Source organism: Parabacteroides sp. PH5-46, from assembly GCF_029892785.1.
Classification (GTDB): Bacteria; Bacteroidota; Bacteroidia; order Bacteroidales; family Tannerellaceae; genus DFXE01.
Genome location: NZ_JARXXA010000001.1, coordinates 230,685 through 288,355, shown reverse-complemented (window position 1 = coordinate 288,355; position 57,671 = coordinate 230,685). Strand labels below are relative to the sequence as shown.

At 42.9% G+C, this 57,671-nt stretch carries 49 protein-coding genes and 1 pseudogene (2 of these 50 cut by a window edge); 6 read left to right on the top strand and 44 right to left on the bottom strand.

The features are described from left to right. The 21 genes and pseudogenes from M2470_RS01220 to ileS form a co-directional block, all read right to left on the bottom strand. Window positions 1-769: the 5' portion of a universal stress protein gene (locus M2470_RS01220; protein WP_280743130.1), read on the bottom strand. It extends 350 nt beyond the left edge of the window; only the first 769 of its 1,119 coding nucleotides appear in the window; the start codon lies at window positions 767-769; its stop codon lies off the left edge, out of view. A gap of 125 nt (window positions 770-894) precedes the next feature. Further along, window positions 895-1,167 carry a DNA-binding protein gene (locus tag M2470_RS01215; protein ID WP_280743131.1) on the bottom strand — a complete coding sequence of 91 codons (273 nt, stop codon included), beginning with the start codon at window positions 1,165-1,167 and terminating at the stop codon, window positions 895-897. 128 nt (window positions 1,168-1,295) lie between these two features. Beyond that, entirely contained in the window at window positions 1,296-1,988 is a 693-nt protein-coding gene (locus tag M2470_RS01210) for a phosphatase PAP2 family protein (protein ID WP_280743132.1), read from the bottom strand. A 2-nt stretch (window positions 1,989-1,990) separates the two neighbouring features. Continuing rightward, entirely contained in the window at window positions 1,991-2,758 is a 768-nt protein-coding gene (locus M2470_RS01205; protein ID WP_280743133.1) for a tetratricopeptide repeat protein, read from the bottom strand. A 5-nt stretch (window positions 2,759-2,763) separates the two neighbouring features. Beyond that, complete coding sequence (locus M2470_RS01200) at window positions 2,764-4,581, bottom strand: BatD family protein (RefSeq protein WP_280743134.1); 1,818 nt, start codon at window positions 4,579-4,581, stop codon at window positions 2,764-2,766. 26 nt (window positions 4,582-4,607) lie between these two features. Beyond that, window positions 4,608-5,342, bottom strand: a complete 735-nt coding sequence (locus M2470_RS01195) for a tetratricopeptide repeat protein (protein ID WP_348524206.1) — start codon at window positions 5,340-5,342, stop codon at window positions 4,608-4,610. Further along, a pseudogene (locus M2470_RS01190) lies at window positions 5,316-6,332 on the bottom strand (VWA domain-containing protein); the annotation flags it as partial. The pseudogene M2470_RS01190 and the gene M2470_RS01195, both read right to left, overlap by 27 nt. Before the next feature lie 15 nt (window positions 6,333-6,347). Then, window positions 6,348-7,334 carry a VWA domain-containing protein gene (locus M2470_RS01185; RefSeq protein WP_280743135.1) on the bottom strand — a complete coding sequence of 329 codons (987 nt, stop codon included), beginning with the start codon at window positions 7,332-7,334 and terminating at the stop codon, window positions 6,348-6,350. A gap of 3 nt (window positions 7,335-7,337) precedes the next feature. Further along, window positions 7,338-8,339 carry a hypothetical protein gene (locus tag M2470_RS01180; protein WP_280743136.1) on the bottom strand — a complete coding sequence of 334 codons (1,002 nt, stop codon included), beginning with the start codon at window positions 8,337-8,339 and terminating at the stop codon, window positions 7,338-7,340. A gap of 9 nt (window positions 8,340-8,348) precedes the next feature. Then, complete coding sequence (locus M2470_RS01175; RefSeq protein ID WP_280743137.1) at window positions 8,349-9,218, bottom strand: DUF58 domain-containing protein; 870 nt, start codon at window positions 9,216-9,218, stop codon at window positions 8,349-8,351. 2 nt (window positions 9,219-9,220) lie between these two features. After that, window positions 9,221-10,216 (bottom strand): MoxR family ATPase, encoded by a 996-nt coding sequence (locus M2470_RS01170; protein ID WP_280743138.1) that lies wholly within the window; start codon window positions 10,214-10,216, stop codon window positions 9,221-9,223. Window positions 10,217-10,346: 130 nt separating this feature from the next. Beyond that, window positions 10,347-11,951: an HU family DNA-binding protein gene (locus tag M2470_RS01165; RefSeq protein ID WP_280743139.1), complete on the bottom strand. Its 1,605-nt coding sequence runs from the start codon at window positions 11,949-11,951 to the stop codon at window positions 10,347-10,349. Continuing rightward, on the bottom strand, window positions 11,944-12,234 hold the full coding sequence (locus M2470_RS01160) for an HU family DNA-binding protein (RefSeq protein ID WP_280743140.1): 291 nt from the start codon (window positions 12,232-12,234) through the stop codon (window positions 11,944-11,946). The genes M2470_RS01165 and M2470_RS01160 overlap by 8 nt, the downstream gene beginning before the upstream one ends. A gap of 76 nt (window positions 12,235-12,310) precedes the next feature. After that, window positions 12,311-13,612: a 30S ribosomal protein S12 methylthiotransferase RimO gene (rimO, locus tag M2470_RS01155; RefSeq protein WP_280743141.1), complete on the bottom strand. Its 1,302-nt coding sequence runs from the start codon at window positions 13,610-13,612 to the stop codon at window positions 12,311-12,313. A gap of 1 nt (window position 13,613) precedes the next feature. Then, window positions 13,614-14,567, bottom strand: coding sequence for a signal recognition particle-docking protein FtsY (ftsY, locus tag M2470_RS01150; RefSeq protein ID WP_280743142.1), 954 nt, complete (start codon window positions 14,565-14,567; stop codon window positions 13,614-13,616). An 18-nt stretch (window positions 14,568-14,585) separates the two neighbouring features. Further along, the gene (gene nspC / locus M2470_RS01145; RefSeq protein WP_280743143.1) at window positions 14,586-15,725 is read right to left on the bottom strand and encodes a carboxynorspermidine decarboxylase; all 1,140 of its coding nucleotides are present in this window, start codon (window positions 15,723-15,725) and stop codon (window positions 14,586-14,588) included. A gap of 103 nt (window positions 15,726-15,828) precedes the next feature. Continuing rightward, window positions 15,829-16,125 (bottom strand): hypothetical protein, encoded by a 297-nt coding sequence (locus M2470_RS01140; protein WP_280743144.1) that lies wholly within the window; start codon window positions 16,123-16,125, stop codon window positions 15,829-15,831. 8 nt (window positions 16,126-16,133) lie between these two features. Beyond that, entirely contained in the window at window positions 16,134-16,958 is an 825-nt protein-coding gene (locus tag M2470_RS01135) for a DUF4296 domain-containing protein (protein ID WP_280743145.1), read from the bottom strand. After that, on the bottom strand, window positions 16,939-17,589 hold the full coding sequence (locus M2470_RS01130) for a lipoprotein signal peptidase (protein WP_280743146.1): 651 nt from the start codon (window positions 17,587-17,589) through the stop codon (window positions 16,939-16,941). The genes M2470_RS01135 and M2470_RS01130 overlap by 20 nt, the downstream gene beginning before the upstream one ends. Continuing rightward, window positions 17,590-17,970: a TraR/DksA C4-type zinc finger protein gene (locus M2470_RS01125; protein WP_280743147.1), complete on the bottom strand. Its 381-nt coding sequence runs from the start codon at window positions 17,968-17,970 to the stop codon at window positions 17,590-17,592. Between the two features lie 98 nt (window positions 17,971-18,068). Beyond that, on the bottom strand, window positions 18,069-21,488 hold the full coding sequence (ileS, locus tag M2470_RS01120) for an isoleucine--tRNA ligase (protein ID WP_280743148.1): 3,420 nt from the start codon (window positions 21,486-21,488) through the stop codon (window positions 18,069-18,071). A gap of 449 nt (window positions 21,489-21,937) precedes the next feature. Here ileS and M2470_RS01115 point away from each other — a divergent pair, with 449 nt between their 5' ends. Further along, entirely contained in the window at window positions 21,938-22,795 is an 858-nt protein-coding gene (locus M2470_RS01115; RefSeq protein WP_280743149.1) for a helix-turn-helix transcriptional regulator, read from the top strand. A gap of 87 nt (window positions 22,796-22,882) precedes the next feature. Continuing rightward, the gene (locus M2470_RS01110; protein ID WP_280743150.1) at window positions 22,883-25,210 is read left to right on the top strand and encodes a TonB-dependent receptor; all 2,328 of its coding nucleotides are present in this window, start codon (window positions 22,883-22,885) and stop codon (window positions 25,208-25,210) included. A gap of 207 nt (window positions 25,211-25,417) precedes the next feature. On the opposite strand, the gene M2470_RS01105 is transcribed toward M2470_RS01110, so the two are convergent. Then, complete coding sequence (locus tag M2470_RS01105; RefSeq protein ID WP_280743356.1) at window positions 25,418-26,482, bottom strand: mechanosensitive ion channel family protein; 1,065 nt, start codon at window positions 26,480-26,482, stop codon at window positions 25,418-25,420. 133 nt (window positions 26,483-26,615) lie between these two features. On the opposite strand from M2470_RS01105, the gene M2470_RS01100 reads away from it, so the two are divergent. After that, the gene (locus tag M2470_RS01100) at window positions 26,616-28,526 is read left to right on the top strand and encodes an NAD(+) synthase (RefSeq protein WP_280743151.1); all 1,911 of its coding nucleotides are present in this window, start codon (window positions 26,616-26,618) and stop codon (window positions 28,524-28,526) included. 1 nt (window position 28,527) lies between these two features. Here M2470_RS01100 and M2470_RS01095 read toward each other — a convergent pair whose 3' ends face one another. The 15 genes from M2470_RS01095 to M2470_RS01025 form a co-directional block, all read right to left on the bottom strand. Continuing rightward, complete coding sequence (locus M2470_RS01095) at window positions 28,528-29,061, bottom strand: DUF2148 domain-containing protein (RefSeq protein WP_280743152.1); 534 nt, start codon at window positions 29,059-29,061, stop codon at window positions 28,528-28,530. 79 nt (window positions 29,062-29,140) lie between these two features. Next, on the bottom strand, window positions 29,141-29,968 hold the full coding sequence (locus tag M2470_RS01090) for a nucleotidyl transferase AbiEii/AbiGii toxin family protein (protein ID WP_280743357.1): 828 nt from the start codon (window positions 29,966-29,968) through the stop codon (window positions 29,141-29,143). After that, entirely contained in the window at window positions 29,968-30,588 is a 621-nt protein-coding gene (locus M2470_RS01085; RefSeq protein ID WP_280743153.1) for a hypothetical protein, read from the bottom strand. Before M2470_RS01085 ends, M2470_RS01090 begins: the two co-directional genes overlap by 1 nt. 107 nt (window positions 30,589-30,695) lie before the next feature. Continuing rightward, on the bottom strand, window positions 30,696-32,819 hold the full coding sequence (locus tag M2470_RS01080; RefSeq protein ID WP_280743154.1) for a KamA family protein: 2,124 nt from the start codon (window positions 32,817-32,819) through the stop codon (window positions 30,696-30,698). 392 nt (window positions 32,820-33,211) lie between these two features. Beyond that, window positions 33,212-35,743: a COR domain-containing protein gene (locus tag M2470_RS01075; protein WP_280743155.1), complete on the bottom strand. Its 2,532-nt coding sequence runs from the start codon at window positions 35,741-35,743 to the stop codon at window positions 33,212-33,214. 217 nt (window positions 35,744-35,960) lie between these two features. Beyond that, on the bottom strand, window positions 35,961-36,833 hold the full coding sequence (lsrF, locus tag M2470_RS01070; protein WP_280743156.1) for a 3-hydroxy-5-phosphonooxypentane-2,4-dione thiolase: 873 nt from the start codon (window positions 36,831-36,833) through the stop codon (window positions 35,961-35,963). A gap of 46 nt (window positions 36,834-36,879) precedes the next feature. Further along, window positions 36,880-37,515: a DAK2 domain-containing protein gene (locus M2470_RS01065; protein WP_280743157.1), complete on the bottom strand. Its 636-nt coding sequence runs from the start codon at window positions 37,513-37,515 to the stop codon at window positions 36,880-36,882. A 3-nt stretch (window positions 37,516-37,518) separates the two neighbouring features. Beyond that, window positions 37,519-38,526 carry a dihydroxyacetone kinase subunit DhaK gene (locus tag M2470_RS01060; RefSeq protein WP_280743158.1) on the bottom strand — a complete coding sequence of 336 codons (1,008 nt, stop codon included), beginning with the start codon at window positions 38,524-38,526 and terminating at the stop codon, window positions 37,519-37,521. 90 nt (window positions 38,527-38,616) lie between these two features. Continuing rightward, window positions 38,617-38,931, bottom strand: coding sequence for a hypothetical protein (locus M2470_RS01055; RefSeq protein ID WP_280743159.1), 315 nt, complete (start codon window positions 38,929-38,931; stop codon window positions 38,617-38,619). A gap of 42 nt (window positions 38,932-38,973) precedes the next feature. Then, window positions 38,974-41,325: a c-type cytochrome biogenesis protein CcsB gene (ccsB, locus tag M2470_RS01050; RefSeq protein WP_280743160.1), complete on the bottom strand. Its 2,352-nt coding sequence runs from the start codon at window positions 41,323-41,325 to the stop codon at window positions 38,974-38,976. 10 nt (window positions 41,326-41,335) lie between these two features. After that, window positions 41,336-44,728, bottom strand: a complete 3,393-nt coding sequence (locus M2470_RS01045; RefSeq protein WP_280743161.1) for an SUMF1/EgtB/PvdO family nonheme iron enzyme — start codon at window positions 44,726-44,728, stop codon at window positions 41,336-41,338. A 29-nt stretch (window positions 44,729-44,757) separates the two neighbouring features. Continuing rightward, window positions 44,758-45,456, bottom strand: a complete 699-nt coding sequence (locus M2470_RS01040; RefSeq protein WP_280743162.1) for a hypothetical protein — start codon at window positions 45,454-45,456, stop codon at window positions 44,758-44,760. Between the two features lie 32 nt (window positions 45,457-45,488). Continuing rightward, window positions 45,489-46,583 carry an endoribonuclease L-PSP gene (locus M2470_RS01035; RefSeq protein ID WP_280743163.1) on the bottom strand — a complete coding sequence of 365 codons (1,095 nt, stop codon included), beginning with the start codon at window positions 46,581-46,583 and terminating at the stop codon, window positions 45,489-45,491. Between the two features lie 13 nt (window positions 46,584-46,596). Then, window positions 46,597-48,372: a YVTN family beta-propeller repeat-containing protein gene (locus tag M2470_RS01030; RefSeq protein ID WP_280743164.1), complete on the bottom strand. Its 1,776-nt coding sequence runs from the start codon at window positions 48,370-48,372 to the stop codon at window positions 46,597-46,599. Window positions 48,373-48,386: 14 nt separating this feature from the next. Continuing rightward, on the bottom strand, window positions 48,387-49,187 hold the full coding sequence (locus M2470_RS01025; RefSeq protein ID WP_280743165.1) for an IclR family transcriptional regulator: 801 nt from the start codon (window positions 49,185-49,187) through the stop codon (window positions 48,387-48,389). A gap of 195 nt (window positions 49,188-49,382) precedes the next feature. On the opposite strand from M2470_RS01025, the gene M2470_RS01020 reads away from it, so the two are divergent. Then, entirely contained in the window at window positions 49,383-50,561 is a 1,179-nt protein-coding gene (locus M2470_RS01020) for a peptidase E (protein ID WP_280743166.1), read from the top strand. Between the two features lie 47 nt (window positions 50,562-50,608). On the opposite strand, the gene M2470_RS01015 is transcribed toward M2470_RS01020, so the two are convergent. The 4 genes from M2470_RS01015 to M2470_RS01000 form a co-directional block, all read right to left on the bottom strand. Beyond that, complete coding sequence (locus M2470_RS01015) at window positions 50,609-50,875, bottom strand: hypothetical protein (RefSeq protein ID WP_280743167.1); 267 nt, start codon at window positions 50,873-50,875, stop codon at window positions 50,609-50,611. 104 nt (window positions 50,876-50,979) lie between these two features. Beyond that, on the bottom strand, window positions 50,980-52,146 hold the full coding sequence (locus M2470_RS01010) for a TlpA disulfide reductase family protein (protein WP_280743168.1): 1,167 nt from the start codon (window positions 52,144-52,146) through the stop codon (window positions 50,980-50,982). Between the two features lie 77 nt (window positions 52,147-52,223). Continuing rightward, complete coding sequence (locus M2470_RS01005; protein WP_280743169.1) at window positions 52,224-52,523, bottom strand: type II toxin-antitoxin system RelE/ParE family toxin; 300 nt, start codon at window positions 52,521-52,523, stop codon at window positions 52,224-52,226. Further along, window positions 52,523-52,768 (bottom strand): type II toxin-antitoxin system ParD family antitoxin, encoded by a 246-nt coding sequence (locus M2470_RS01000; protein WP_280743170.1) that lies wholly within the window; start codon window positions 52,766-52,768, stop codon window positions 52,523-52,525. Before M2470_RS01000 ends, M2470_RS01005 begins: the two co-directional genes overlap by 1 nt. A gap of 323 nt (window positions 52,769-53,091) precedes the next feature. On the opposite strand from M2470_RS01000, the gene M2470_RS00995 reads away from it, so the two are divergent. Beyond that, window positions 53,092-53,685, top strand: a complete 594-nt coding sequence (locus M2470_RS00995) for an HU family DNA-binding protein (protein ID WP_280743171.1) — start codon at window positions 53,092-53,094, stop codon at window positions 53,683-53,685. 16 nt (window positions 53,686-53,701) lie between these two features. On the opposite strand, the gene M2470_RS00990 is transcribed toward M2470_RS00995, so the two are convergent. Beyond that, entirely contained in the window at window positions 53,702-54,619 is a 918-nt protein-coding gene (locus M2470_RS00990; protein WP_280743172.1) for a ThuA domain-containing protein, read from the bottom strand. 157 nt (window positions 54,620-54,776) lie between these two features. Here M2470_RS00990 and M2470_RS00985 point away from each other — a divergent pair, with 157 nt between their 5' ends. Then, entirely contained in the window at window positions 54,777-56,822 is a 2,046-nt protein-coding gene (locus tag M2470_RS00985) for a glycoside hydrolase family 97 protein (RefSeq protein WP_280743173.1), read from the top strand. A gap of 31 nt (window positions 56,823-56,853) precedes the next feature. Here M2470_RS00985 and M2470_RS00980 read toward each other — a convergent pair whose 3' ends face one another. Then, a complete protein-coding gene (locus M2470_RS00980; RefSeq protein WP_280743174.1) occupies window positions 56,854-57,231 on the bottom strand; it encodes a YbaN family protein in 378 nt (125 codons plus the stop codon). Between the two features lies 1 nt (window position 57,232). Continuing rightward, window positions 57,233-57,671: the 3' portion of a methionyl-tRNA formyltransferase gene (fmt, locus tag M2470_RS00975; protein WP_280743175.1), read on the bottom strand. Its footprint extends 542 nt past the window's final position; only the last 439 of its 981 coding nucleotides appear in the window; the start codon falls outside the window, past its right edge — the gene reads right to left on this strand; its stop codon occupies window positions 57,233-57,235.

Genomic DNA, 57,671 nt, shown 5'->3' with positions numbered 1-57,671 from the left:
TGAAAGAAGTGGCAAAAGCTATTTGCTTAGCCTTCCGAAGGTCTTCAAACGGTACATTTTCAGGAATAGCCAGTACCGGAACCTTGTTTATTTCTATGATTTCGCCAGTTACACTTCCTATCAAATCCATATCCTTCTGGTTCTTCCCACGCGTACCCATGACTATCAGCGTAGGATGATACTCTTTGCTATAGGATAAGATTTCTTCTTCGGGCAATCCTTCGCGTAAGGTGTAATCGTACTTTACCTCAGGAAGTTCGCCTGACTTCATTTTGCGATTGATCATCGTGCAGATATTCTCCATGTCTGTTTTCACACGTTTGAGTATATTTTGCACTGAATCTTCCTCATTTACCTGATAGGCTAATGTATCGCCAAAAGGGATTGCCGTAGGGAAATACGGACTGAAATAGGCATGCAGAATCATCACCTCCGCCCCTATCTTATGTGCATAATTAATACCAAAATCACAGGCTTTCATCGAATAGTCCGAAAAATCTATGGGTATTAACACTTTCTTTTCACGGTTTGAGGTAATCTCTTCATGTGTTTCTTCAAGCCATTTGCTGTCTTCAATAATACGCAGGGCATGAGGCAAATCGCTTTCTTTAATCCTCACTCTGACACCTGCCGATACCACCGGCTGAATCTGATTGACATTATGAATATACACTTCTATTCCTTCTGTTTCGAGGATTGTCTTCAGTATTTGCGCTTTTTCAAACGTGTGAATAGCTAATGTGACAAGCTTTTCTTCTTTGTTTTCCATATGCATATATCTTATTGGTATATTTAATAAAACAATTGAAATATAGGGAAAGTTGATGAAATAAAAAAATCCCAAAGCTTATCTTCTTTTATGCTTCGGGATTTTTTATAAACTTCTGAATTTCTTTAAGCTTCGGGCGCAGTTGGTATACGACTTTCATCAAGTATTTCCAACGCACGCTCTAATATTGAAGTATCATTTAAAACTACCAAACCACCATCAGGTCCCGGTTCAATATGTACTCCACAACTCTTGCCTTCTCTAAAATTCTGTCCGCCGAAATAATTACGAACGGTTTCAACTGACACTCCCAACTCGTCGGCAATACGGTGGGAGGTACCATCAGGCAAGCTGTCTTTGATTCTGCGTAATTCGTTAAATGTGATCGTTTTTGTCATGGCTCCAATATTTTGAAGGTTAATACTAAATGTTAATTATATAATGCCACTAACTTAGTGATTATATGCAAGAGGAGCAAATAAAATGCCGGAATTTAACATGCTTTACGGCATGAAACAAAGTGAAATTATCGTAAAAAAGCAGTTAGCGACACATTAAACAATAATAGATTCAAAACTGTAAATAGAATGCCAAAAACGATAAGCAGTTTTTGAGGTTTAGAGTAGAGTAATTGAGGGGGCTTCTCCCCTGCCCCATCCACAATGCGGGCTCTAGCAAACAGGTATAATTTATACACAAGAAAACCAAATAATAAGCCTGCAAGCATACCAGGTATAATGTCCGAAATGAAATGTACTCCCAAATATACACGCGAATAAGCGGTTAATCCGGCCCATAGAAACATAGCCCAGGAAAAAATAGTATAACGGAAAAGCAGGGATATAAATATCGCAAAACCAAAAGCATTGGCCGCATGGCTGGAAATAAAGCCATAACGACCTCCCCTATAGCCAAATACGACGTCTACCTGATTCATAAAATCCGGGTGATGCGTGGGGCGGAAACGGGTAAACAAGGGTTTACAGATAGAGGAAGCAAACTGATCACACAAGGTGATTACCAAAGCAATAGCCAGCAAGATAAGTAAGGATTCGCGCCAGTTTTTTTTGTAGATAAGGATAACAAGGATTAGAACCGCCAACGGCAGCCAGACAACCTTTCCCGTATACAGCCACATAAAGCGGTCGAAGAAAGGCGAGTCGCTGCCATTAAGCATAAAGAACATCTCACGTTCATAGTGTAAAATATCTTCTAGCATTATCAGATAATTTCAATGTCTTTTCCTGGCATCCAACCTACGTTTCCATCTTCCAGTTCTATTTCGTTCCAAGCTCCTAAGGAGCTTTTAACAAAGACCTTTGTGCCTTCGTGAAGGATAAACAAGTCTGTACCACTGGCATCCGGCGAACTTTTTACAGTTACCGTAGGAGAAAACACAATAGCAGATGTTCGGTTTACTATTTCACTTTTTTGATTTTTGGCAAATATATTAGCAAAAATTACAACTAGCAAGCATACAATTCCCAGGTAAAAGCCTACTTTCTTCATCCGTATCCATCGGGAGAAGAAGAACAACAACAGGCTGAAGATAAACAACAGAAAGCTCACTATGCCCAGTATAGCCCAGGAATTAGCACTTCCCATGTTCTGGATATTATCATACCATCTAACCAGAAAGAACTCGCCCAGCGGCTCTATTTTGTCAACCGTACGCATCCGTGCCATTTGCAGATTAAAACGAATGTCTGCATCCCCCGGATCAAGCAGTAAAGCTCTTTCATAGTTAAGAATAGCCGAGGCTACTCCCCCATCTTTATAATAAGCATTACCCAGGTTGTAATAGATTTCAGCCGAAGCGCCATTATCTTTCAGAATTTCTTCATATAATTCGATGGCTTTAGCATAATTCTCCTGAGCATAAGCCGTTTCTGCTTCTTTGATCATAGTATCCTGAGCATAGACATTCCATGCCAGAGCTTGTATAAACAAAAAGCAAACGATTCTCTTTATATATAGACTTGTCTTCATTATTCTTACTTTTTAATCGTATTTTCCATTTCTCCAATGGCATCAACCGTCAATTCGTACAGCTTATCCATAGCATCAGAGGCCTGAGAGGGTGCATAACGAGCAAACTCACACGTATTTAAGATGTCCATAAATTCGTTAATCAAGGTCTCTCCCACTCCATATTTTGTCAGTTCAACCTCTACATTGTCTTTCGTTAGATTAGACTGTGGAATATTCAGTTTATCACTCAGATATCCCCATAGTGCGCGAAGCACCTCGTCGTAAAATTCTTCTTTTTTGTTCTCTTTGAGTAGCTTTCCTGCGTTTTTCAGCCGGCGGACAGCCATTTTATTCGCTTTCTTGGTGCGAACCAAAGCGATGTTGGCATTTTCTTTTACCTGCTTACGATAGATAAAGAAAAAGACAATAAAGAGCAATGCCGGAATCAAATAACACAGATAGTACATGAATGAACCGAAGAAAATCTCATCATTCGATACAAAATTGACTCCTTTAACCTTCAGATAACGAATATCTTGTCCTAAATATTTTACACTTTCCCGGTTATTGAAGTTGGAAACAACAGGGCCTCCTCCCTCTCCTCCTTCACCTTTTTCAACATGCAGCTTATAGGCTTCGGTAGAGGTTGTTTTATAAGTACCCGATTTAACATCAAAATAGGAAAAGTGAACGGCCGGGATCTCGAAATCGCCTGCATAGCGTGGAATAGCCATGTATTCAATCGTTTTCGTACCTGTCACCCCGGCGGTAGTAGTACGGGTGTTATTTTTTTCTACTTTAGGATCATAAATGTCAAAATCGTTCGGGAAAACCACCTCCGGATTCTTGATCAGGCGTATATTCCCGGTTCCTGAAATAGCAACTTTTATAGTAACAGCTTCATTCGCTTTTACGTTATTGGAATTAATGGTAGATGTCATCTTAAAATCACCTACCGCATTGGCGTAGGAAGCCGGTTTTCCACTAGGAAGTGGCTTTACATCAATGGTAACCGGAGTAGTTGTTAATGTTTTATTTACATCCCGATAGCTATCGAAGAAATCGTCGAAAATACTCCGTACAGGTTGTTGGGTACGGACCCGTACCCGTACATCAAACTTCCCGGCATCAATCGTTAACTTACCCGAACGTTGGGGGTATAAAACCGTTTGCCTTAATATGACGGCATAATAGTTCGTACCTTTGTAGTTTTCCATCGTCCACTGCTTATTTTCCGGCAGTTCTATCTCTTGCGCCAGAAAGCCTTCAAATTCCGGAAATTTCACATCCGAAAGCCCTACTTGCGGGTCTCTGGAATACAACTTGAATGTAACAAGAAAACCCTCTTGCTCATACACATTCCGCTTGGAAGCATTGATTGTAAAAAAGATATCTTTATCACTGACTCCGGAAGATGCAGAAGCAGCATTGCTTTGAGCCGCATCATCAGTCTTATCAGGAGGAAGTACCTTTATAACCAAGGCATTGGATGTATAATTGGAGTTATTGACCTTGATCGTAGCCGGGGCAATATTGAATGTTCCTTCGTTCTTGGCCAACAATACATAGGTATAGGTAACAGTCGTTTCACTGGCACTCTTTCCATTTACCCAGCTTGAGCTATATGATTTAGATTGAGAAGGGCCAAAAAGGACTTCAAAGTCAGGCATTTCCTGTACCCGTAGATCTTTTCCTTCCGCATTTACCGTAAAAGTTAGTTGAAATTGCTGTCCCATAACGACAGCATTAGGAGCAGAAGCCTTAAAAACAACATCATTTGCCGCTTCTGCCGTTAATCCGATTAATAAGGGTAAAAAGAATAAGAAAAATAATTTCCTCATTATATTGTCATTTTTTAAATTTCATACTACCACTCTTTATCCGTTCTGCGCCGCTGTTGCTGTTCAGCTTGGGCTTTCTTTACTTTTTCCTGAGTGTCTTTTTCGTCTTGTAGAAAAGCATCCAATATTTGCTGAGCATTATCCTGGCTCATCTGTTCATTCTGTTGCTGTTCCTCCTGCGTTTTGTCTTCTTTCTGATCATCTTGTTGCTGTTGCTGCTGGTCTTGTTGATCCTGGTTCTGATCTTGATCCTGCTGATCATCTTTGTTTTGTTGATCCTGGTCCTGATCTTGATTTTGCTGATCATCCAACAGTTTTTGCGCCAAGGCTAAGTTATAGCGGGTTTCATCATCTTTCGGGTTCAAACGAAGGGATTGCTTATAGGCTTCAACGCTCTTGGCATATTCTTTATTTTTCATGCCAATATTACCCAAGTTATGGAATACCTGTGACAGGCGTCCCGCATTTCTCTGATCATCCTGCAAGAGCTTCTCTGCCTGGCCTGCAATCAACTGGTACTGCTCGGCTGCTTCGGGAAATTTCTCTTGCTTATAAAGTGCATCGCCCAGGTTGAATGTTCCCTCTATAGAACGCGGATTCACCTCCAGGCCTTTCCGATAGGCAATTTCTGCCTCCGTATATTTTTCCTGATTATATAGCTTATTTCCTTCACGCACATTCTTTCGTTCCGCTTTTTGTGCAAAAATCGAACCTGTGCAAACAACTAACAAAAAGGAAAATAACTTTACTTTCCTGAATATCCTGTTCTTACGATCCAATGTAAGGAACTCAATAATCAACAGGAATAAGGCAATCCAGGCTAGTGTCTGAAACTGTTCATCATACTCTGAATAGATCTTACTATCCAACTCTGTCTTATTCATCTTGTCTATTTCATTTTGTAAAGCTTTCAAGGCTGAATTGGTATTATCGGCACGAACATACATACCTTGTCCGGCTGCCGCTATTTCCTGGCACATTTGCTCATTCAGCTTGGTTACAACCACATTACCCTCTTTATCTTTCATGAAATTATTATTGCCTCCGATAGGGATTGGCGCACCGTTTGGCTGTCCCATTCCAACAATATTCACACGTATCCCCTTTTCTGCTGCCTTAGTAGCTGCTCCTATTGCATCATCCTCATGGTTCTCACCATCTGTTATCAGAATGATCGTTTTTTCCGAAGATTCATTCGGAGTGAAAGAGCGGACAGCCAGATTAATAGCTGCACCAATGGCTGTTCCCTGCGTGGAAACCATGCTTGGATTGATAGAAGAAAGGAATATTTTAGCCGAAATATAGTCGGAAGTGATAGGTAACTGAGTAAAAGCATCACCCGCAAAGACAATCAATCCCACCTTATCATTTGAAAATCCGTCTGTTAAACGGGATAACATCTGTTTGGCTTTCTCCAAACGATTGGGTGCCACATCTTCTGCAAGCATGGAATTGGAAACGTCCAGACAGACCATTATTTCTACTCCCTGCCGCTTAACTGTCTCCAGTTTTGAGCCAAACTGAGGACCCGCAATAACAAATATAACTACTGATATAGCAGCAAATAATAACCAAAATTTCCAATGTTGGCGCTTAGGTGATACCTCGGGCATCAGTTCGGCCAACAGTTCCGGATTACCATATTTCTTAATCGCTCTCCGCTTACTCAGGTTAGAATATACATAGAATATAATCAATACCGGAAGTATGAAAAGCAAATACAAATAATCAGGGTTTGCAAAACGAAACATAAGCCTCTATTTATTTTACGGAATATTTCTCAACAATGTATTTCTCAATAATATCTCAACAAGTAATAAGGCAAAGATCAATAATGCCCAGTTCTTATATTCTTCCTGCTTTTTGCTGAACTCCTGTACACTGATCTTTGTCTTTTCCATTTGATCGATTTCAGCATAGATTCCCTTCAGGCTGGCATTATCCGTAGCACGGAAATATTGGCCGCCGGTTAAGGAAGCGATCTGTTTCAAAGTAGGTTCGTCAATATCTACTTTTACATTCTGATACTGAACGCCGAATGCTGTTTGGAAAGGATAAGGAGCTTCTCCTCTTGTTCCAACTCCAATGGTATATACGCGAACTCCGAATGTTTTGGCTATCTCTGCTGCCGTTACCGGAGCGATTTCACCCATATTGTTAGAACCGTCCGTCAGTAGGATAATCACCTTTGATTTGGCTTGGCTGTCCTTAATACGGCTCACGGCATTGGCCAGTCCTAAACCAATAGCCGTACCATCGTCTATCATACCGCTCTGTATATCTTTAAAAAGGTTCAACAGCACTGTATGGTCTGTCGTTAACGGACATTGCGTAAAACTCTCACCGGAAAAGACTACCAATCCTATATTATCATTCGGTCTTCCATTTATAAATGAAGATGCTACATCCTTGGCTGCTTCAAGCCGATTGGGCTTCAGGTCTTGTGCAAGCATACTACCTGAAATATCCATCACAAGCATAATATCAATCCCTTCTGTGGATGAATTCTGCCAGCTATTCGTAGACTGCGGGCGAGCCAATACTACAATAATCAGCGCAATAGCAATCATTCGCAAAACAAACGGAACATGCCTTAAGTAAACTCGGAATGAATTCGTTCCCGGTGCATCAAATGCTTGTGACGAAGATACCTGCAAACTGGCCTGACTTTTCCGCAATTTCCATATATACCATCCTATTAATGGGATAAGTAATACTAATAAGTACAAATATGTTGGATTTGCAAATACCATTTCTTATTCTTTAGTTGTAAGTGAATCGTTCGTATTATCAGTTTCTGCAACTTTATCAGTTTCCGGCGGAGCAATCACTGCCTGCTTTGTCTGATTAACAAACAGATAAGCATTCATCATGCTCAAATCATTCTCGTCCGGAAGCGGAGACCATTTGGCAAATTTTACGAAATCAGACAAATTGAGTATTTGTTTCAGGTTTTTGTACACCGAATCAGCCTCACTTTCTTTTCGTATAATGTCCAGAATTTCACCAGAGGTCATCTCCATCGCATTAATATCAAAACGCTCTACAATATAGCGGCGTAATGTATCAGTTATCAAGGTATAATACTCTTTATTACGTCCCTGCTGCCACAGTTTCTGCTGTTTAATCTGATCCAGATCCTTGATTGCCTGTTCATGTGGCGGAAGCTTGGGTTCTTCCTTTTTGAATGGTAAAACAGGTTTCTTATTTCTCAGACGTTGAACAATATAGCCTATTACGCATATCAGAAAAAGAGTCGTTAAGATTCCAAATATCCATGGATAATAATCCGCCAATACAAAAGGCGGTTTCCATACGTGTTTAATATCATAAAACTCTTCCGGATTATCAACATCTACAGGTATCGTAGATACTTTCAGGGCTACCTGATTCGATAAAACAGTATCCGGACCATCAATTACGCGCAAAGGAGGCAAAAGATACAAAGCCGAATCAAAAGAAGTGATTAATATATCCTGCTTTATCAGCAAACGATTATTTTCAATGATAGAAGAATCAGGCTTCGAGAGGTTCAACACTTCAACCCCCCGCATCAATGTATCTCCCGGAATGATGAGTTGCACGTTCTTGTCTTTATCAGTTGTTACTGTTAAATGCAAAAGCGTTTGTTCTCCTATCAAAATAGCTGCAGAATCAAGTTTTACATCTATCAGTGTTCTTTGTGCAAACACATTATTGCCAACGAATAAGCATTGAATAAATATAAGAAACAAAATACTTTGCTTAAATATCTTCATTTGCATTTCTTAATTGCGTTTTTGAAACAGGGCTATTAATGATTTCACATAATCATCTTCCGTACGAATAGAAACGGAATCCACTCGACATTTTTTAAATGATTCACTCATTTCGTGCTGCCGTTTTATCCACCAATCTTTATAGGTCTCACGAACTTTTGAAGATGAACTATCTATCCAACGTTCTCCTCCGGTCTCCGCATCCTTAATCTTTATCAGGCCGACAGACGGTAATTCGGTTTCCCTTTTGTCGTATACCTGTATAGCAACCACATCGTGTTTGCGGTTTGCAATAGTTAGGGCATCTTTAAAGTTGCCTTTATCGATGAAATCGGAGATTAGGAAGGCTGTACAACGTTTCTTTATAACATTCGTCAGATATTTTAGTACCTGGCTGATGTCGGTTTTGGAATCATCCGGTTTGAAATCTAATAGCTCACGTATGATATACAGGATATGTTTTTTTCCTTTTTGAGGAGGTATGAACTTTTCTATCTTATTGGAAAAGAATATCACTCCGATTTTATCATTATTCTGGATAGCAGAAAAGGCCAGTGTGGCAGCTATTTCTGTCATAATATCCTTTTTCATTACGTTTACAGAACCGAAATCCCTGCTACCGGAAACGTCAATCATCAGCATAACCGTTAATTCACGTTCTTCTTCAAATACCTTTACGTACGGACGAACATAACGGGCTGTAACATTCCAATCGATGTCACGGATATCATCGCCAAACTGATATTCACGTACTTCACTGAAAGCCATTCCGCGCCCTTTAAAGGCCGAATGATATTGTCCTGCAAATATGTTGCGAGACAAACCACGCGTTTTTATCTCAATCTGGCGAACCTTCTTTAATAGTTCACTCGTTTCCATAATTAAGGTACTTCTACCTTGTTCAATATTTCACTAATTACCTCTTCAGATGTCAGATTGTTGGCTTCAGCCTCATAACTAAGACCAATACGATGACGCATAACATCATGGCAAACAGCACGAATGTCTTCCGGAATCACATATCCTCTCCGTTTAATAAAAGCATACGCTCTGGCAGCCAATGCCAGGTTAATAGATGCACGGGGAGATGCTCCGAAGGAAATCATATTTGCCAGATCCGGCATTCCGTGTTCTTGCGGATAGCGAGTAGCAAAAACGATATCCACAATGTAGCGTTCTATTTTTTCATCCAGGTATACATCCCGTACTACCTTTCTGGCCTCTATAATTTCTTGTTTGGAAAGAACCGGTTTAATAACAGGTTTCTCTCCGCTGATATTTTGACGGATAATCAGCTTTTCTTCTTCCTTTTTAGGATAACCTATCACTACTTTCAGCATAAAACGGTCTACCTGTGCTTCCGGCAACGGGTAAGTCCCCTCCTGCTCTATCGGGTTTTGAGTAGCCATTACCAGGAAAGGTTCAGGTAACTTATAGGTTTCTTCACTGATTGTAACTTGTCGCTCCTGCATAGCTTCCAATAAAGCACTTTGCACTTTAGCCGGAGCACGGTTTATTTCATCCGCCAATACAAAGTTTGCAAATACGGGTCCATGTTTTACCAGAAACTCTTCTTTTTTCTGGCTATAGATCATTGTACCAATTACGTCCGCAGGAAGTAAATCCGGCGTAAATTGAATACGACTATACTTAGCATCTATTAACGAAGCCAATGTTTTTATGGCTAACGTCTTTGCCAAACCAGGAACCCCTTCTAACAAAATGTGCCCGTCTGAAAGCAAACCAATTAATAATGATTCTACTAAATGTTTTTGACCAACGATTACCTGATCCATACCTACAGTAATCATGTTCACAAACGAACTCTTGCTTTCTATTCGTTCGTTCAACTCACGAATATCCACTGTCTGACTCATAGATTTACCAAATTATTTTATGTTTATAATCTTGCTGTTCTTTTTCGATGCACAAAATTATAAATGTTAAATTCGTATACTTAACTTTTGCCGTTAAATAATACTAAGCTATTTTGTTTATATCTGTATATTAATAAAAATTAGGGTATTGCTGCTGATTACGATACGGATCATTATACTGATACGGATCGTTGTACTGATATTGATTATAATTATTGCTCGGATAATTTCTTAATATCTGAGTTTGTAACACACCTGCTTTTCGTCTTGATTCCGGATTATTTGCGTCAATACCATATACACTTTTTGCCGGGATTACCAGATCAAGTCCTACAGGAATACTGTTCGGATTATTGATTTTTGATTTATTGTGTTCGTAGATATACACCCAAAACAGTTTATCTCCATAATATTCAAGAGCCAGCAGATTCAGCCTGTCACCTCGTTTTGTGCGAACATTTGCCAATACAGTATTAGTAGAGGATGTTCCGGGCGTTGTACTTGCAGAAGAATCATCTGTCAGCGAATCGTCTTCAATTCCCCATTCATCTTCTAAATCTCCCATATCCGAATCATCTGGGGGTAATGCAAATCCGTTACGTGTATCTTCTGTGTTATCTTTTGGATCCTGAGTTGTAGTTGTCGTACTAATCGTATTGCCACCTTTAAATAATACATCTCTATTGATAAACAACACACTACCTAGTGCTATAATCAATATGATAACCAATACTAATAGTAAAACAACCAATGTATTATTACTATTACTTGAAGTATACACTTTTTCCCTTTCTCTATCTCTGTCTCTTTCCCTATCTCTTCTGGAATAAGAATCTCTTTCTCTTCTTCCTTCGTTATAATCATTATTCATATCGTTATTATTTATGAGGTTTACTTGTTTTAAATTTTCATCTTCCTGTTCATCTATAGTTTCCTCCGGTGTTTCTTCATATAGCGGAACATCTTCTTCTTTAATCTGTTCTTCGGCTATATATTTAGGCTCTACCAGATTTACGACAGGTTCTGCCAGCGGCTGTTTTTCAATTATAAACTCCTCTATTTCTTCCTTTATTTCTTCCTTTATTTTTTCCTCTTTTTCTTCAATATCTTCAATTACTTCCTCTTTTATATCTTCTTTCATATCCTCAATAGCAGGTAAGATGTCTTCTTTTACGACTTCTTCCTCTTTTGATACTATTTCTTGATGAAAGTCATTAGCTACAATACCGGCAACTTTTGTTTCTTCCGGTAATTGTTCCTCTTGATGAAGTGTAACCTTTTCTACAACCTCCTCTACTTCTTCTACAGTTTCTTCTTTTTCGACTTCTATATCATCTGTATCTTCAATTTCTACGTCATCTTCTTCTTTTTCTTTCTCCTCTAAAGCGCTTTCAAAAGAAGTAAAATCTGCGTCATCGTTCAATTCTATAGACTCAAAAAATGAAAAAGGTTTGTTTACGGTCTCACGCATTTCTTTCTCCGGAGTAAATGTTAATTTGAAGTGTTCCGGAATCAGAATGCGTTCTTTGGTATTTACATCGATACTTTCTCTTTTATCTACCTGGATAATTTTAAATGTTCCAATGCCTTTGATTTGCATAAGCCTGTCTTCAAAGACATTATCTTTAACAACGGTAATAAATTCCTTCAGAAAATTCTCTACACTTTCAAAATCTTTACCAGTTCTTTCTGCTAAAATACCGGCTAATTCTCTTGTTGATAAACGGTCATTCATTGCTTCCTAATTCTTTAAGTTTCGTTTTAACCGTAACTCCCGGTTTAAAAACAGGTACTAATTTGGGAGGGACGAGGTATCTTTTCCCATTAGCAGGATTTACCGATATACGCTCCCCTTTCTTTCTTGCCTCAAACTGTCCGAATTCTTCAAAATAGACAATATCCCCATCTACCAAGTGAGAACTAATAGTTGAACTAAGTTCCGACAACATATCCGAAACCTCAGTAGAAGTCCATTTTAATCGGGAAGCTAGTTCTTTTACTAATTCCTTGTTTTTCATATTTATTGATCATTTTTCGGATTACACAGCGATATTAGTTATTTTTTTGTAAATGAGCAAATATGTTTGCACTTTTTTATGATTTCATCGTTGTGCCGTACAAATCAAAAATATCGGTTTTATCAATTTTCACCGAATAAAACGAGCCAATTTTTAGTGGTTTTTCTTTCGGAATAAGTACTTCCTGATCAACCTCGGGTGAATCGAACTCTGTACGTCCGATATAATACTCATCCTCTTCCTTATCTATAACTACTTTATAGGTATTTCCTACCTTTTGCGCATTTATTTCTGCGGCAATATTCTCCTGGATACGCATGATATAATCCAAACGCTCTTGCTTTACCTCCGCCGGTATTTCGTCTTTATAATGGCTATAAGAATAGGTTCCTTGTTCATGGCTATAGGCAAAAGCGCCCATCCGTTCAAAACGTACTTTTTTGACAAAATCCACCAATTCTTCGAAGTCCTGATCTGTTTCTCCCGGATGCCCTACCATCAATGTTGTACGCAAACATATACCCGGTACTTCTTCACGCAAACGCTCCAAAAGTTGATATGTTTCATCTTTTGTTATATTGCGACGCATTAATTTCAGCATACGGTCACTTATATGCTGCAAGGCTATATCCAGATAGTTGCAAACATTTTCCCGCTCACGCATAACCCTAAGCAAATCGTAGGGGAAACGAGCCGGATAAGCATAATGCAAGCGGAGCCATTCTACCCCTTTTATGTCCGAAAGACGTTCTATAAGCTGTGGAAGTGCTAATTGCTTGTATTTATCCAGGCCATAATAGGTTAAATCCTGTGCTATTACCTGAAATTCTTTCACACCCTGAGCGGCAAGTATGCGTACTTCCTCCTCTATATCCTCTATGGGGCGAGACTGATAGCGTCCGGTCATAATCGGAATGGAGCAATAAGAGCAAGTCCGATTGCAACCTTCCGCGATTTTCAGATAGGCATAATGAGAGGGAGTGGTTAGGATACGGTCGGTAGCTAATTCTTGGTGATACGTTTTCCCCAGGTCTGTTAATAGCTCTTTCCAGTTGAACTTTCCATAGAATTTATCTACTTCCGGCAATTCGGTTTTCAGTTCTTTCAGAAAGCGCTCCGAAAGGCATCCCATCACATATAGTTGAGCTATTTTCCCTTTCTTTTTCGCTTCTCCCAGTTCCAGAATCATATTGATTGATTCTTCCTGTGCATCTCCTATAAAACCACAAGTATTTACTACGACGATCTCACCGGTAACCTTTTCCGGATCATGTTTCACTGTATAGCCATTGGCTGCAAACTGGCGCATAAGCTGCTCCGAATCAACCAAATTCTTAGAACAACCCAGCGTTATTATATCTACTTTATTTTTCTTCATTTTATTCACTAAAGAGTGAATCCACAAATTCTTTCTTATTAAACAACTGAAGATCTTCTATTCCTTCTCCTAAACCTATATATTTAACAGGGATACGGAAATGATCGGAAATGCCGATTACGACCCCTCCTTTGGCTGTTCCGTCAAGCTTTGTAATGGCCAAGGCATTTACCTCTGTTGCAGCTGTAAATTGCTTCGCTTGTTCAAAAGCATTCTGCCCGGTTGATCCGTCCAATATCAGCAATATCTCATGTGGAGCATCGGGTACTACTTTTTTCATTACGTTCTTGATTTTAGTCAACTCATTCATCAGGTTGACCTTATTGTGCAAACGTCCGGCTGTATCAATGATCACAACATCGGCGTTATTTGACTTGGCGGAACTTAAGGTATCAAATGCTACCGAAGCAGGATCAGAACCCATTTTCTGTTTTACCACCGGCACACCTACACGTTCTCCCCAGATAACCAACTGCTCAACGGCTGCGGCACGGAATGTATCGGCAGCACCTAAGTAAACGCTTTTACCTGCTTTCTTGAATTGATATGCCAGTTTTCCGATGGTGGTAGTCTTTCCTACCCCATTCACCCCTACTACCATGATTACATAAGGCTTCACATTGTCTGGCAACACAAATCCTTCGGCATCATCGGAGTTGTTTTCAGTCAGCAAACCGGCTATTTCATCCCGCAAAAGAGATGTCAACTCTTGCGTATTGACATACTTATCCTTAGATACTCGCTTTTCTATCCTCGAAATAATCTTGAGTGTAGTATCCACTCCTACATCCGAAGTAATAAGTACCTCTTCCAGGTTATCCAACACATCGTCATCTACCTTGCTTTTTCCGGCAACAGCACGTGTCAGTTTGGAAAATACGCTTTCCTTCGTTTTGGACAATCCTTTATCTAATGTCTCTTTCTTATCTTTACTGAAAAAACTAAAAATTCCCATCTTTTTTCAATTAAAATTTCATGAATTTCTTTGCTTGTAGTCTTCGTATCCGAACATTTTATATATAACCAGTTCATCCTTATTATTTATAAGGGCTATAGAAGGGTGAGGTATACCGTTAAACATGTTTGTTTTCACGATTGTATAATGAATCATATCTTCAAAAATAAGCCTGTCTCCTATCTGCAAGGGCTCATCAAAAGACCAATCGCCCATAAAGTCGCCACTCAGGCAACTGTTCCCTCCAATGCGATAGGTAGGTTTCCCTATTATAGCATCCGTTGCGTTACGAATAGCCGGTTTATAAGGCATTTCCAGGCAATCAGGCATATGACAGGTAAAAGAAGCATCTATTATAGCCGTCTTTATACCATGATTTTCCACAATATCAACAACCGTTGTAAGCAAGAAGCCCGTCTGCCAGGCAAAAGCACTTCCCGGTTCCAGGATTATCTTCAACGAAGGATATTTGGCATTAAAACGCTTCAATAAAGCTATAAGATGATCCGTATCATAGTCTTTACGCGTCATTAAATGCCCGCCACCCATATTCAGCCACTTTAGGGATGGCAGAAAGCATCCGAAACGCTCTTCAACCACTTCCAGCATCTTCTCCAGATCATACGAAGAAGACTCGCAAAGCGCATGAAAATGAAGTCCTTCTACTCCCTCCGGAAGTCGCTCTCCCAGCAAATCACGGACAATGCCCATACGTGATCCCGGAGCTGTCGGATTATATAAGTCTGTATCTACCACCGAATATTCGGGATTGATGCGCAAACCACAGGAAACACGATTTCCATCCGCCTTTACCATCGGATAAAAACGCTCAAACTGAGAAAGCGAATTAAAGGTAATATGACTGCTATACTTCAATATCAAAGGAAAATCTTCTTCCGTATAGGCAGGAGAATACGTATGCGCCAGACTCCCCATCTCCTCATACGCCAACTGAGCCTCATATTTGGAACTCGCCGTAGAATAAGGAATATACTCATGAATAATAGGAAACGATTTCCACATCGCAAAAGCCTTAAAAGCCAGGATAATATCAACTCCCGCCTCTTCTTTCACATGCTTAATCAGCTCCAGATTCCTTCTGAGCAACTTCTCCTCCATCACATAACAAGGCGATGGTATTTTATTATAATCAATCATTTAACCTTCTAAATTACCTTAAATTAAAGAGGCACAAAGGTAATAATATTATCCGGTAATTATAGGTTAGCATCCGAATAATCGGACTACTAACATATCGTTTTCAAAACAGCTGATGAGAACTGCCATTATGAACCCTATACAATTGAACCACATCCCCAATAGCTACATCATTCGTAACACCAGACCCTTCTATATTAAGTTCATTAAGTCCATTAAGTTTATTAGTTTCATTAAACCCCTCCACCACTACAACCAGCATCCCATCATAGAACTCCGTGCCGGCAATCTCGCCATCTAAGGGGAAGACACCATGAAGCCTATGATCATCGCTTAGTTCGACATAGTGCATTCGGTATAATTGGCGCCAGAAAATATAATGTGCGGCAATCCTTCTCATTGGGGGTATTATGGGATAAGATTGGAGGGTACGGAGTCCGCTTTAAGCGTATTCATCGTATCAGCCGGAAGTTGTATAGCCGGAGAATCATAATTATACTTCATCAGGTTCAGGCTGTCTACAAACACCTTATAATAGTTGGTTTCCGAATTATCAAGCCGGATATAGCCATATACCCTGCGGATCTGTTTGGTTGGCAATCCCCTAAGGATTAGCTCGCTATATCCTTCTTTCAATATCTTATCCCTGATAAACAAAGTGGTATCCGTCTGGTCGATGGCCAAACGTAATTCGGGAGTATGTTTCATATCCTCGGTCAGTCCCCATACGCGCATACCTAAAACAAATACACTACCCGAAGTATAGGGCCTTTCCGGTTTAATATCAAAGGTAACCCCATTAAACAAGGCCTGCGGATATAGCGTTAAATAGTCTCGTCTGGGCCAGATATTAACAGAGTCTTTGTTTGAACTGGGGGCAGCACTGGCCTGTACGTCTCCCAAATTACGGATACGGGTATTTATTTCGGCCAGAGCTAAATCCATCACTTGCATATAGATATCCATATTCTTGCCATACCAGACAAGCGAGCTGTCATATTTGGCTTCTTCTATCTTATGCTTACGGAAAACGGATTGATATAGAGCTGCCTTATGAGTGCTATCAGGGTATGTGCGGGGATCCGCATTAATCATACCTTCAGCCAGATATATATCTATCATGACATCTTTCATTTCCTTCTCGGATAAGACGTCTTTAGGCACCTTGCTGCATGAAATAGCCAGCAAGGTTACGATAAAAGCAATACTGTATCTATACAGCGTTTTCTGCATTCTCTTTTTCTTTCTTGTCTTCTTTTTTTGCAAGGCTTTGTGACAAGGTATGCCGGAAAAAAATAAATAAAACAAACACACCTACACAAATAGCGGAATCAGCTAAATTAAATATAGGCCGGAAAAAGATAAAATCTTTCCCACCCCAGATGGGAAGCCACTCCGGAAGAACGGTCTCTATCAACGGGAAATAGAACATATCTACTACTTTGCCATGCAGCCAGCTAGCATATCCTCCTCCTTCGGGCATAAAGTGTGCAACCTGCCCAAAACTATGATCGAAAACAACACCATAAAATACTGAATCTATGATATTTCCGATAGCTCCGGCAAAGATCAGCGCTACACAGGCTATATAACCAAAGTTGAAATTCTTCTTTATTATATCATACAGGTAATAACCAATAAAGCCAACGGCTATAATGCGAAAGATTGACAAAAACAGTTTGCCAAATATCTCTATACCGAAAGCCATTCCAGGGTTTTCAGTAAAATAGATGTAGAACCAAGGGGTTATTTCTATACTCTCATGCAACTGCATATGAGTTTTCACCCATATTTTCAATGCTTGATCAAGAACGAGGAGCAGCATGATAACCAATACTGCTCCCCAACCTTTGGAAAATTTCATTTATTTAGCGCCTCCTTGTTTTGCTTCAATACTCAATGTAGCATGAGGAACAGCACGTAACCTCTCTTTAGGAATCAGTTTACCTGTTTCGCGGCAAACACCATACGTCTTATTTTCGATACGGATCAGTGCAGCCTGCAGGTTTTGTATAAACTTCATCTGGCGCTGAGCCAAACGTCCTGCTTCTTCTTTTGAAAGCGTAGCGGCTCCTTCTTCCAGTACCTTAAACGTAGGAGAAGTGTCGGATACATCATTTCCGTCAGAATTAGTTACTCCAGACCTCAACAACTCGTAATCCTTTCTGGCCATTTCCAGCTTTTCCATTATAATGGCGCGGAACTCCTCGAGTTCAGCATCCGAATATTTAGTCTTTTCTGCCATAATTCTACTTTTTTGTTCTTAATTGATTAAGGTTTATTATTCCAAATATATGTATTAATATTCATATTTTACATACGATGGCATCTGTATTTTAAACATTATACTTTATCTATACGGATAGACAACGTAAAATCGTCAAAATCAAGCATCACTGCATCACTTAAAATATCAACGGTTTTCAAGGAAACGGCCAACACCTGGTTCTTGATATAATCATTATAATCCTGCACCGTATCATCCATTTCCGAAGAAGACAGAATATGTATCTTTATCTTGTCTGTGATATCCAAACCGTTGCTCTTGCGCAGGTTCTGAATACGGTTTACCAGTTCGCGAGCCAGTCCTTCTTTCTTCAGTTCTTCGGTTATCGTAATATCCAAGGCTACTGTCAGGCTACCCTCATTGGCAACCAGCCAGCCTGGGATATCTTCCGATATTATTTCTACATCGGCCAATTCTACAACAGCCTCCTGTCCTTCTACATGACAGGTAAAGGTTCCTGCCGATTCAAAGGCCAGAATATCCTCCTGGTTCATGTTCTGAATAGCAACAGCCAGTTGTTTCATGATCTTACCGTAACGCGGACCCAGTTTCTTGAAATCCGGTTTTACCTTCTTCACCAATATACCGGCAGAGTTGTCTACAAACTTCATATCCTTTACATTCACCTCATTCAGGATCAAGGCTTTTACAGCCTCCAAGGCTTCCTGTTGATGGGCATCCATAACCGGTACCATGATGGTTTGAAGCGGCTGACGTACCTTGATATTTACCTTACGACGAAGTGCCAATACCATAGACGAAACATCCTGAGCCATCTTCATACGCTCTTCCAACGCCTGGTCTATCAAAGATTCGTCATACACCGGGAAGTCGGACAAATGGACAGATTCTGCTTTCTCACGTCCGGTAACAGCGATCAAGTCACAGAAGAGCTTATCTCCATAGAACGGTGAAATCGGCGACATTAGCTTAGCTATCGTTTCCAGACAGGTATAGAGTGTCTGATAGGCCGACAACTTATCGGTAGTCATGCCCCCACCCCAGAAACGGCGACGGTTCAAACGTACATACCAGTTACTCAGGTTGTCGTTTACAAACTCGGAGATGGCGCGTCCTGCACGGGTTGGCTCATAGTTCTCTAACTGGGTATCCACTTCCTTTATCAGGGAGTTGAGCAGTGAAAGAATCCAGCGGTCTATTTCCGGCCGTTCGTTGTATGGCACATCTGCTTCCGAATAGTCAAATCCATCTACATTGGCGTACAAAGCAAAGAACGAATAGGTATTATAAAGTGTTCCGAAGAACTTACGACGTACTTCGTCCAGTCCTTCCGGGTCAAATTTCAGGTTATCCCAGGGAGAAGCATTGGTTATCATATACCAGCGCAAGGGATCCGAACCATATTGCTCGATTGTTGCAAAAGGATCGATACCATTGCCTAAACGCTTAGACATCTTGTTACCGTTCTTATCCAACACCAAACCATTGGATATAACTGTTTTGAACGAAATACTATCAAATACCATCGTTGATATGGCATGCAGCGTAAAGAACCATCCGCGTGTCTGGTCTACTCCTTCGGCAATAAAGTCTGCCGGGAATACAATCCCTTTATCCAACAGGTCTTTGTTCTCAAACGGATAATGGATCTGGGCATAAGGCATGGCGCCCGAATCGAACCAAACGTCTATCAAGTCCGTTTCACGCTTCATAGGCTTACCGCTTGCTGACACCAACACTACATCGTCTACAAACGGACGGTGCAGGTCTATCTTATCATAGTTTGTCTGTGTATATTCGCCTACCTTGAAGTCTTTAAACGGATTCTGTTCCATAACTCCCGCCTTTATAGACTTCTCTATCTCATTGTATAACTCTTCAACGGAACCGATACAGATTTCTTCGTCTCCGTCTTCCGTACGCCAGATGGGTAAAGGAGTACCCCAGAAACGGCTACGGCTCAGGTTCCAGTCTTGCAGGTTTTCCAGCCACTTGCCAAAACGTCCGGAACCGGTACTCTGCGGCTTCCAGTTGATCGTGTTATTCAACTCTATCAGGCGATCGCGATGTGCTGTTGTGCGGATAAACCAGCTATCCAGCGGGTAATACAATACCGGCTTGTCTGTACGCCAGCAATGCGGGTAATTGTGTACGTGTTTTTCGATGCGGAACACCCGGTTCTGCACTTTCAACATCATACAAAGGCCTACATCCAGGGTTTCGTCGCTATCCGACAAACTGGGATCGTATTGGTTCTTAACAAAACGTCCGGCAAACGGATCATAGTCTGCCGCATTCATATATTTCTGCACAAACTCCGGATCCAGGTCTTCCAGCAGATAATACTTACCTGTCAGATCCACCATCGGACGTTTGTTACCTTCTTTATCTATCAGCATCAACGGAGGTACACCGTTTGCTTTTGCCACCCTATCGTCATCCGCACCAAAGGTAGGAGCAATATGTACGATACCCGTACCGTCTTCCGTAGTTACGAAATCGCCCGTTATTACACGGAAAGCACCTTCTCCCGGATTTACCCAGGGGATCAGTTGCTCGTATTTGATACCTGCCAGGTCAGCGCCTTTCCACTCTCCTACTACTTCATAGGGTACCAACTTGTCGCCCTGCTTGTAATCACTCAGCGCCAGTTCTGCCGCCTTCGGATTAAAATAAGCCGCTACCAGATCTTTAGCCAGAACAACCGTTACAGGAACCCCAGTATAAGGATTAAATGTACGAACAACTACATACGTGATATTCGGACCTACACAAAGCGCTGTATTGGAAGGCAAGGTCCAGGGAGTAGTTGTCCATGCCAGGAAGAATGGATCGCCATGAACCGTCATTTCAGGCTTGGGAGTCAATATCTTGAACTGAGCCGTACAGGTAGTATCTTTTACATCCCGGTAAGTACCCGGTTGATTCAACTCATGTGTGCTCAAACCCGTACCGGCAGCAGGCGAATAAGGCTGTATGGTATATCCTTTATACAGTAAACCTTTCTTATACAACTCTTTTAACAAGTACCAAAGCGTCTCGATATAACGATTATCGTAGGTAATATACGGATGCTCCATATCTACCCAATAACCCATTTTATCGGTCAGGTCTTCCCACTCTTTTGTATATTTCATCACTGCCTTCCGGCAAGCTGCATTATATTCTGCAACAGAAATCTTTTTGCCGATATCTTCCTTGGTAATACCCAATTCCTTTTCTACACCTAATTCAACGGGCAAACCATGTGTATCCCAACCTGCCTTACGATTTACCAAATAACCTTTCATGGTTTTGTAACGGCAGAAAATATCCTTAATCGAACGGGCAATGACATGGTGAATGCCAGGCATACCATTAGCGGAAGGAGGTCCTTCGTAAAATACGAATGACGGAGCACCTTCGCGTATTTCAAGACTCTTGCGGAAGAAGTCCCCTTCTTGCCACTTTTTCAACATCTCTTTATTGATGTCCGATAAGTTAAACTTAGAATACTCAGCGAATTTCTTGTTCATACGATATTTCTTAACGTTTAACGTTTAACAATTAACGATTAACAACTTATTACTAATCGTTAATCGTTAACCATTAATCGTTATTTAAAAATTGCCACAAAGGTAACGCTTTTCTAAATACCTTACAAACGCCTTTAATCATTATTTTACAAGGAGGAGAGCTTGCAACAAAGACGCCCATATTTCCTGAAAAACATTGCTTACTTTTGGTTGCCGACATATGTCAGCAATTCTGCCGATAATTATCAACAGGCTTGCCCACAATTGTCGGCAGGCTTGCCCATAATTATCGGCAAACAAAAACAAGCAAATAAAAATCAGGCATTATTCGGTTTAAAATCAGGACAGAACGCTTCTTTTTCATTGTTTTTTCGTTGACTAAAAATAAATGTTTTATTTTACCGTTTTTTAAAGTACAGAAAACAGTTAATACGCATACTCTACAGCTTATGCCGCATATCCCGATTCATGTACTGAACGAACGAGCAGAAATCGGCTTGGAAATAAAGCATTTCTCGGAGGTTAAAGCATCCAGAAGTGAAATAGAAGGTTTTCCTGTTCACAGGGACGATCATTATGTATTTCTATTGATAGAGAGCGGGATAGGCTCTATGGATGTGGATTTTAAGCAGGTTACCCTTACAGGGCGGGACCTTTACTTTGTTACTCCCGGGCAGATTCATCACAATATCAAGGCGAGAAATTCGGTTGGCTGGTTGGTGTTGGTAGACCCCTCGTTGATACCGAAAGAGTATTCCGAAGTATTCAACAACAACCTGTTACAGCAAAAACCATGTCCGCTGGGTGAAGCTCAATTCCTCCAATGCCAGGAGATTGTACACCTGCTTAACAAGCAATATACAAGCGATCCGGAGGCTGTTTTTTACAAACAACTCACCTATGCGCTGCTGGATGTGTTTTTATGCGCTACGGCACGTGCCTATGTGTCGGCCAATACGGAATCGGCCAATAATATGTTGCGAACGACACAGATAACCAAAGAGTTCCGCAAGCTATTACAAGAGAACTACCTGTCACAGAAAAGCCCGTCGTACTACGCATCCCGGCTAAACATATCCGAAGCCTACCTGAACGAAGCTATAAAAAAGACCATCGGCTTTACGGTTACCTATTGGATACAGCAGCAGATTGTGCTTGAAGCCAAGCGTCTGTTGTGTTTTAGCAAGCTAAATGTCAAAGAAATAGCCCATGCACTGGGGTATGACGATCATACGTATTTTTCCAAGCTATTCAAGCAGTCTACCCAGACGACTCCCCTTGCTTTCCGGGATAGTTACCTGAAATAAAGCAATCATTACCCGTTTTTATCTCTTTTCCGGTATTCCGCATCCCGGTATTTTTGCTCTATCATTCACTATCAATCAATTATGAAGATGAAGCAACAGCATATTTTCTTTGTATCCTGCTTATTTTTATTACCGTTTGCATTATTCGCTCAACAATCTGTTCAAAATATTCGTGGTACGGTGCATGATGCCGCCTCCGGTACTCCCCTGGCATATGCTACGGTTGCCCTGAAGAATACGGCCTTGCCCACAGGAGCTATAACCGATAGCCTGGGGCATTTCATCTTTAAAGATATACCTGTGGGGCGCTACGATATAGAGGTGTCTTATATGGGCTACAACCCGGTAATTATCCCCGAAATACTGCTTACCTCCGCCAAGGAAGCGGTGTTGGACATCTCTTTACAGGAAAACCTTACTAAGCTGGGGGAAGTGGTGGTGAGACCTACGGTTAATAAGTCGCAGCCTATGAACAAGATGGCACTGTCGAGCGCACGTATGCTAAGCGTGGAAGAGGCCAGCCGTTTTGCCGGAGGCTTTGACGACCCGGCTCGCCTGGCGGCAACATTTGCAGGTGTGAATACCAATCTGGGCGACAACGGAATCGTAGTGCGCGGCAATGCTCCCAAATTCCTGCAATGGAGGCTGGAAGACGTGGAAATACCCAATCCCAACCATTTTGCCGAGGTAGCCGGTTTTGGCGGAGGGGGCTTAACGGCATTAAGCAGCCAGGTATTAGGCAATTCCGACTTCTTCACAGGCGCTTTCCCGGCCGAATACGGCAATGCCCTGTCCGGAGTATTCGATCTTAAACTACGCACCGGAAACAACGAGCGTATGGAAAACACGGCGCAAATAGGAACCATCGGTATCGACCTGGCCTCTGAAGGCCCTTTGAAGAAAGGGGGACAAGCCTCTTACTTGTTTAATTACCGCTATTCTGACCTGGGTTTGGTATCAGACTTCGGCATGAAGTATCAGGACTTATCATTCAAGCTGAACTTCCCCACCAAGCGAGCCGGAACGTTCTCGGTCTGGGGCATGGGATGGCTTGACCATTTCAAAGAGGATGCCGAAATGAATAAAGAAAAGTGGGAATATACCGACGACAGGGAACGTTTCGACACTAAAATCTACTCGGGAGCAATGGGTGCCGCCCACCGCATTTCGCTCGGCAACAGCGCGTACTGGAAAACCACATTGGCAGCAACCGCCAACCGGATCGATACCCATACCGAGCAAATGGACGACCAACTACAGCTACAACCAAGCCATATCATAAAAAAGACAAACTGGAACTTCGTACTCTCTTCGTATATCAATAAACGATTCGGAGCCAAACACACCAACCGCACGGGAATAAACGTTACCGGATTGAAGTATGATATGTTGCTGAAAAACGCCGATCCGGTTTCCACACCTCTGCAAACCATCTCCGATGAAGACGGGGCAAGCGCCCTGCTCTCAGCCTATACGAACTCGTCCTTTAACCTATCAGACAAATGGACATTCAATGTCGGCTTGCACGGGCAGTACTTCGCATTAAACCAACATTATAGTATAGAGCCTCGCGCCGGAGTACGCTATAACGCCTCAAGCGATCAATCCGTAAGCCTGTCGTATGGATTACATAGCCGGATGGAGCTACTGAACTACTATTTCACGCGTAATGAAACAGGAGAACTCATCAACAAAGACCTGGATTTTACCCGGGCGCATCATCTGGTGCTATCATACGACTGGAATATTGGCAATAACTACCATTTGCGTGTAGAACCATACGTTCAGTTCCTGTACGACGTACCTGTCATTCCCGACAGTTCATTCTCATTTCTCAACCTAAAAGACAAATGGTTTGTACGTGAAAAGCTGGAAAACACAGGAAAAGGCTTCAACTATGGCATCGACCTGACGTTTGAGAAATTCATGTCGCAAGGCTATTACTATATGCTCACAGGCTCCTTATTCAACGCGCGCTACAAAGGGGGCGACCATATCTGGCGCGACACTCGGTATAACCGTAATTTCCTGGTCAACTTCCTGATCGGTAAAGAATGGATGGTAGGCCGCAGCAAACAGAATATGTTTAGCGCCAATATCAATGTAGCAAGCCAAGGAGGCGAACGATACTCACCTGTAGACGAGCAAGCCACACAAGTCCGCCCCGACAAAGAAGTGCAATACGACGAATCCAAAGCATTCAGCAAGCAATTACCGGTAGCCTTCATAGCCCATTTCACAATAAGCTACAAAATAAACCGCAAACGCATAGCCCACGAATTTGCCATAAAAATGCTCAACGCCACCTTCTACGAAGAATACATGGGCCACAGCTACAACTTCAAAACACACAAAATAGACAAAGTATACGAAGGAATCAATGTCCCGAATATCAGCTATAAGATAGGGTTTTGATGGAAAGCCTCACTCCTCTTATTGTCAATATGCAGTATATTATACACAATGCAAACTTCCTCACACGCCCACAAAATCTTCGACCTCCTATCCACCAAAGAAGGCCAGCAAATCATAGAAGAAAGCGGGTATATTCCTATTTAATTAGAGTCAAGCTTTGGTTTAAAGTCCGGCATCTCACAATAAAATTTATCCAAATCTATCCAATTATTTAATCAACTGTTCCGCATCGCTTTTATCAATATACAGCGTTTGGGAGGGGAAGGCGAAGCTGAGGCCGGCTTTGTTGAAGGAGCTTAGGATTTCCATGTTTACGTCGGAGGTAACTTTTTGTATGCCTGCGCTTTTCTTTATAAAATAGATGAAAGTGAGTACCATGGCTGAGTCGCCGAACTCGGAGAAGAAAACGACCTGGTTTTCATTCCTTACTCCTTCTATTTTAGATGGGATACCCTTCAGGATAGACATGGCTTCCTGCATCTTTTCGGGAGTGGTATCGTAGGTGAGTCCCAGTTTCATAACGACCCGGCGGAAAGGCTCTTCCGAGGATATGTTGATGACTGAGGCATCGGCTACTTTATAGTTGGGAAGGGTGATGGTACGGCCATCGTAATCCCTTATCTTTGTGCTGCGTACGCCTATATCTGTGACTGTGCCTTCATAGCTGTCGATCCGCACAACATCACCTATGGTAAACGGTTTGTCTGCCAGTATAGTAAAGGCTCCGAATACATTCTTCACCGTATCTTGAGCTGCCAGGGCAAAGGCAATACCTCCAATACCCAAAGTACCCAATAAAGCGCTGATATTTACGCCTATATTGCTCAGAGCCATGACAAGGCCGACAATCCAGACCAATACCAGCAATGTACGTTTAACTATCGGAAGCATCCTGTGCCGCTGGGCATCGTAGGAGTCGCCCACCCAATAGACGTCTATCAAGCCGTTTACAAAGCGTGCAAACAGCCAGGTAACATTCAATGTTACCAATATTCGGTACGAATGATCTATTACATTTTGTAGCTTTTCAGGCGTTACCAAATGATGGATCGCAATCCACAAACCCAGCAACATAATACCAAACAGTAAAGGAGGCACTACGGAGTCGTAAATCACGTCGTCTATCTTGTTTTGTGTCTTCTCCGTTAAGGGTTTAAATACTTTTCGAGCGATGAAGGCCATAAGCTTCATCAGGATATAAGCACCTAAAACAATGAGTATGGAAATACCCCAGTGTTCGAGCGTATTTCCCCAAATTTCTTTTTCTAATATCTCTAACATACTATGATATATTTTAATTATTGACTGAATTATCCACGAAGATAAATATATTAATATAAACTGTTAACGGGCTATTTTGTTCAAGTATTATTACCTTTGTGGCTATAAGTAGAATAACTGACAAATGAAAAATTACGGATTTGTAAAGGCAGCAGCAGCAGTTCCGCACGTATCAGTAGCGGATTGTTCATACAATATCAAACAGATTGAAGGATTGATGCGCAAAGCAGCGGAAAAAGGGGTGCAAATCATAAGCTTTCCCGAGCTATGCATTACCTCCTATACCTGCCTCGACCTGTTTCATAAGCAAACGTTGCTGGAAGCGGCCGAAGAAGCCCTCCACAAGCTGGTGCAAGATACTGCAGAGCTGGATATATTCACGGTTGTAGGGCTTCCGCTTGTAACGGGGAACTGCCTGATTAATGCTGCCGTAGCCTTCCAAAGCGGTAACATACTGGGAGTTGTACCCAAAACATATCTGCCCAACTATAAAGAGTATCAGGAGAAACGATGGTTTACCTCTGCCTTTGATTTGCTGGATAATGCAATCACATTGAAGGGCAAGAGCTATCCCCTCTCGAACAATCTATTGTTTACCGATGGGAAAGTAACGATCGGTATCGAGATATGTGAAGACCTCTGGGTGCCTGTTCCTCCCAGCTCTTTGTTGGCAATGGCGGGAGCCAATATCATCCTGAACCCTTCTGCCAGCAACGAACTGATTGGTAAACATCGCTATCGCCGTTCGTTGGTCAGCCAGCAGTCCGCACGCTGTATCGCCGGATATGTGTACGCTATGGCAGGGTACGGAGAATCCACTACCGACTTGGTATTTGCCGGAGGCGGTATCATTGCCGAAAACGGCTCTATCCTAGAAGAATCGGAACGTTTCAGTATGGAAGAGCAATTAGTCATCAGCGAAATAGACATTGAAAACCTCCAGAACGACAGACAGGTAGACGGCAGCTTTATGCATGGAGCCGGACAACTACTTCCCAAAGACATACTCAAAATACCTGTAGCTTTGGCTAATGCAGAGTCTTTTGAGCTGACGCGAACAATCGATTCCCACCCCTTTGTACCCTCAGGCGAAGCTTTAAAAGAGCGCTGCGAAGAGATATTGAATATCCAGGTAGCCGGACTGGCCAAACGCGTATCACATATACATGCTAAAACAGCCATAATAGGCATTTCGGGAGGCCTAGACTCTACCTTGGCTCTCTTGGTAACAGTACTTACCTTCGACGCCTTAAAGATACCTCGCAAGCAGATACTGGGCATTACGATGCCGGGCTTCGGAACCACCAACCGAACCTATACCAATGCCATCAACCTGATGAAATCGCTGGGAATTACTTCGCGAGAGATATCAATTGTAAAGGCGACTGAGCAACACTTTAAGGATATAGGACACGATCCGTCCATACATGATGTGACCTATGAAAATTCACAGGCACGCGAGCGGACACAAATACTGATGGATATTGCCAATCAGGAAAACGGACTGGTAATCGGAACGGGCGACCTTTCCGAATTGGCGCTCGGCTGGGCAACCTACAACGGCGATCACATGTCCATGTACGGCGTAAACACCAGTATCCCCAAGACTTTAGTGCGTTATCTGGTAGAGTGGACGGCTCATAACAAGATGGACAAAGAATCCAAAGAAACCTTGCTGGATATTGCCGACACCCCCATCAGCCCGGAACTGATACCGGCAGACAAAGAGGGCAATATCACACAAAAAACGGAAGACCTGGTAGGCCCCTACGAACTGCACGATTTCTTCATCTACCACTACCTGCGGTTTGGCTCTACACCAGAAAAAATCCTATACCTGGCCCAGAAAGCTTTTGCCGGTAAATACGAGCAAGAAACAATCAAGAAGTGGCTAAACACCTTCTTCCGCCGCTTCTTTAGCCAACAATTCAAACGCAGCTGCCTGCCCGACGGCCCCAAAGTAGGCTCCGTAAGCCTCTCCCCTCGTGGCGACTGGCGCATGCCAAGCGATGCCTCTTCAAGCCATTGGCTTTAAGTCACTTCTCTTTTGGTTTGCGGTCAAAGAATGGGTTTTTGGAGCTAGCACTGATGGGGATGGCCATTACGCATTTGGCATCGCCTAAGTAGCCGAGGCGTTGGGCAGCTAGTCCGGCACTGAACATTACGCGGGTATCTACGCGCAGGTCGGCGGCTGTTGCACAGGCTGAACCTACAGCTATACCTACGTCTACTGTATTGATGGCACAAGGCACTTCTTCAGGCTTTGCTGCACAGGTGGCATAGCCGCAATGGGCACAGTTTAGGGCATGTGTCTGCTGCCTTGTTCCGATGATGATAATGGCTTCCGCACTTTGTATGTTTTCCGAGTCGCGTATCAGGAATTTAAGTCCGGTTTCCTCATGTATCCGGAGCATCTCTTCTGACAGGCGGTTGATGTCTTCATCCGTAACCATTGCCACTTCAATTATATCCATCCCTTTCCCTTTGGGAGCTGTACGAGCAGCTGTCATCATCTGCCGTGCAACCGTCAACAGATGTTCCTTACGGCTTTCTCTTTCGTTTAGTATCATAGCACTTTCAATATTCACATTTTACGTGAGCAAAGATAAAGAAAAAACGGACTTGTACCCATTTAGGTTTTTAGCCTCCTTATAAGAAGTTTACTCTATTAGCTAATTGAAGAAAATAATCATTCGACCAGATTTCCAATTCTTTAGGATTTTGCACGAATGGCAAAACATCACGCTTAACCATATTTATCTCTGTTGAAACAAGCCTGTCTTTCAGCATAGAAGTGAACATTTCTTTATCTATGTCCATACTGTTAAACTCTTTGCTTCTTTCTTGAAAATGTATGAAATCCAACGGTATATTATGCCGTACATACCATTCGAAATCATACCAATCCCGTCCTTTTACACGAGTTTTCCAGTTACGGAATAATAAAGCATGCATTTTTCCGGCATACAAATCAGGTAATGTAAAACATCGTGTCATAAAGGAAAACGGCATTAAAGATAATTTTTGTTCAGTTATGAATCCCAAAGGAGGGTCGATATCTACTTCTATCTTAATTTTAATGTCTTTATCCGTTTTAAATTTCACATCATACATAGCCGTATCATCCTTGAGGAATGCGGATTCTACTTTTGTTTCTTTCTTTTTCTCTTTCCGGGTAATGACAACATCACGGCCTGCTGCTTTGAATTCCTCAATGATTGAAGGAAAATAACTCTCCAAATCAAATTTCTCATCTTTTTCTATCAGTGAAAAATCCATGTCTTCACTAAATCGTGGTAACCCATGAAAAATCCTCAAACAAGTGCCACCATAGAATGCAGCTTTATCAAAGAATCCCCCACGATACAATCCTGCAAGCGTTATTTCCTGCATTACTTCATGTGTCACATTTCTTTTTTGCTCGTTGGTTTTTATATCATACCTCGCAAGCATCTGTTCGAATATATTATTCATGATTACAATAATTTTAGCAATAATTTTAATACTTCCTTTTTCTTTCCTGCCATTATGCAGTCTCTGATAATATCTCCGTTCATATTTTCTAAGGTAGACATTTCAAAACGCAAGTCATCTTCAAGGTATGTTATCAATGCTTTTACAGACTGGATCCGCAATCGTGGAGTAGCAGTAATCATATCGCATAATGCTTTTTCGGGCGAAGCAATTAAGAAGGTATATTTATTCTCTACAGTTTGTTGAGTTATACCTATAGGGTAATACGCTTCATCAACAGTTATATACTCAAAATTACCAACAGGATTTTCAAAGTTTTTGGAACGATTCGTTGTCATGGAGCGAACGGTATATACCTGCTCGGGGATTAATCCGTAATAACGCAAAGCAGTCTCCATAGATACATAAGACGGCCCATAGATGTGATTTGCTATCAACTCCATGGATAATAATTGCTTACTCACCTTTGGCGACACAACATACATTCCTCTTTTCAGGCGAATTATCTTACCCTCTTGTTCGAGATTTGCGATCTTGTTGCGAGGAGAAAGGTAATCGGAAAACAAGGAACGTAAAACTGCATAATCTATTGGAATTACACCTAACTGTTCAAGCTTCTCCATGTTTCATTGTTGTTACTTTGAAACAAATATAGCTATTTTTGCATAGATAGTTGAATAGAATAAGAATAAGTGCGCAAAATCATCTATTTTTTTCAAGAAAAAACGGACTAACAATCCTTATCCTCTATATCCAAATTAGTCATTTTTTCGGTAGCGGTGAAGGGATAGTCCGGGTATTCGTAGAGGCTGAAGTGACGCTCTGTTTTGCCTTCGCAATAGTTCCAGATAGAGGTGTATTCGTTCATGTCCTCTCCCATCTCTTTTAGCTGGCGAAGGTAGGCGGCTATGGACTTATTTTCTACGATGTATACCTGTCCCAGTTTGTTGATGATGGGGCTGTGTTTGCGGCTGGCATCATGATCGAACCTCAGGATTCGTTTTCCTTCTGCTGTGATACCTACTGTTACAAAGGTCATACTCTTTCCGATACCAGGAAGATTCAGTACACTCCGGTCGGTTCCGGCAAAGAGTAGCTTATGCTCTTTCAGGAAGCGGGACAGATACTTTCCCAAAGGGCGTTTGCTCTTGATTATGGTATCTAGTTCTCCTCGTATCTCCTTTGGAATCAAGCCGAAAACCTTCTCTTCTTTCTCTTCCTGCAACGAACGGCTGTTGGGGGTAAATATGGCATAATTCTCTCGGAAGCCTTTTACCGAGAAGGTGTAATAGCACACCACTCCTACCGAATTAAGCATCTGGCGCAACTTAGCCGTATGTCCGCGACGTGAGGCCGCCACATTATACACCAACTGATTGGTGATCGTCCAGCCGGCATCCTGTATCTTGCGGATAGCCTTTTCCGCTTCGGGAGTCACTTCCAGCGGCGATTGGAAATGCGTTTGAACATAGAACTGGGAAATGCCTATCAGCGAAGCTTTTTCTTTGAATTCGCGCAGCACTTCTACCAAGTCGTCTGTAATCCGCAAGGGGAGATACGCCAGTAGGCGGCTACCCAGGCGCACACGTTGCAATTCGGCGTATTTCTCGCCATCCGGACGAAATTCGTTCGCTTTCTTCTTTCGCAAAGCCATTTTATAAACGGCCTCTAATATCTTCCGCAGAGTAGCATTCTGGCTCATGAAGGCATCCCCGCCGGTAATCAGGATATCCCGCAATTGGGCATCATCCTCAAAGTATTGCATCAGGCGGCGGAGCTTCTTATCCCAGGTTTCCTTCGGCTTAAGTGCCTCGAAGTCGAAGTTCAGACGTTCACTCTGGAAGTCGTACATCCGCTGGCAGGAAGCACACAGGCCTCCGCAAGCCCTCCCCATGGAGTCGGGAATCAATATCGCTACTTCGGGATAGCGTCGATGGATATTATGCCCTTCCGGCACCAGCCATCCGGCAGCATTCGGCTCTCCGCCTACCACCACATCTTCTTTCTCCCAGGCTTTTATCTCTCCATACGTATCCACCAATTCGTCCGAATAAAGGATATAGGAGCGGATAGTAGCATCATCATAACCCTCTTTACCGGGATTAAGCAGTGAAAGATAATAAGGGGTGACAAAGAAAGGCATGCCTTTCTTCTTAGCTCTCATCAGCATTTTCAGGGTTTCTCCCGACAAGGAATTATCCAGGAAGTAATTCAACTCTGTAGGGCTTTTTATGGCCATAGACAGATGAAAACGGCTGGTATTCCACCATTCGCTCACCAATGCATACTTTTCTTCATACGTCAGCGCTTCATCAAAGTAGTATCTGGACGAAGCAGCATGTCTTCTTTCAATCCGTTTGATAAGCCCTTTAATGATCCTATCTTTGTTGGCCTGCCGTATCGCTATCACCTCTTCGTCCAGCCCCGTAGGCCAACGATTCATCTGCCGGCGTACCAGGTTCCGGTCCGGTTCAGCTACCACCGGATTATCCAACAATTTAAACTGATAATACAAGTCGATAAACAAATCAATGGAAACAGGCTCCATCGGGCGACAACTAAGGAATTGCCAGAAATAGGTAATCGTAGAAACAGGCATCTGCTCACCCGTCGACAGTTCATCAACCGTTGTATTGTCATAGTTGATCAATAACAAAATCCGTTTGATAACCTTATTCCTCCCGCTGTTTTCTGAGACAGGGTCTAACTTTGATGAGACATAAAAACGCAGAGCATCCTTAAAAAGCTCACTAGTTTCACTTTCTTTTGCCAGCGAAACAAGTTCCGGAAAGTTCTGTTCTATCTTTTTTCTTAAGCGGGTAAAATCACTAATTAACGAGTTTATTTTCAGCATCTGAAACAAATAGTTTTTGTTGATTAGAAACAATTATATTCACATATAATATGAGTGAGTCAACAAATATAACAAAAAAAACGGAAAAATCATAATCCAAGATACCGAAAAAGTCCGAGCGGACTTATAAATGGATAACCCCTTGCAAGCCGACAGGCGCAGCTCGGGCTTATCAAAACCCAAGTCCTTCGAACTTTCTAACACTATTGATTATCACATCGTTGCGAGTTCCACTTATTTTTATTAGGTGAAACTTTGAGTTTCACCTGATTTATACTCAAGTATCACTGCGATGATCTTTAAGTATTATCGCGGTGATCCTTTAAGATCTCTCGGGTGAAACTTTGAGTTTCACTAGTAAAGAATAAGTGGAACTACCTTCAAGCAACTAATCATTCGCCTAATAATGGACGTGGGATTTGAGGCAGTCCGACCCATTGAGCAATATCGTTGTAAGCTTTCCCTACTTTTTGAACTGTTTCTACCCTTTTCTTTATTTTTTCTGCCTTCTTATAGAGGTCGGATTCTTCATTCGTCAAATCATCAAGTACCCGTTTTACTTTATTTAATATTCCTTTTTTCTTAATCTGCTCCGGTGTCTTTAAATCTTCAGCAGATTCTAACGCGGCAACCACTTCTTCTACTTCTTCTGCTTCTTCCGCATAATCTTTGTATTTTAACGAGTCTGCTAAATCATTTAAAACTCCCTGTAAATTAATATTACAATCCTTAAAATTGAATGTATTACGCGTTATCAGATTCCCTTCCCCTCCGGTTATTACACTTTCTGCCGTGATATTGTAATTATGTATAGTTATATGAACCGGTATATATTGATTGGATATATAATCATATAAAGGTTGTTCATTGATATAGTGACTTAGTAATTGTTGATCACGTACCCATAGCGGGCTTTTTTTATCTATTTCTTGTGGGAATTCTTCGCCGCGTTCCACCCAATACTGCAATTCCGGTTTATCGCTTTTGTAGCTATTGAAGATATCATTTAGAGTGCTGCGAAGTTTATCTAAGTAGGCGGTTCTATTTGGCCCTTTCATCGATACTTGTATCATGCGGTCTTCTTCGCGTACTAAGGCGATTGTGCCTTTTTGGTCTTCTAATACTACACCGTAACGCCATACTTGATAGTTTCCTTTGCCTATTTTTTGTATGTCTTCGTTGTGACGTACAATAAAGCGTGAGATAGTATTTGGAGGTAGCGGTTGGTCGGCTTTGTAGCGGAGCATCAGGCTTTCGCCTACCGGGTAATCCGGTATGGAATCCGGGCGGTCTTCCTTCAATAAATGGGGGATAATCAGACAGCGTTCTCCGTTCGATCGATATTCATAGGCTAATTCGTATTTTTTCATTAGTTTAAAGATATCCTTGTGTTTATTTTCCGGATAACGCCCAGCATCTTCATCGGAAAAAACCTCTTTAAACTGTTGCAAAGAAATGGAATGTTTTTTTTGTTCATGCACCCAGTTAATTACTTTATAAACCCCATGGCTTATCCATTCGGGATTCAATACTAAGGTATCGAATTCTTCAATATCTTTATACCACAGGCAAACGCCTAAGGCATGTAGGTTTTGCAATAGTTCCGCCGAATTATCTACCCCATTTTCTTTGGCGATTTTTTCAAAATCTTCTTTCTTAATATTTTCTTTTCCGGTAGTGGCAAACAGTTCTTCCAATGCTGTTTTTACGTTATAGTAGTTTTCGGGGATAAGTTGGTTATTCCACGAAGGTTTGGTTCGGATATATTCGGCTACCCTTTCACGGAATATATTTAAATCATCTTTGTCTTTGTCGATGGAAAAGATATAAAAGCCCCTGTCTTTAAGGATAGGATATTTATCACGTAATGAATTAATGGGGATATCCGGTGTATGATTATCAAACTTATTAACCAAGATAATAGCTTCGGAATTTCCACCATAATTTTTCATGTGGTCGAGCCAATATTCGGGCTCTTCTTCTTTCCTGCCATTTAGTACAATAATATAAAGGCTTCGCTCAGACAAGAAAAACTGATGAGCGGCATGTGTTACGGTATGCCCAGCAAAGTCCCATATATGGATATTCATTTGTTCGTTCGGCAATTGCCATTCGGTTGTATCTACTCCCCGGGTACTTTCATGCCCTTCTGTCATAAATGCATCCGGGTCTTTTAGACGACGTGCCAGACAGGTTTTGCCAGCTCCTTTATCCCCTAAGATGATAATTCTGGCTTCATTTAGGTTTTTAGCACCTTTCGTTTCCATACCTTCCAGATACTTGGCAACAGCTGCTGCTCCCCTATTTCGAATTTCAACGGGTACATTTATGCGTCTTTCAAACGCTTCCAGATCTAATTCAAAACCGCTTTCGAATAAATTGGAATATAATTTGCCCCAATATTCACAACCTTCTTTTTTTAGTGCTTGCTGGAAGTTGCCCCATATTTTACCGTATATTTTTATATCTGTACTTCCACCCGTTTTTATATCTTGCAAGATTAATTGTTGGATATTGTTTTGTAATGATTTGCCATTAGCGGCTCTGGAGGTATAGGAGGCAACGATGCTAGCGGTGCTGACGGCGGTGTTGTTGTAGGAGGCGTAAGCAGCATTGGTGATGGCGCTGGCGGCATAGGTGGCACTGGTGGCGGTGGTAGTGGTGGTGGCAGCAGCAGTGTCAGCGATGTTAGCGGCAGCAGCTCCGGCAACGACACCAGCTCGGCCAGTACTTACATCTACCGCATAAAATACCGCATATAAATGTTTTTGTCTGTCCTTTGGTTTCCAAAAATCAAAATGTCCTTCACTTCCTAAAAAAGGAAGGGCACGTACAGCACATCGCCAAGCAAAATGGACAATTTCTTCTCTGTCTAATTTTTCTAATTCTTTTCTGACTTGTCTTTTGAATGCATCGTTATCCATCTTTAATGAATGTTAGGGTTTGTTGATTTGTATGAAATAATCAGTTTTGCAAAATAGTACTTTTCTATGGCTTTGAGGGAAGTGTCTTTATGTTTAACAGCAATTTCCCCTTTAAGAATGAGCAGGGGGTGTGTTGTCTTTGGAAGGCTTGCTTCGCTCGTCACACACCCCTAACCCCTCTCGAGAGGGGAATTTTCTAACTTCTAACTTCCAACTCCTAACTTCCGGCTTCTTTGAAGAGTTCGTAGGCTTGTTCGGGGGTTAGGTTATTGTGGACTACGGCGTGGACGGCTTGGATCATGGCGGCTGGGGAGGTGCTTTGGAAGACGTTGCGGCCCATGTCTACGCCTGAGGCGCCATCGTTTATGGCTTTGTAGCAGAGCTCCAGGGCTTCTTTTTCGGGGAGCTTCTTTCCGCCTGCTATCACTACGGGGACGGGACAGGCGGCGGCTACTTTCTCGAAGCCTTCGCAGTAGTAGGTTTTTACGATATTGGCTCCGTTTTCGGCGCAGATGCGCGAGGCCAGGCCGAAGTAGCGGGCATCCCGGGTCATTTGTTTGCCTACAGCCGTAACTCCCATCACCGGAATATTGTAGCGGCTTCCCATGTCTACTGCCTTGTAGAGGTTGGCTACCGTTTTGGCTTCAAATACAGGATCGCCAATGGAAAGCATCACTGCCATAGCCGATACGTTCATGCGAATGACGTCTTCAATGTCTATCAACACGTTGTCGTTCAGCTCTGTAAGGATGGTTGTCCCGGCATCGGAACGAAGACAAATCGGTTTGTTGGTGTTGGGCGGAATTACCGATTGCAGTATGCCGCGCGTACACATCAGGCAGTCGGCATATTCGATCAGCGGAATGATACTCAGGTCGATACGCTCCAAACCTGATGTAGGCCCCATGATGAAGCCATGATCGAAAGCTAGCATCACTGTTCGACCTGTTTTCGGATTGAAAATACGCGACAAGCGGTCTTTCATCCCCCAGGGAAGATTAGCTCCTCCCTTTACATGGTATTCTTGTTGGCCGGCAGCCATCCCTATCTCGAAATTGCTACCTTCTCTTAAATCATCTAAATCTGCCATAAAAATAAGTTTACCCCCCGCCCCCTAAAGGGGGGGGAAATGAATATTAATAATGCCCCCCCTTTAGGGGGTTGGGGGGTGCAAATGCACAAAAAATGCCGCTCCAGGAGGTGGCGCCGCTGTCTGCATGGCCGATGGAGCGTTCGCCGTAGTTGCGGGCGCGTCCGTAGTTGGCTTTCATGTGGACGGTTTGGGCTGCTCCTTCTGCCGCTGCTTTTGCTGCTGCTTGGAATAGTTCGCTGATATCGTCGGAGACTGAGGCCTGCATGGCTTCTACGGCCGGGATCAGGGCATCCATCATGGTTTTGTCGCCTTTGCGAGCCTGCGTTTGCTTCTCTACATTGGCCAAACCGCCGGAAAACATCGATTTCACCGCTCCGGCATCCAATTGGTTACCGGAGGCATGATCGCTCATTCCCAGGAAGAAAGCCCCCAATAAGGTACTGGTAGAGCCGCTTGTTTCAAGCATGATGCCAAAGCCCATATCGTTGAGCATGGAGTTGAACTCCGTGGCGCCTTCCGATGCTTTTACAGCAGCAGAAAAGGCTGTAACCATGGCTGTTCCATGATCTCCATCGCCCAGAATAGCATCCAGGCGGGAGTATTCGTCTTCATGCTCCCGGATATGCTCCAACGCCCGCTGAAGCATGGCTTTAAAGAGGTCTATTGTCAGGTATTTCATGCGTTATTTACCTATCGTTGTCCAGTACGGGGCATCCGCTTTCTTGTTGTTCAGATAATTGATATGATCTTCGTCGAGGATAGCCATTATCATCTGGAAACCAGCTTGTTCCTGCACTGTTAGGATTTCCTGTATACGGCTTGATACCACCTGCAATTCACGCGCTTCCAACTCCTGATAGGCTTTCCTGAAGATGATATTATGCTCCATCTGGGTGGTAGCTCCTGTTCCGTTGATAATGAGCAATAGCTTATCTCCGGCCTTGGGTTTCAGTTGCCTGCAAAGCAGGTCTACCATCTCAGCAGCCGTTTCATCTGCCGACACCAAAGGCTTTTGTCCGCCTCCGCCTTCGCCATGCTGCCCCATACCTATTTCCATGATACCGGGAGGCAAATCCGAGATCAGGGCATTGTTCTGAGGGTGTGTACACTTCCCTGTAGCAACCGCCAGAGTAGCGATATTCTTATTGAAACGCTCGCCTATTTCCAGTAATTCATCCAAGGATTTACCTTCTTCGGCAGCAGCACCTAATATCTTGAACAAAGGCACACAGCCCGCCAGCCCGCGACGATCCTCTTTCGGAGCATCAATACCGGCGCTGATATCGTCGTGCGTAAGCAGTTGTTTTACTTTGATACCGGCACGTTCCGCCAGTTGGCAAGCCATATTGGCACTCATTACATCACCCGAATGGTTCAATACCACCAAGAGGATACCTGCTTCGCGCTTCATCAGTTGCAAAGCCTGGAAAAGGCGTTGGGCACCCGGAGCAGCAAACACATCCCCTACAACGGAGCAATCCAGCATTCCTTCGCCCACAAAACCACTCAGAGCCGGTTCATGTCCCGATCCCCCTAAGGTTACAATAGCTACTTTCTTCTCGTCTTTCGAATGGGCGCGAACAATGATATTCTCACCCCCCAGTTTCACTTTGTCAGGATAACAAAGCACATAACCTTCCAGCAATTCCGGCGTAATCCGCTCCGTACTGTTTATAAATTTTGTTTTCACGTTGTTCTTTTTTTGGAACACGCAGAACGAAGAAAGCAGAACGGGAAAGATCTCCTTCGTACTGCGTGTTCCGTGCTGCGTACTGCGTTATTATTTAATTTCCATAATCTCGATGGGGATACCTTCTTCTTCTATGAAGGCGATTGTGAGGTGCTCGTCGCATACCATCGGAGGGAAAATGATGTTTTTTCCTTTTAGTTCTTCTTCGATGGAAGGTACGGTATAGGCCAGGTGTGTCTCTTTCTGAACCAGTTCGGGGAGGATGCTTCCCTTTTCAAACTTCAGCCACTCAATTTTGTTGGGGCTTTGGCTGATATCCGTCAGCCATACGCTCAGTACTTCATTGTACATCGCTCCCTCCTTTTTCTCGTTGGTAATAATACCCAGATGATGAAATGTTCTCATAATAATAGATTTAGAAAAAATATTTGTTTTTTTAGTTGAAAATTATCCGTAAGAGTGCATGCCGCTAAGTAAATAATTCACGCCAAAATAGGTCATTAACACAGAAGCAAAGGCTATTACGGATGCCAGGTTAAACAACCAGGGGTTGTCCCACTTTTTCACCAATCGCAAATGAATCACAATGGCATAGACTATCATCGTAATCAAAGCCCAGGTCTCCTTCGGATCCCAGCCCCAATAACGCCCCCAAGACTCATTCGCCCACACAGCCCCCAGGAAGGTACCAACCGTCATCAACGCCAAACCAATCAATAGCGACATCTCATTTACGATAGATAACTCTTTTATTATCGGAACACGCAGAACGGAGAACGCAGAACGGGCAGTTTCTTCCTTACTGCGTGCTGCGTACTGCGTACTGCTAAAAATAAGATTGCTGATTCCTAAGAGAAAGCTAATGCCAAAGAAGCCATAAGCCGCAACGATGACGGCTACATGGAACATCAGCCAGGGGGATTTGAGGACAGGTACTAAAGGGCTTATCTGGGGGTTCATCCAGTTCATACCTGATACGAACAGGATAATACCACCAAAGAGAGTAGCCAGGGCAAAGGTGATCGGGCTTCGGCGGATGAATAATAAGCCACCCAATACAGTAGCCCAGGATACGTAGACCATTGTCTCGTACGAGTTGCTCCAAGGTGCATATCCGGCTATATACCAACGCAATCCCATACCCGATGTATGCACCAGAAAGACAAATACTACAGCTATCGTCAGAAGCCACTTTACATACCCCATCCATCCGGACTTTTTGAATAATAGGATGAATGAAAAGATTAATAAGATCCCCCCCAGCATCAGGTAATACTTCTTGCAGTTGTTGAAGATATGCCATTTGTTGTAATTCAGCTCTGCTTCAATCTTTTTAGGGTTTATATCCAGTGATTTATTCTTGGCTTGCTGATAGGTGGAGATCATATCCAGAACTTCGTCTGCTTTTTCCCAGTTTCCTTCTTTCAGGGCAGCCTGCACCTCCATCAGATACCAATCCATCACACGCGAAACAAACATAGAGTCTTGTCCTGCAAAAGCCGTCAGATCGTCTCCGGAAGCATACCACTTGTGGTTCGGATCGTCTTCTTTGGGGAAAAGGTTCAGCATCTGGTGATGGAACAACTGGTAAAGGATATTGATCTGTTCATCCAGCTTCATCAGGTCTTTATCAAACTTATTCCGCTGGGCAGGCATCTTGCTGTAAGCCTCTTCCAGCTTTTGTTGCAGTTTATAGTTACCGTTGCTGTCAAAAGCCTCCAGATAAGAGCATTCGCCTTCCGACAAATCATAGAAATAAGCCAGTTCCTTGTTTGGAAGTGTGATAAAGGGAACCTGCATCCACATATCCGGCATAGACAGCAAGCTCAGCAAAAACTGATCCGAATTGAGCTTACCTAGTGTTTCAGACTTATGCAATTTACGAAGAACTTCCGATGAAAACGTGTTTACAGGCATCATACGCCCGCTGTATGACTGCATCGGCAAGGCTCCGAAACGAGCCGCATGCGCAGCATCTACAGGGAACTTCTGCACAGCATCAGCCATAGACATCTCCGGACGGGCAGAGAGTTGGAAAGCCGCAGCAAACAGCATCAGGAGAGCGATAGCTGCCGTCTTCCGTACTTCAGTCAGGCGGCGGCTCAACTGCCGGAAACGGGAATTCCGTCCGACAAGACAAAGTACCAAGCCGAGCGTCAGGAAAAAGTAGCCTGTATAGGTAACATTCCTTCCTGCCACATCTTTATTGACAGACAAAATTGTACCCTTTTCATCCTTGTCATACGATGCCTGGAAGAAGCGATAGCCTTTTACATCTAACACATTGTTCATATAAATAAGCGCCTCCTGCGTGTTCCCGTCTACATGCACCAGCACTTTACTCTCGTAAGACGAAGGGCTGGACGAACCGGGATACCTTGTAAGCGTAAACTTCTGCAGCTCTACCGAGAATGGCAAGGTATGATAATGAGTCCCTTTGGAGGTCTGCACCTCTATCTGATTGCTGCTATGCCCTTCGCGCAAGTGCAAAACACCTTCCTCTCCGAAAAGATGGGATATCATAGCTCCCAGCAGAATGACAACAAAAGAGAAGTGTACCAGCAAAAAGCCCCATTTTTTCCTTTTAAGCAGCCGATACTTCAGCAAAGCCGCTATAAAGTTGACAACCAGTAGAAACTGTAATAGAAAGAACAAAGGCGAATAATACACAATCGTCTTGGCTGCTACCGTACCATGGTACTTCTCAATAAAGGTAGCAATAGCCAAGCCAAAAGCATAAATAATTAATAAAACAATGGTTGTTACATAAGAGGATGCCAGTCTTTCTACACGTTTCATATTCATTTGTTTAATCTTCAATAATCACCCTGAAGCCCACATTATGAACGCGTTGCCAAGGATAGTAGGCTTTACGCGCATAGGCCGTTGCGTATTTCGGACGATCAATATACGAACCTCCTCTTACAACTTTGTATTTTGAAGATGTTTTAACTTTTTCATTATAGGGATACGGCAGGTAGTCGGAACGAGTCCATTCGGCTATATTTCCGTGCATGCTGTATAAGCCAAACGGATTGGCCTGATACTTCTTCGAGTCTACCTGTATCATACTCCCGTCATCTACACTCTCTTCCTTGGGTAGATAGCTTTGGTAGGGATACCAGGGGTTGTCTTTCGACATGGGCTGCGGATCCACTCCTATCACAGCCATCTTGTTCAGTTGGGCATCCGCCATGTTTTCATATTTACTGAAATCACTGTTCAGGTTGCCAAACCAGAAATCGTCTCCACTTCCGGCACGACAGGCCCATTCCCACTGAGCTTCCGTAGGCAGACTTACCTTCTCCCCTGTCATCTCACTTAGCTTCTGACAATAGGCCAGGGCATCTTCATAGCTCACGCGTATTACGGGTTGGTCCGGTAGATTGGCAGGATAGCCGGGTGTGGTATGATCTTTCCATTGCTGGTCTGTATAGCGACTATCGTGTTCGGGGCAAACGACATTGTATTGCTCATTCGTCACCTCTATTTCTGCCATCCAGAACGACTTGCCGATGTTTACCTTGGCGGTTGGCTGGTTATCCTCAGCCCCGTTGTAACTACCCATCACAAACTGTCCGGCGGGCACTCGTACAAAGCGCATCACCACTCCGGGAGCCAGGTCAACCTCCTTGCGTGTCCTTCTTTCTTCGGCTTGTAAAGATTTAGCTGATTCTGCCAGAAGCGGCCAGCCTGGAACTCTTACTTTCTTTTCGCTGACAGGCGGTTTCCGTACCGGAAGTTCAGGAGTAATGGGTCCCTGTTCTTTCAGATAAGCCGCATAGTCGGCTATTTCCTTCTGCCAGTCTACACCAGAGCCACAACCATATTTATCCGTCAGTTCAATGCGACGAGCAATCTGGTCATAGCCTTTATACGGGAAGCCATCATAAGGATTGGCCTTGAAATATCCCTTGTCCGGCACATTATAGTCAATCCAGTTATAAAGCACCCGCCATTCGCTGTCTGTTAGTTGCACATTATAGTGCCCGGTCTTCAGCAGACGCACCAATTCACTGGTATTCGGATGGTATTCATAGGGTTGCAAGACGATCATATCTGCCTCCGGCCCTTGTCGATGCGTATAGGGATGCAGTTGCAGATAAGCTGTGCTGTACCCTCTCTCGTCCTTCTTACCTCCGCGCAGATCAAAGGCTTTGCCCTCACCATGATGGCAGCCTACACAAGCCCGATCGAGCACCGGTTGCACTTCCAGATCAAAGGTAAACGAACGGATACCCCCTTCCGGTTGCTTTAGCTTTACAGGCGCTTTTTGCGAAGCAATTACCCGTTTGGGTACAGGTATCTGGTTCTGGTCTTCATGACAGCCTACACACGAAACAATCTCGCCCGGCATACCAGTAAACCAACTCCTCATCCATTGTACGGCAGCCCCATCTTCGTCCAGTGGTTGGATAGAGACAGGCGTATTGGCCGGAATCTTAAAGATAGCCGAGCCATCCTCCTCTACCGGAACCGTTCCCAGCAGGCGCTTGATATCCCAACCACTCTGGATACCCTGTGCATAATGGTCCGATTCGGTATGCAGATAGGCATATTCATAGGCATGCACGCGTAACTCTTTTACCGTGCCGCGCGGTACATTGCGTAAGCCTTCTCCTTCGTATATATCTTGTATAAAGACTGTTGCTTCTTTATCATCCAGCTTCACCCGGTCGGGAATAGCCGGAGGTGTCTTTACCTGAGCTACGGCTATCGGACTGATAAATCCGTATCCGTCTTCTTTAATCAAACAGGTTACATTGTCGAATACATCCACCAGGTACAGCCCCCACAAGTCATTGGGATTCAGCTTGGCAGACACTAGGTAATAGCTGTCATTCAGCGGTGTAGGCTTGATAAACTGCGGCCAGACATCATTCACCAGTTCATCCTTTATCAAAGGGATAACTGCCCGGTTACGATGTGGGATTTCCTGTACAATACCCGCTACTCCTTTACGAGCCTTATTTGGGTCAAACAACATCAGGCGTCCTGAACGGGCTACTCCGTGATGACCGGAAATAACACCTACAAAAGCAGAGGAATGCCCGGGTATCGGCTGTACGTCGAATGTACTGTTGGGGAACATCGCCCCGCTGCCGAACAAGGCTCTGTTGTCTGTCCCGTCCGGGTTCATGTGCATGACAATGCGCGAGAAGTAATGCGTAAGGTCGGTATATTCCCAGCGGACATACATCACACGTCCGTTGTGCATGATTACCGGATTCCAGTTAGCATCCTGGTCGAACGTCAAACGACGCATCTTCTTATCCTGAGGGTTATACAATACCATATTGCCCACCGGATCGCTCCCGCTCACACATGGAACGCCCTGGTATCCTATATTACTATTGGCTATAATGCGTCCGTCAGGTAGCCAGGTTCCATCATAAAACTCCAACTCAGGCTCTGTTGTTTCCAGCAGTGGCTTATAGCCGCTACCATCTAGTTTTACTTCAAATACATTCCAGCGCTTATCCGGCATCAGGGAAGTAAACATCACGCGGTCGGCGTCCCAGTGCAGCTTCAGATCGGCTATAGAAGCATTATGCTGAGGTTTAAATACCGAACGTGTCTTCAGACTTCCTCTCAGGTTCGACAGTTCGATGATATCGGCATCAGACTTGTCCCGCTCAGCAGATTGTTGGTTGCTCCAGTTGTTGGATTGTGTCCCCAATGAAGGGGCCATTGCCTCCCGGTCTCTGTCTCCCAGGTTAAAGCGAACCGCTACTACCTTATCTATATCGAGTAAAGGATTTGCTAACAGGATTGTACGCTTATTAGCAATTGCCCTGGTAGCATTTAATAACGACTCATCCTTATACTTGTATATATCGTCAAAACCATTCTTTACCTGCTGTTCCAGTTCATCCATCAAGGGCTGGTATTTCGCAGCATCAAAGCCTTTGATCTTCTTCATATCGGCAAAGGCCAGCTGGACAGCTTCTATATTCATCCATTCCAGTTCCGTTTGCAAGTCGCGCACCTGCTTCGCTTTCCCCAGTAGTTCATAGTAAGCACTCTGTTGCTTGGTTTTATTTTTCTCAGATGCAATCTGATCAAGAGCAAAGGCAAAATAGGTCGTATCTTTCAGGCCGACTATAACATTCCGTACATCTCCTGCCCCTATGTCTGATGAGGCTTTTGCTACACAGTATGGAGACAGGAATAATAGTATCAGCCATATGTATTTATTCATGCTAGCTCGTTTTAAGGTAAAAAAGTCTGTTATAACGAAGCCTTCGGATTGGTGAAGCGTAAGCCCGCACCATCATGATAGGAAGCCCATTCGTCTACAATAGCCCCCTCGGGACCAGCCATCAGGAAGTGGAATGATTCTTCTTTTTTCAGATGAATAACTTCACCTACGTTCTGAACCACAAAGTTCTTGCTTTTAATAGCACCATGAGTAGCCGGAATAGCCGGTGCACCGGGAGTTTCATCTCCTATCTCGGAGAAGTTATACGCCCATCCCTTCGTTACCATCCACGACTCAAATTTAGGGGCATATTCGGTCCGTACGTGTGCATGCTCCGGTATCATCTGTCCCGGCAGCAAGTAGATAGCATGCGCAAAATAGTTATGCTCCGCATCATTCACCCAGAAGATACCTCCCATACCTACATTCTCAAAATCGCCCAAGCCGAAGTCCACCACCCACATATCTTTCTCCATCAGAGGAGTAAAGGGCACTCCATAGAATTCAAACATATCCTTGAATGCCTCTATGGCAATCGCTTCATTAAATTTGCCGTCGGTATAAAAATCGGCATTTGTGTACTTTTTCACATACTTCATTTCTTTCTGATTTTTTTGATTTATCATTCCCGCATCACTTATTTCAGATGCTGTCTTTCCCGTACAAGTCACCAGTGAAAGAGCCAATGCCCCCACTGCAAGAGTTTTCAAATAAGATAGTTTTTTCATTCCCATTAATTTTATTAGGTCTATTATATCTATTATTCTATCGCGATTCCTTCTATTTCAATCAACAGTTCATCTCGGCACACATCGGCGCACATATAGGATATGGGGATCTGCAGGTTGTATGCATCCATCAACTGTTTGGAGAGTTCATAATCAGACTTGTCTTTCAAGTACACACGAAGCATCACAAGAGGAGCGCCGCCTGTAAGTTGACCGATATTTTCCATCGTGATATGCAGCTGTCTCTCCAAGCCTACTCCTTTCAGGCTTTCCTCTCCGCGAATGGCTGCCGTACCGGATATATAAACCAAGCGCCTGTCGGCAAACGTCATGCTCTTTGCCCGTTCAAATTTGGGAGTTGCTTTCTTCTTTTGCGCATGCTCCAATACCTTCTCCGAATAGGCATGTGCCGCTACTTGCAACTTATTGTCAATGGGGGTTGCAAAGGCGCTTTCCGACTTGAATACCGCTGCATCCAGGTCTACCAGAATTCCTCCCAGGTTGGCTCCAATACCCGTTGCTGCTGGATAGCCGTTGGGCCAGTCCGTTTTTGCGTAGAAATCTCCACGTGCATTGTTGAAGCTCTGGTAGTTCTGATTATCGTTCTGATAGGCTGTAATCTGTTCTATATAATTCCATTGGCGTATAATGCTGTTGATAAGGAAACCTTCCAGTTGCAGCAATTCATCTATTTCTTTGAAGACTTCTACAGACTGTACTTCTATCGGCAGCTTGATCACATCAGTCTGAAAACCTCCTGCAAACAGGAAACGCCCCTCTGTATTTTCCAATACAACATAGGGATGCCCCTTGATCTGCCGGTAACTAACAGTATCTTCCGCTTCCGGTATATAGCTGTGTACTTCCAATATCAGGGAAGCATTCAGCGGAGGTTGGGATACATACGACAGGCAGGGTTTATTCTCTCCGTAATCCTGCGATACCTTCTCCCACAAAATGGAACGGCGGGTTATGTATTCTTCGTTGGTAGTTGGGGTTCCTAAAAAGGCAAGACGCAAAACAGCCTCCCCCTCGGGTAGTTGCTTCAACAGATTTTCAACCATCAGCGGGAAATCAGCTTTCTCTGTTGAATAGATTCTATACTTTATCTTGTCACAATAATTCATCAATCCTCCTCTGTTATAATGAGTTTACGTATTCAGTAAGGGCTTCTATTTCTTTTTTTGTTATCTTTTTCCGTATACCATGTTTATGCACTTCAAAAACTTCTTCCATCGTAGCGGCACGTCCGTCAAACAGATAAGGAGCCGTACGCCATACTTCAATCAGGGTAGGCGTATCCCAGCCTTGTTCAAATTCAATATCTTCGCCTATACGATGCATCTTCATATCCGTATAGTAAGGGCCACTGTGGCAGCTTCCGCACTGATGGTTTTCAAACACCTTCCGGCCTTCTTTCGCTTTGTCCGACAAGGTACCATTCACCAGATATGGACTGGGTACAGGGCGAAGCGATTTCAGGTAATCGTCTACACAAAAGGCGCTTTCTTCGTCTATATTATAGAACTGAATGTGCGTAAAGCCTGCGTGTACGGCTATCTCGGCCGAAGCACGGATACCGGATATCATACTCGGAGGGGTAACATGGCTGTACAAAAGGCTCTTACAATTCTTTGAATTACCTACGCCATCGTTCATTAAGTCCCAATTCATCGCGTCCATCCGTCCGTCTCCGGGATGGCAGCCATTGCAGCTTTGCCATTCCTGAAAGCACTTGGTGGCATCGTTGAAATACTTTTCCCCCTTATGTTCGCGAGACTCTACCCGCCCGGGATTCATCTCCACGGCATCTGCCAGATGTGTCTTTATATCTACGATATTCAGTATGTCTGCAAAATAAGTCGGAATAAAAAGCTTTCCTTTTGCCACTAACAGTCCCCTCGGACCATTCCCTTGCAAAGGTACACGTTCTCGCAGACCATGCAAAAAACGAAGGTCATATTCTAGAGCAGACTTATCAGGATAGGCTGTAAATTTCCGCAGCATGGCCTGATGGTCGATAATACTAACCTCATGCGTGCCGGAATGGGTGATGTAGAGCTGTTCTTCGTCGCAGTCTATGCTCCAGATACCGGCAGCACCCCGTTCCGGTTCGTCTACCAATACAGAGCCCAGAAACTCCTGTTTTTTTACATCAATAATGCTAAAGGCGCTTGTATTCATCCACCCTTGCAGCAACTGGGAAGTAGGTACCGTATACCGCCCCAGATTGTGCGACACATAGACATACTGCCCGTCGGGTGAAATGCAAATTCCTCGTAAAGCGTTGCTGCCATTGGCCAGGCGAATATCTTTTACTTTCTTAAAGCTTGCCATATCTATTACCGATACACAGGCAGTTACATGATCTACATCCGCCCGTTGAGCCGGAAGGAAGTTTGCCACAAACAAGTATTTCCCATCTTTGCTGAATACGGCAGCGACCGGTTCGCGAAGTACTTTCGCAGACCGGGCTACCTGGTGGTTTTCCATATTTATTTCGCTTACCGTACCGGAGAAGCGATTACAGACATAAATGGTCTTTCCGTCAGCGCCGAAAAGCGGAGAACAGGCTCCCGAACCTGTCGGAATAACTGCTTCTACCCTACCCGACTCCAGATTCAATACCTGAAGGCAACCTTTCTTATCAAAAGTAGTAACATATGCTTTCTCTTCATCCAGTATCAAACCGGTAGGTGTTTCATCCATTGGGTACGACCTTAAAAGCTTCGATCCATCCGCTGAAAACACATCTACCCGCTTGACTCCCTTCTGGGAAAGCAATAATTCCCCTTCTTTGTTGATGGCTATACCGGTGGTAAAAAACGGAACACTATCTGCTGCTGCAAACAACAAAGAACTACAGGCTAACAAACTTGCCAACAGGCCTCTTCGCATATATTGAACAATCTTCATGGTCTATCTTTAAACTATCTTTTGCAATACCCTAACTCTGCTGATATTTGTCCCGTTATCTCCTTGATATGCATTGCCGACTCCTTGATGGCTGCTTGGCTAAGCCTGTCTTTAGGCCCCGAAATCCAGACCGCCCCGCAAGGATAGCCCGTATAATTGAATACAGGAGCGCCTACGCATATAACACCACTCAATTCCTCCTCATTATCAACAGCATACCCGTAATCCCGAACCTTTTCCAACTCTTTCAAATAGACCTCCCGGCTGGTGATGGTACGTTCATTAAAACGGGTAAACTCCATAAAACCCAGATACCTGTTACACACCGTATCTGGCAGATAGGCCATGATAGCCTTTCCCGGAGCCGAACAATGCAATTCAAACGGTTTACCCGGTGAAAGCACAAAGCGAAAGGTATGATGCCCCTGCGCCTGCTCAATAAAGATCCCTTTCGTACTGCCCAACACGCCAAAACAGGCTGTTTCCTTGATCCGGTCGCGCAACTCACGCAATCGGGGCAAGACAGTCTCCATTAGGTTATGCTCATTTAGTGAACGATAACCAAGTGTCAGTAATTTTCGGGATAATTTATACCGTTTGGTATCCTCATTATACAGAAGATACCCCAGGCGAACCAAGGTATTCAGAATACGATAAGCCGTTGTCTGTGAAATATCCAGAGATGTTTTGATATCCTGCAAGGTCTCACCGGCTGCTTGGAGCGATAAATACTCCAATACAGCAATACCCTTTTCCAGATTAGGTACCTTATAATTCTCCTCTGTTTTTTCCAGATTTGAAAGTGTGTTTTCCATATTTGAAACAAAGTTTCAGATTTGAATCAAATATATCACTCACCCAATAAACATAAGAGCCTAATGTCTAAAAATTCGTTAAGTATGCTTTATAGCATAAATAGAAAATTCGCTACAGCCACCATTTCCATGCAGGAATAATCTGGTGATGTTACAGATATTTGCTAAATTTGCCTTATTAATAAAACAAACGCCATGATGAAACGAACAATTTTAACTTTTCTTACACTTGTAATGCTTTTTACAGCTGGGATAGAAAATGTAAAAGCGCAGCAAAATAACAACAAAAAAAATGAAACTATTTTTATTTGGGGAGGTGATATTAACTTGAAAATGGTTGAATATATAGCTGATTTGACAAAAAAAGAAAGCCCGAGAATCTGTTATCTGCCGACTGCAGCTGCCGACAATCAGGATAACATTAAATATTGGGGATACATTTGTAATACATTGAAATTAGACACTGTTATTCTCAAAGTTTGGGTGAGTTCTTCAGAAAAAAATCAATCGTTTGAAGATATTTTACTTAATACAGACGCTATTGTGGTTGGCGGAGGTAATACATTAAATATGCTTGGTATTTGGAAAGCGCAAGGGATAGATGTTATCCTGAAAGATGCATTAAATAAAGGAATAATCGTAGCAGGAGGAAGCGCAGGTTCGATATGCTGGTTCCAAAATGGAATCAGCGATTCCAGACCTGTCAACTTAAGTGTCGTTGATGGACTTGGTGTTTTACCTTATAGTAATTGCCCTCACTATTCACAAGAAAACAGAAGAGACTTATATCACCGGATGATAATAGAAAAACAAATACCTTTTGGATATGCCAATGATGAATTGGCAGGAATACTTTTCAAAAATGGAAAAGCAGTAGAGTTCGTTAGTCAAAGCGATAATCATAATTCCTATTTTGTGAATATTGAGAAAGGAAAAATAAAATCTCAAAAACTGAATTCCAGAATTTTATTGAGAAAAAATGCTCTTCCGGAAGGTTCTTACTCTTCTCTGTCTGTAAACAAGAATATAAATAATTTATTAGATGTCAATGACTCATACTCTCCACTAAACGCGTATGTAATGGAAATCAAGACTACTCAACTAAATAATCCGGACATAGATGAATCGAAAAAAAACAAGAAATTGGAGATTAATGTGCCCATAATATTTCTATATAACAATAAAATAGCCGGAGTTGTAAATGATGCTTATCTTGATTCTTTTGGCTATGGGTTGTGGTACTTTTATAACCACAACGGCGTATGGACAAGTATAGGAGAAGATATTGGTGGTGAAACAGTATTAGAAAGTGAAGTCACATTCAGAGAAAAGGCTGAAATTATCATTAAACGTGCTGAAGAAAAATTGAATTGAGAGTAACAACACCCCATATTGTCTTGTGTGTAAGACAAAAAGTGTTTTTAATACCTATGCTCTAAGTTGTATTTCAAATCTTTGATCAGGAAAGTTGCTAATTTTTGTTGTTCAGGGGTAAGGTTGTTACTATTTGTGACAATTACTTTCTCAAACTCATTCAAAAAACCATACCACCCATCAGTAAGACCATTTAGATAAAGTTGTGCATCTTTCAATGATTTCTTAATACCTTCATCTTCAATCATATCAACAAGACTATTATATGACTCCCAATATTCTGATATAGTTTTCATAATCCATGTAGTTCCCATATTATATATATCAACAAATATATGGCATTCATTCGTATTATCACCTAAACCTATCTTGAAATACCGGGAAGATAGTCCTGACGGACTATATAAGAATGTACTTTTTATTTCACCAACTCTTTCATTTTGGCATGTAGGCTGCCTTTGCCGTATCCGAACCAGTAGGTTTGGAGGATGCCTTCGGGAGAGATCATTGCGTAATGAGGGATGCCGGTTACGCCGTAGTTCATGAAGATTCCTTCTGTCAGTTTAAAGTCGTTCAGGTTTATCCAGGTGATGTCTTTTTCTGCGGAAGTCTTCTTCCACAGGTCTTTAGAGTCTGAACTGATGCTGATTACCGTTAGTTTATCTTTGTATTGTTCTGAGATTTCCTTCATTTCGGGTATGGCGGCAATGCAAGGTCCGCAGCCGGCAGACCAGAAGTCTAATAAGATATATTTTCCTTTATAATCAGCCAAATGGTGCAGTTGGTCATTCACATCATAGAGCTCGGTATCCGCCATTTCATCGCCTTCTTTCACTACTGTAGGAGGATTCAGATTGGATAGGATAGTCTTCCCCATATCGCTATTCTTCTGATCGTCCGTCATTGTTGTGGCCAAGCTACGCAGCACATCCTCATAAGGATACGATTCCATATAACGATACGCCATGCTTTGGGAATAAAGTTTGTTAAGCCATGCGGAACCGGTATTCCCTTTTTCAAGTTGTTTGACTTCCTCATTTCTAATTAAATTTTCCAGCGAATCATTCTGTGCGTATAATACCCGTATTTGAGCCCGTAATTCCGTGCTCTTGTCGGGATTAGCATCCATTTCTTCAAACAAAGCATACGCATCGCGCATGATGGCTTGTGTCTGCCTGGTATATTCTTTGGTCAGGGCAGCAAATGCGTTCCACTCCTTCTGCTCCTTTACATTACTGTTTACACCCCATGTCCTTAGCAGTTTATCTTCACCTGTGATTTTCACCTTAGCTCCCGGTTCCACCCATATATCAAGCCAGGTAGGCGGAAACCCCTCACCCATAGACATAATCGTCAAACGTTTCGGTTGAGGTACCGAATCTATATAAGAAAACATAAATGTTTGATTCTTCACAGTATCAGACCCAATTGGAACAACCGTCCTCCCCTCCGGCTGATTCAAGGTCATAACCACCCCGTCTTCCAGACCAGCGATAAATCCTTCGATTACAACTTCGTTGCCCTTACTCCCGCAACCAAACAACACACAACAGATTAAGACAAAGAGGGGTAAATGTGTTTTCATTAGGGTATTCTTTCGTAAATATTGCAACAAAACTAAGAAAATATCCCTAATTTCCAAATAAATATAGTAGTAGTATTCTAATTATTTAACCGGTTCTCAATATCCATTCTTTCATGCAAAATTCTGATAATTTCAACTTTTCCATCTTTAGATTTCTTGTAGAAAATCAAATGCGATTTAACTTTTGAATATCTATAACCCTCTCTGATATTACTAAAATCACGTCCTGCTTCAAAATTCACTGAAATATATTCGATTTCGTCAATAATCAAATTGTAATACCTATCTGCTTGTTCTAAAGACCAATTATCTAATGTATAAAGCCAAATATTTTCAATATCTCTACGAGCTTCTTCACTTATAATATACCGGATCATTATTTTAAGTGTTTAGCATGGAGTTCTTTTAAATGTTTCTCTCTGTCAAAATTTTTAATCATCTTACTATTTTCACCTGCTTTCAGCTCATTCACAATGGTTTTAGCCTTGTTTTCTTCTTGCTCAAAGATTCTCAAAGCTGCTCTTACAACTTCACTTACAGATGTGTATTTTCCCGATGCGACTTGTTCATTAACAAAATTATTAAAATAATCGCCTAACAGAATCGACGTATTTCGTGCCATAGTCTTATATTTCAATTTTTCATCAAATATACCAATTCTTGGTATAACATCAAAAAAAATCAAGATTTTTATGCTTGAAACCAAATAAGCAGACGGTCTCTACGCGCTTTTTGCAAAAAGTGGGGAAAAGGATTAGGAAGGTTGCGATATTGGGGGCGGTTTTGTTTGGTGGGTAAGGGGGTGATGGCGAACTTTGCGGCGGATTTAATTATCGTCCCACAGTTGTTGAACACGTGTTCTACAGTTGTTGAACTTATGTTCTACTATTGTTGAACATGTGTTCTACAGTTGTGGGATATTATAAACCTTAACAAATGATTGAAATGGCATTGAAGTATGTATTGCATGAGAACCCGGTGCCTCCGGGGAGAGAAGAGAAAAAGGCGCAGCACGCGCGGGTGTCTTACGATTCAAAAGTGGATATGGAGAAGCTTTGTAAGCTGATTTCGGCACGGAGTTCGCTGTCTTCGGCGGACGTGAAAGGGGTGCTGGATTCGTTTCAGTTTTGGATGGGTATTTACCTGGCAGACGGAAGTATGATAGAGCTGGACGGATTGGGACATTTTTATCCTACACTGAGAAGTAAAACGATTGTGAATGAGAGAGGAAGGCCGGAAACAGCTGTAGCGGTTGATACGGTGGGCTTCCGCTGTGCTCCCAAGCTAAAGAGGTTGTTGCGCAACAATGCCGAGCTGGAAGAGGAAAAGCGCAGAAGTTCCGAGGAGATGCCGGAACAGCGCCAGAAACAGATACTGGCACATCTGAGGGAGTATTCGTATATCAACTCGTCGGGCGCTATGTCGCTGAATGGCTGTAGCCGCCATGTGGCACTGGCGGACCTGCAAATGCTGACAGAGGCAGGGAAGCTGCACCGGATCAGAAGCGGAAAGTCTTTCGTTTATTTGCTTGCTGAATAGCAAAAAAAAGCACCCCTCAAGGTGCTTTATAATCGTAGCGATAGGTTAGATAGGAAGAGGTTGGGAAGTCTTTCGGCACTTTTTGTTTTACTTTGCCGGTTGCTGCCCATTCGGCTCCACGCAGCAGTGTTACCTGAAAACCGGTACATTGCATGGCGGGATTGTTGTCGTATGTAGGTCCGCAATGTCCCAGCATGGTGTGGAATATGCGGGCTTTTCCATAATCTACGGTAAATATCATCGGTTCTTCGCGTCCGGATCCTCCTGTTTCTTTATCAGAGTAGGAAGTGAACAACAGGTTTGCAATATTGGCAGGGCCACGCATGCGGTCGTACAGTTCGTCTTGCGCATGTGCCCAGCGGTTAGGCAATCCGTTGGTGATAGGGTGTTCGCTGTCGCGGGCTGTCAGCATGTATTCATGTTGGCGTCCGTGCGAACCTCCGTTACCGGGCGAAGTGTCTTTAATCAACTCTCCTTCGTGCCAATAGGCATAGGGTCCGGAGTTTTCGTTACGTCCTTCCCAACCGCCCAAAGCGATGATTTTATTGAACTCATACCAGTTGGGAAAGGCATTATCAGCCGCATGGTATACGATAATGCCACCGCCATTCTGAGCGTATTCTACAAAGGCATTCTTTGTTTCTTCCGGCCATGAGTCGCCGTTGTAGTCAAGCACCACCAGAGAATAGGGTTTGAAGTCGAGAATGAAATTCGACATGTCCTGTCCTTTTTCCGGAGAAACAGCCAGATCTACTTTAAACATTCTTGAATTTTCCAGAATATCCTTCAGCACAATGTGGCTTACCTGCCAGTTGTGGTTATTTTGCCCGGTTATAAGTAACGTTTTAATTGGCTTTCTAGCAGAAACGGTACAGGCCATCAAGATCGAAAACATGAACATAAATACTGATTTACCTGAGAATAGGGTTTTCATCTTTCTATTGATTAATTAATACTTGAGTGGCAAATGTAATAAAATAATTTGAAAATACAGATGAATAAGAGAATCTCACTATATTTGCTGCGAGTAAAAGCTGTCGCTATTATCAGAAAAGACAGACTATGAGTATAAACCTGTAATAAGAGTAATTATGATTAATTTCTGTAAAAACCGGACAAGTTTTCTGGTTTTACTTTGCTTATTTGTTGTTTCTTGTGTGAATGCCCAATCGGCTAAAACGTATCCTGTTAAATCTCCCGACGGAAAAATTGAAGTTGTAGTCTCTGCCGGTTCGGAACTGACCTGGCAGGCCAATCACGAAAACACAAAAGTGATCGTACCTTCAGCCATATCTATGACACTCTCTACAGGCGAAGTACTGGGTGAGAATGTACGTGTATCAAAGGTTACCCGTCAGTTTGTAGACAGCTCTTTCGAGACACCTTTCTATAAAAAGAGCCGGGTAACAGATCGTTATAATCAGTTGATACTGCAATGCCGGGGCAACTTCAGTGTTGAATTCCGCGTGTATGACGATGGCGTTTCCTATCGCTTCCACACAAACCGCAAGGAAGAGCTGACAATTACAGATGAACTGACAACTTTCAGTTTTGATGGCAATTACAAAGCCTTCGTTCCTTACATCAACGATATGCGCGATGGGGAACGCTATTCCTTTTCATTCGAGTCTTTTTATGACGAAATCAAGTTATCCGAAATAAAAAAGGATTCCCTGTCTATTGTTCCTTTATTAGTTGATCTTGGAAATGGAAAGAAAGCTGCTTTAATGGATAGTGATACGGAAGATTATCCCGGATTGTTTCTGATAAGTAACCCTAATAGCAAGAACAGCCTGAAAGGGGCATTTGCTCCTTACCCATCAGAAGGAAAAATGGGTGGATATCGGGAACTTAACTTCATCGCAACCAAGCGTGCCAATTATATTGCACAGACAAAGGGCAAACGAACATTCCCCTGGCGTGCCGTTGTAATCAGTGAGAAGGATACGGAACTGGCCAATAACGATATGGCACAGAAGCTGGCATCCCCCTCGCGGATTAAGGATGTATCGTGGATCAAACCAGGAAAGGTGGCATGGGACTGGTGGAATACAACGAACCTGAGCCATGTAGATTTTAAAGCTGGTATGAATACGCCTACATACAAGTATTTCATTGATTTCGCAGCAGCAAACCAGTTGGAATATATCATCATCGATGCCGGTTGGAGCGGAAGCGATAATACCAGCTGGAAATCGCCCACATTGATGGAATGTAATCCTGCAATTGACCTGAAAGAGATTATCGCTCATGGAAAGCAAAAAAAGGTGGATGTTATTCTTTGGGCTCCCTGGTTTTTGATGGATCAGGAGATGGATCAGGTATTTCCGCATTATGCCGCTATGGGAGTGAAAGGATTTAAAGTAGACTTCCTTGATAGCGACGACCAGAAGATGAATCGCTCCATGTATAAAATAGCCAAGGCAGCTGCCGACAATAAACTGCTGCTCGATTTGCATGGAATGAAGGCTACAGGCATACAGCGTACATATCCGAACATTGTAAACTTTGAAGGCGTAAAAGGATTGGAGAACTTTAAATGGGCACCCACTATGTACGGGCAAATCAAGGATGATGCTCCGCGCTACGATGTGACTATTCCTTATATCCGTATGCTGGCAGGTCCGCTGGATTATACACCTGGAGCGATGAAGAATGCAACGCGTGCAACGTTTCGTTCAATCAACGACCATCCGATGAGCCAGGGAACACGGGTACATCAAATGGCTATGTACACCATTTATGAGGCTCCTTTGCAAATGCTTTCAGACAGTCCGACATCTTATATGCGCGAGCAGGAATGCACAGATTTCATTGCTAAAGTACCAACTGTATTTGAAGAGACAGTTGTATTGGATGGCGAAGTGGGCGAATATATCGTTATGGCACGTAAGAAAGACGACATTTGGTTTGTAGGAGCAATGACAAACTGGACAGAGCGTGAAAAAACAATCGACTTTTCTTTCTTAGACAGCAATGGAAGTTACGAAGCCGAGATATTTATGGATGGTATCAATTCGGACGTAGAAGCAACGGATTACAAACGGGAAGTTGTCCGCATCAGCGCAAAAGACAAGAAAACCGTAAAAATGTACCCTGGAGGCGGCTGGACAGCACGTATCTATCGGGTGAAATAATCTACACACATTACTCTATTTAAGCTGGTCATCAGTCTGTTTTCTTTGTAGGGAAAGAGAGGATGTGCCAGCTTACTCCTATACTGATCAATAGCAACAAGAGCCTGATCCACCATTTGTCTATCAGAAAAACGGAAGTAAGAATAGCCGAAGCCCACATAATGCTCAGAGAGATGATTTTGGTGTTTCGCGTAATGGATTTATCTTCCATAAAGCCTTTTACCACCGAACCGAAGTAGCGGTTGGCCATCGCCCGCTTATAAAGCCTCTCGGAGCTGCGGAAATAGAACCAGGCCGTCAGCAGCCAGAAAGGAGTAGTAGGCAGCAGAGGCAGAAAGATCCCGATGGTACCTAATACCAGGAAAATACTGCCTAATACTATGTTAATAATACGCTTTGTTTGATTCACCTTACAATACGGTATAGCCTTCTGTTTGCTTAAACCCATTCAAAAAGTCACTCACATTCATGCGTTTTTTGCCTGATAGCTGAACCGACAGCAAACGGATATATCCGTCGGGCACAGCAACATCCAATTGTTTCTTATTGGAAGTAACGAGGGTTCCGACAGGCAGGGAATGTGTAGCCGGATGTTTCTCCGTTTGATAGATCTTCAAGACCTGCTTGCTCCCGTCGGGCGCTACAAACTCTGTCCAAGCCGCCGGATAAGGGGAAAGGCCTCGTATAAAGTCATAGATACGCTTGAGCGGCTGGTTCCACTCGATACGACAAGTATCTTTGAAGATTTTGGGAGCAGGGCGAAGTTCGGATACTTCCTGAAAGAAATGCTCTTGCTCAATGGCTTCGACTTTGTCTTCCAGTATCAGATCGACTGTTTCCAGTACGACT

What these genes read in the sequence shown, in the direction of transcription:
- M2470_RS01215 (WP_280743131.1), bottom strand. Translation starts at nt 1,167, where the DNA reads ATGACAAAAACGATCACATTTAACGAATTACGCAGAATCAAAGACAGC.
- M2470_RS01210 (WP_280743132.1), bottom strand. Translation starts at nt 1,988, where the DNA reads ATGCTAGAAGATATTTTACACTATGAACGTGAGATGTTCTTTATGCTT.
- M2470_RS01205 (WP_280743133.1), bottom strand. Translation starts at nt 2,758, where the DNA reads ATGAAGACAAGTCTATATATAAAGAGAATCGTTTGCTTTTTGTTTATA.
- M2470_RS01200 (WP_280743134.1), bottom strand. Translation starts at nt 4,581, where the DNA reads ATGAGGAAATTATTTTTCTTATTCTTTTTACCCTTATTAATCGGATTA.
- M2470_RS01185 (WP_280743135.1), bottom strand. Translation starts at nt 7,334, where the DNA reads ATGGTATTTGCAAATCCAACATATTTGTACTTATTAGTATTACTTATC.
- M2470_RS01180 (WP_280743136.1), bottom strand. Translation starts at nt 8,339, where the DNA reads ATGAAGATATTTAAGCAAAGTATTTTGTTTCTTATATTTATTCAATGC.
- M2470_RS01175 (WP_280743137.1), bottom strand. Translation starts at nt 9,218, where the DNA reads ATGGAAACGAGTGAACTATTAAAGAAGGTTCGCCAGATTGAGATAAAA.
- M2470_RS01170 (WP_280743138.1), bottom strand. Translation starts at nt 10,216, where the DNA reads ATGAGTCAGACAGTGGATATTCGTGAGTTGAACGAACGAATAGAAAGC.
- M2470_RS01165 (WP_280743139.1), bottom strand. Translation starts at nt 11,951, where the DNA reads ATGAATGACCGTTTATCAACAAGAGAATTAGCCGGTATTTTAGCAGAA.
- M2470_RS01160 (WP_280743140.1), bottom strand. Translation starts at nt 12,234, where the DNA reads ATGAAAAACAAGGAATTAGTAAAAGAACTAGCTTCCCGATTAAAATGG.
- rimO (WP_280743141.1), bottom strand. Translation starts at nt 13,612, where the DNA reads ATGAAGAAAAATAAAGTAGATATAATAACGCTGGGTTGTTCTAAGAAT.
- ftsY (WP_280743142.1), bottom strand. Translation starts at nt 14,567, where the DNA reads ATGGGAATTTTTAGTTTTTTCAGTAAAGATAAGAAAGAGACATTAGAT.
- nspC (WP_280743143.1), bottom strand. Translation starts at nt 15,725, where the DNA reads ATGATTGATTATAATAAAATACCATCGCCTTGTTATGTGATGGAGGAG.
- M2470_RS01140 (WP_280743144.1), bottom strand. Translation starts at nt 16,125, where the DNA reads ATGAGAAGGATTGCCGCACATTATATTTTCTGGCGCCAATTATACCGA.
- M2470_RS01135 (WP_280743145.1), bottom strand. Translation starts at nt 16,958, where the DNA reads ATGCAGAAAACGCTGTATAGATACAGTATTGCTTTTATCGTAACCTTG.
- M2470_RS01130 (WP_280743146.1), bottom strand. Translation starts at nt 17,589, where the DNA reads ATGAAATTTTCCAAAGGTTGGGGAGCAGTATTGGTTATCATGCTGCTC.
- M2470_RS01125 (WP_280743147.1), bottom strand. Translation starts at nt 17,970, where the DNA reads ATGGCAGAAAAGACTAAATATTCGGATGCTGAACTCGAGGAGTTCCGC.
- ileS (WP_280743148.1), bottom strand. Translation starts at nt 21,488, where the DNA reads ATGAACAAGAAATTCGCTGAGTATTCTAAGTTTAACTTATCGGACATC.
- M2470_RS01115 (WP_280743149.1), top strand. Translation starts at nt 21,938, where the DNA reads ATGCCGCATATCCCGATTCATGTACTGAACGAACGAGCAGAAATCGGC.
- M2470_RS01110 (WP_280743150.1), top strand. Translation starts at nt 22,883, where the DNA reads ATGAAGCAACAGCATATTTTCTTTGTATCCTGCTTATTTTTATTACCG.
- M2470_RS01100 (WP_280743151.1), top strand. Translation starts at nt 26,616, where the DNA reads ATGAAAAATTACGGATTTGTAAAGGCAGCAGCAGCAGTTCCGCACGTA.
- M2470_RS01095 (WP_280743152.1), bottom strand. Translation starts at nt 29,061, where the DNA reads ATGATACTAAACGAAAGAGAAAGCCGTAAGGAACATCTGTTGACGGTT.
- M2470_RS01085 (WP_280743153.1), bottom strand. Translation starts at nt 30,588, where the DNA reads ATGGAGAAGCTTGAACAGTTAGGTGTAATTCCAATAGATTATGCAGTT.
- M2470_RS01080 (WP_280743154.1), bottom strand. Translation starts at nt 32,819, where the DNA reads ATGCTGAAAATAAACTCGTTAATTAGTGATTTTACCCGCTTAAGAAAA.
- M2470_RS01075 (WP_280743155.1), bottom strand. Translation starts at nt 35,743, where the DNA reads ATGGATAACGATGCATTCAAAAGACAAGTCAGAAAAGAATTAGAAAAA.
- lsrF (WP_280743156.1), bottom strand. Translation starts at nt 36,833, where the DNA reads ATGGCAGATTTAGATGATTTAAGAGAAGGTAGCAATTTCGAGATAGGG.
- M2470_RS01065 (WP_280743157.1), bottom strand. Translation starts at nt 37,515, where the DNA reads ATGAAATACCTGACAATAGACCTCTTTAAAGCCATGCTTCAGCGGGCG.
- M2470_RS01055 (WP_280743159.1), bottom strand. Translation starts at nt 38,931, where the DNA reads ATGAGAACATTTCATCATCTGGGTATTATTACCAACGAGAAAAAGGAG.
- ccsB (WP_280743160.1), bottom strand. Translation starts at nt 41,325, where the DNA reads ATGAAACGTGTAGAAAGACTGGCATCCTCTTATGTAACAACCATTGTT.
- M2470_RS01045 (WP_280743161.1), bottom strand. Translation starts at nt 44,728, where the DNA reads ATGAATAAATACATATGGCTGATACTATTATTCCTGTCTCCATACTGT.
- M2470_RS01040 (WP_280743162.1), bottom strand. Translation starts at nt 45,456, where the DNA reads ATGAAAAAACTATCTTATTTGAAAACTCTTGCAGTGGGGGCATTGGCT.
- M2470_RS01035 (WP_280743163.1), bottom strand. Translation starts at nt 46,583, where the DNA reads ATGAATTATTGTGACAAGATAAAGTATAGAATCTATTCAACAGAGAAA.
- M2470_RS01030 (WP_280743164.1), bottom strand. Translation starts at nt 48,372, where the DNA reads ATGAAGATTGTTCAATATATGCGAAGAGGCCTGTTGGCAAGTTTGTTA.
- M2470_RS01025 (WP_280743165.1), bottom strand. Translation starts at nt 49,187, where the DNA reads ATGGAAAACACACTTTCAAATCTGGAAAAAACAGAGGAGAATTATAAG.
- M2470_RS01020 (WP_280743166.1), top strand. Translation starts at nt 49,383, where the DNA reads ATGATGAAACGAACAATTTTAACTTTTCTTACACTTGTAATGCTTTTT.
- M2470_RS01015 (WP_280743167.1), bottom strand. Translation starts at nt 50,875, where the DNA reads ATGGGAACTACATGGATTATGAAAACTATATCAGAATATTGGGAGTCA.
- M2470_RS01010 (WP_280743168.1), bottom strand. Translation starts at nt 52,146, where the DNA reads ATGAAAACACATTTACCCCTCTTTGTCTTAATCTGTTGTGTGTTGTTT.
- M2470_RS01005 (WP_280743169.1), bottom strand. Translation starts at nt 52,523, where the DNA reads ATGATCCGGTATATTATAAGTGAAGAAGCTCGTAGAGATATTGAAAAT.
- M2470_RS01000 (WP_280743170.1), bottom strand. Translation starts at nt 52,768, where the DNA reads ATGGCACGAAATACGTCGATTCTGTTAGGCGATTATTTTAATAATTTT.
- M2470_RS00995 (WP_280743171.1), top strand. Translation starts at nt 53,092, where the DNA reads ATGGCATTGAAGTATGTATTGCATGAGAACCCGGTGCCTCCGGGGAGA.
- M2470_RS00990 (WP_280743172.1), bottom strand. Translation starts at nt 54,619, where the DNA reads ATGAAAACCCTATTCTCAGGTAAATCAGTATTTATGTTCATGTTTTCG.
- M2470_RS00985 (WP_280743173.1), top strand. Translation starts at nt 54,777, where the DNA reads ATGATTAATTTCTGTAAAAACCGGACAAGTTTTCTGGTTTTACTTTGC.